54 protein-coding genes (2 of these 54 only partly in view) are annotated in these 57,085 nt (G+C 68.8%); 21 read left to right on the forward strand and 33 right to left on the reverse strand.

Annotation, left to right across the window (positions count from 1 at the left end; genetic code table 11):
* The 3 genes from DI276_RS34920 to ccrA all read right to left on the reverse strand — a co-directional run.
* Positions 1-6,137, reverse strand: the 5' portion of a protein-coding gene (locus DI276_RS34920; protein ID WP_112271552.1) for a type I polyketide synthase. Its footprint begins 20,581 nt before the window's first position; 6,137 of the gene's 26,718 nt are visible here — the first part of the coding sequence; it begins with the start codon at positions 6,135-6,137; its stop codon lies off the left edge, out of view.
* A gap of 117 nt (positions 6,138-6,254) precedes the next feature.
* Positions 6,255-7,469: a cytochrome P450 gene (locus tag DI276_RS34925; protein WP_112271554.1), complete on the reverse strand. Its 1,215-nt coding sequence runs from the start codon at positions 7,467-7,469 to the stop codon at positions 6,255-6,257.
* Positions 7,470-7,481: 12 nt separating this feature from the next.
* Entirely contained in the window at positions 7,482-8,804 is a 1,323-nt protein-coding gene (gene ccrA / locus DI276_RS34930; protein WP_112271556.1) for a crotonyl-CoA carboxylase/reductase, read from the reverse strand.
* 65 nt (positions 8,805-8,869) lie between these two features.
* Between ccrA and DI276_RS34935 the strand changes: the two genes are divergently transcribed.
* From DI276_RS34935 to DI276_RS50365, 3 genes are all read left to right on the forward strand, one after another.
* On the forward strand, positions 8,870-10,597 hold the full coding sequence (locus DI276_RS34935; RefSeq protein WP_112272364.1) for an ABC transporter ATP-binding protein: 1,728 nt from the start codon (positions 8,870-8,872) through the stop codon (positions 10,595-10,597).
* The gene (locus tag DI276_RS34940; protein ID WP_112271558.1) at positions 10,594-12,480 is read left to right on the forward strand and encodes an ABC transporter ATP-binding protein; all 1,887 of its coding nucleotides are present in this window, start codon (positions 10,594-10,596) and stop codon (positions 12,478-12,480) included. The genes DI276_RS34935 and DI276_RS34940 overlap by 4 nt, the downstream gene beginning before the upstream one ends.
* 76 nt (positions 12,481-12,556) lie before the next feature.
* On the forward strand, positions 12,557-12,694 hold the full coding sequence (locus tag DI276_RS50365) for a hypothetical protein (protein ID WP_157985114.1): 138 nt from the start codon (positions 12,557-12,559) through the stop codon (positions 12,692-12,694).
* Here the strand turns inward: DI276_RS50365 and DI276_RS34945 are convergent.
* The 3 genes from DI276_RS34945 to DI276_RS34955 form a co-directional block, all read right to left on the reverse strand.
* The gene (locus DI276_RS34945; RefSeq protein WP_112271560.1) at positions 12,691-13,332 is read right to left on the reverse strand and encodes a maleylpyruvate isomerase N-terminal domain-containing protein; all 642 of its coding nucleotides are present in this window, start codon (positions 13,330-13,332) and stop codon (positions 12,691-12,693) included. The two genes, DI276_RS50365 and DI276_RS34945, sit on opposite strands and share 4 nt — an antisense overlap.
* A gap of 43 nt (positions 13,333-13,375) precedes the next feature.
* A complete protein-coding gene (locus DI276_RS34950; protein ID WP_112271562.1) occupies positions 13,376-14,413 on the reverse strand; it encodes a GDP-mannose 4,6-dehydratase in 1,038 nt (345 codons plus the stop codon).
* Positions 14,414-14,480: 67 nt separating this feature from the next.
* Positions 14,481-15,197, reverse strand: coding sequence for a thioesterase II family protein (locus DI276_RS34955; RefSeq protein WP_332874728.1), 717 nt, complete (start codon positions 15,195-15,197; stop codon positions 14,481-14,483).
* Positions 15,198-15,258: 61 nt separating this feature from the next.
* Between DI276_RS34955 and ligD the strand changes: the two genes are divergently transcribed.
* Together ligD and DI276_RS34965 are read left to right on the forward strand one after the other, a co-directional pair.
* Positions 15,259-16,200, forward strand: coding sequence for a non-homologous end-joining DNA ligase (gene ligD, locus DI276_RS34960; protein ID WP_112271566.1), 942 nt, complete (start codon positions 15,259-15,261; stop codon positions 16,198-16,200).
* Complete coding sequence (locus tag DI276_RS34965; RefSeq protein WP_112271568.1) at positions 16,193-17,119, forward strand: DNA polymerase domain-containing protein; 927 nt, start codon at positions 16,193-16,195, stop codon at positions 17,117-17,119. The genes ligD and DI276_RS34965 overlap by 8 nt, the downstream gene beginning before the upstream one ends.
* Here DI276_RS34965 and DI276_RS34970 read toward each other — a convergent pair.
* The 7 genes from DI276_RS34970 to DI276_RS35000 all read right to left on the reverse strand — a co-directional run bounded on the left by DI276_RS34970 (position 17,098) and on the right by DI276_RS35000 (position 27,937).
* On the reverse strand, positions 17,098-19,548 hold the full coding sequence (locus DI276_RS34970; protein ID WP_112271580.1) for a caspase family protein: 2,451 nt from the start codon (positions 19,546-19,548) through the stop codon (positions 17,098-17,100). The genes DI276_RS34965 and DI276_RS34970 overlap by 22 nt on opposite strands.
* 44 nt (positions 19,549-19,592) lie before the next feature.
* Positions 19,593-20,528 carry a DUF3592 domain-containing protein gene (locus DI276_RS34975; RefSeq protein WP_157985115.1) on the reverse strand — a complete coding sequence of 312 codons (936 nt, stop codon included), beginning with the start codon at positions 20,526-20,528 and terminating at the stop codon, positions 19,593-19,595.
* Positions 20,529-20,541: 13 nt separating this feature from the next.
* Positions 20,542-22,230, reverse strand: a complete 1,689-nt coding sequence (locus DI276_RS34980) for an ABC transporter family substrate-binding protein (RefSeq protein WP_232837132.1) — start codon at positions 22,228-22,230, stop codon at positions 20,542-20,544.
* 86 nt (positions 22,231-22,316) lie between these two features.
* Entirely contained in the window at positions 22,317-24,446 is a 2,130-nt protein-coding gene (locus DI276_RS34985) for an ABC transporter ATP-binding protein (RefSeq protein WP_112271587.1), read from the reverse strand.
* A complete protein-coding gene (locus DI276_RS34990) occupies positions 24,446-25,423 on the reverse strand; it encodes an ABC transporter permease (protein WP_232837133.1) in 978 nt (325 codons plus the stop codon). The genes DI276_RS34985 and DI276_RS34990 overlap by 1 nt, the downstream gene beginning before the upstream one ends.
* A gap of 13 nt (positions 25,424-25,436) precedes the next feature.
* Entirely contained in the window at positions 25,437-26,414 is a 978-nt protein-coding gene (locus DI276_RS34995; RefSeq protein ID WP_112271589.1) for an ABC transporter permease, read from the reverse strand.
* A gap of 401 nt (positions 26,415-26,815) precedes the next feature.
* The gene (locus tag DI276_RS35000; RefSeq protein ID WP_112271591.1) at positions 26,816-27,937 is read right to left on the reverse strand and encodes a cytochrome P450; all 1,122 of its coding nucleotides are present in this window, start codon (positions 27,935-27,937) and stop codon (positions 26,816-26,818) included.
* Positions 27,938-27,995: 58 nt separating this feature from the next.
* On the opposite strand from DI276_RS35000, the gene DI276_RS35005 reads away from it, so the two are divergent.
* Complete coding sequence (locus tag DI276_RS35005) at positions 27,996-28,445, forward strand: MarR family winged helix-turn-helix transcriptional regulator (RefSeq protein ID WP_112271593.1); 450 nt, start codon at positions 27,996-27,998, stop codon at positions 28,443-28,445.
* Here the strand turns inward: DI276_RS35005 and DI276_RS35010 are convergent.
* Positions 28,438-29,454 carry a hypothetical protein gene (locus tag DI276_RS35010; protein WP_112271595.1) on the reverse strand — a complete coding sequence of 339 codons (1,017 nt, stop codon included), beginning with the start codon at positions 29,452-29,454 and terminating at the stop codon, positions 28,438-28,440. The two genes, DI276_RS35005 and DI276_RS35010, sit on opposite strands and share 8 nt — an antisense overlap.
* 19 nt (positions 29,455-29,473) lie before the next feature.
* On the opposite strand from DI276_RS35010, the gene DI276_RS35015 reads away from it, so the two are divergent.
* Genes DI276_RS35015 through DI276_RS35025 form a run of 3 tightly spaced genes read left to right on the forward strand, consistent with a single transcriptional unit; the run spans position 29,474 to position 31,959 of the window.
* Positions 29,474-30,025, forward strand: a complete 552-nt coding sequence (locus DI276_RS35015; protein WP_112272369.1) for a DUF6886 family protein — start codon at positions 29,474-29,476, stop codon at positions 30,023-30,025.
* 9 nt (positions 30,026-30,034) lie between these two features.
* Positions 30,035-30,694, forward strand: coding sequence for a response regulator transcription factor (locus DI276_RS35020; RefSeq protein WP_112271597.1), 660 nt, complete (start codon positions 30,035-30,037; stop codon positions 30,692-30,694).
* Positions 30,691-31,959, forward strand: a complete 1,269-nt coding sequence (locus tag DI276_RS35025) for a sensor histidine kinase (protein WP_112271599.1) — start codon at positions 30,691-30,693, stop codon at positions 31,957-31,959. Before DI276_RS35020 ends, DI276_RS35025 begins: the two co-directional genes overlap by 4 nt.
* Here the strand turns inward: DI276_RS35025 and DI276_RS35030 are convergent.
* Entirely contained in the window at positions 31,916-32,431 is a 516-nt protein-coding gene (locus DI276_RS35030) for an SgcJ/EcaC family oxidoreductase (protein ID WP_112272371.1), read from the reverse strand. The two genes, DI276_RS35025 and DI276_RS35030, sit on opposite strands and share 44 nt — an antisense overlap.
* Before the next feature lie 116 nt (positions 32,432-32,547).
* On the opposite strand from DI276_RS35030, the gene DI276_RS35035 reads away from it, so the two are divergent.
* On the forward strand, positions 32,548-32,925 hold the full coding sequence (locus tag DI276_RS35035) for a PH domain-containing protein (protein ID WP_112271601.1): 378 nt from the start codon (positions 32,548-32,550) through the stop codon (positions 32,923-32,925).
* Between the two features lie 326 nt (positions 32,926-33,251).
* Here the strand turns inward: DI276_RS35035 and DI276_RS35040 are convergent, their stop codons facing one another.
* Positions 33,252-33,689 carry a DoxX family membrane protein gene (locus tag DI276_RS35040; protein WP_112272373.1) on the reverse strand — a complete coding sequence of 146 codons (438 nt, stop codon included), beginning with the start codon at positions 33,687-33,689 and terminating at the stop codon, positions 33,252-33,254.
* A gap of 210 nt (positions 33,690-33,899) precedes the next feature.
* Between DI276_RS35040 and DI276_RS35045 the strand changes: the two genes are divergently transcribed.
* Complete coding sequence (locus DI276_RS35045) at positions 33,900-34,799, forward strand: hypothetical protein (protein WP_112271604.1); 900 nt, start codon at positions 33,900-33,902, stop codon at positions 34,797-34,799.
* Here DI276_RS35045 and DI276_RS35050 read toward each other — a convergent pair.
* Positions 34,780-35,454 (reverse strand): winged helix-turn-helix transcriptional regulator, encoded by a 675-nt coding sequence (locus DI276_RS35050; protein ID WP_198681089.1) that lies wholly within the window; start codon positions 35,452-35,454, stop codon positions 34,780-34,782. The two genes, DI276_RS35045 and DI276_RS35050, sit on opposite strands and share 20 nt — an antisense overlap.
* 94 nt (positions 35,455-35,548) lie before the next feature.
* Here DI276_RS35050 and DI276_RS35055 point away from each other — a divergent pair, with 94 nt between their 5' ends.
* The 3 genes from DI276_RS35055 to DI276_RS35065 all read left to right on the forward strand — a co-directional run bounded on the left by DI276_RS35055 (position 35,549) and on the right by DI276_RS35065 (position 37,627).
* Complete coding sequence (locus DI276_RS35055) at positions 35,549-36,694, forward strand: acyl-CoA dehydrogenase family protein (protein WP_198681090.1); 1,146 nt, start codon at positions 35,549-35,551, stop codon at positions 36,692-36,694.
* An 83-nt stretch (positions 36,695-36,777) separates the two neighbouring features.
* A complete protein-coding gene (locus DI276_RS35060; RefSeq protein ID WP_112271610.1) occupies positions 36,778-37,185 on the forward strand; it encodes a VOC family protein in 408 nt (135 codons plus the stop codon).
* A 61-nt stretch (positions 37,186-37,246) separates the two neighbouring features.
* A complete protein-coding gene (locus DI276_RS35065) occupies positions 37,247-37,627 on the forward strand; it encodes a class I SAM-dependent methyltransferase (RefSeq protein WP_157985116.1) in 381 nt (126 codons plus the stop codon).
* Here DI276_RS35065 and DI276_RS35070 read toward each other — a convergent pair.
* The 7 genes from DI276_RS35070 to DI276_RS35100 form a co-directional block, all read right to left on the reverse strand.
* Positions 37,624-39,342 (reverse strand): DUF2264 domain-containing protein, encoded by a 1,719-nt coding sequence (locus DI276_RS35070; protein ID WP_112271614.1) that lies wholly within the window; start codon positions 39,340-39,342, stop codon positions 37,624-37,626. The two genes, DI276_RS35065 and DI276_RS35070, sit on opposite strands and share 4 nt — an antisense overlap.
* A 49-nt stretch (positions 39,343-39,391) precedes the next feature.
* Positions 39,392-40,342 (reverse strand): hydroxyacid dehydrogenase, encoded by a 951-nt coding sequence (locus DI276_RS35075; protein WP_232837134.1) that lies wholly within the window; start codon positions 40,340-40,342, stop codon positions 39,392-39,394.
* Entirely contained in the window at positions 40,339-41,172 is an 834-nt protein-coding gene (locus tag DI276_RS35080; RefSeq protein WP_112271618.1) for a carbohydrate ABC transporter permease, read from the reverse strand. Before DI276_RS35080 ends, DI276_RS35075 begins: the two co-directional genes overlap by 4 nt.
* Positions 41,172-42,047 (reverse strand): carbohydrate ABC transporter permease, encoded by an 876-nt coding sequence (locus tag DI276_RS35085; RefSeq protein ID WP_232837135.1) that lies wholly within the window; start codon positions 42,045-42,047, stop codon positions 41,172-41,174. Before DI276_RS35085 ends, DI276_RS35080 begins: the two co-directional genes overlap by 1 nt.
* The gene (locus tag DI276_RS35090; RefSeq protein ID WP_112271620.1) at positions 42,044-43,342 is read right to left on the reverse strand and encodes an ABC transporter substrate-binding protein; all 1,299 of its coding nucleotides are present in this window, start codon (positions 43,340-43,342) and stop codon (positions 42,044-42,046) included. The genes DI276_RS35085 and DI276_RS35090 overlap by 4 nt, the downstream gene beginning before the upstream one ends.
* Positions 43,343-43,375: 33 nt before the next feature.
* Positions 43,376-44,404, reverse strand: coding sequence for a substrate-binding domain-containing protein (locus DI276_RS35095; RefSeq protein ID WP_112271622.1), 1,029 nt, complete (start codon positions 44,402-44,404; stop codon positions 43,376-43,378).
* A gap of 62 nt (positions 44,405-44,466) precedes the next feature.
* On the reverse strand, positions 44,467-45,345 hold the full coding sequence (locus tag DI276_RS35100; protein WP_112271624.1) for a hypothetical protein: 879 nt from the start codon (positions 45,343-45,345) through the stop codon (positions 44,467-44,469).
* Between the two features lie 160 nt (positions 45,346-45,505).
* Between DI276_RS35100 and DI276_RS35105 the strand changes: the two genes are divergently transcribed.
* From DI276_RS35105 to DI276_RS35120, 4 genes are read left to right on the forward strand one after another with little or no spacing between them, the layout of a single operon-like run.
* On the forward strand, positions 45,506-46,426 hold the full coding sequence (locus DI276_RS35105; RefSeq protein WP_112271626.1) for a TIGR01777 family oxidoreductase: 921 nt from the start codon (positions 45,506-45,508) through the stop codon (positions 46,424-46,426).
* A gap of 1 nt (position 46,427) precedes the next feature.
* Positions 46,428-46,679: an SH3-like domain-containing protein gene (locus DI276_RS53315; RefSeq protein ID WP_112271628.1), complete on the forward strand. Its 252-nt coding sequence runs from the start codon at positions 46,428-46,430 to the stop codon at positions 46,677-46,679.
* Entirely contained in the window at positions 46,672-46,938 is a 267-nt protein-coding gene (locus DI276_RS53320; RefSeq protein WP_112271631.1) for an SH3-like domain-containing protein, read from the forward strand. The genes DI276_RS53315 and DI276_RS53320 overlap by 8 nt, the downstream gene beginning before the upstream one ends.
* Positions 46,931-47,521, forward strand: a complete 591-nt coding sequence (locus tag DI276_RS35120; RefSeq protein ID WP_112271633.1) for a nitrile hydratase subunit alpha — start codon at positions 46,931-46,933, stop codon at positions 47,519-47,521. The genes DI276_RS53320 and DI276_RS35120 overlap by 8 nt, the downstream gene beginning before the upstream one ends.
* A 22-nt stretch (positions 47,522-47,543) precedes the next feature.
* On the opposite strand, the gene DI276_RS35125 is transcribed toward DI276_RS35120, so the two are convergent.
* The 5 genes from DI276_RS35125 to DI276_RS35145 are packed head-to-tail and all read right to left on the reverse strand — an operon-like array spanning position 47,544 to position 52,999.
* Entirely contained in the window at positions 47,544-48,947 is a 1,404-nt protein-coding gene (locus tag DI276_RS35125; protein WP_112271635.1) for a serine hydrolase, read from the reverse strand.
* 42 nt (positions 48,948-48,989) lie between these two features.
* Positions 48,990-49,496: a hypothetical protein gene (locus tag DI276_RS50370; protein ID WP_157985117.1), complete on the reverse strand. Its 507-nt coding sequence runs from the start codon at positions 49,494-49,496 to the stop codon at positions 48,990-48,992.
* 9 nt (positions 49,497-49,505) lie between these two features.
* Entirely contained in the window at positions 49,506-50,735 is a 1,230-nt protein-coding gene (locus DI276_RS35135; RefSeq protein WP_112271639.1) for an MFS transporter, read from the reverse strand.
* 58 nt (positions 50,736-50,793) lie between these two features.
* Positions 50,794-51,255, reverse strand: a complete 462-nt coding sequence (locus tag DI276_RS35140; protein ID WP_157985118.1) for a DoxX family protein — start codon at positions 51,253-51,255, stop codon at positions 50,794-50,796.
* A gap of 58 nt (positions 51,256-51,313) precedes the next feature.
* Complete coding sequence (locus tag DI276_RS35145; RefSeq protein WP_112271653.1) at positions 51,314-52,999, reverse strand: peroxidase family protein; 1,686 nt, start codon at positions 52,997-52,999, stop codon at positions 51,314-51,316.
* A gap of 325 nt (positions 53,000-53,324) precedes the next feature.
* On the opposite strand from DI276_RS35145, the gene DI276_RS35150 reads away from it, so the two are divergent.
* Positions 53,325-53,651 carry an STAS domain-containing protein gene (locus DI276_RS35150; protein WP_112272378.1) on the forward strand — a complete coding sequence of 109 codons (327 nt, stop codon included), beginning with the start codon at positions 53,325-53,327 and terminating at the stop codon, positions 53,649-53,651.
* On the opposite strand, the gene DI276_RS35155 is transcribed toward DI276_RS35150, so the two are convergent.
* On the reverse strand, positions 53,641-54,597 hold the full coding sequence (locus tag DI276_RS35155) for an NADP-dependent oxidoreductase (RefSeq protein ID WP_112271655.1): 957 nt from the start codon (positions 54,595-54,597) through the stop codon (positions 53,641-53,643). The genes DI276_RS35150 and DI276_RS35155 overlap by 11 nt on opposite strands.
* Positions 54,598-54,664: 67 nt before the next feature.
* On the opposite strand from DI276_RS35155, the gene DI276_RS35160 reads away from it, so the two are divergent.
* Positions 54,665-55,231 carry a TetR/AcrR family transcriptional regulator gene (locus tag DI276_RS35160; RefSeq protein WP_112271657.1) on the forward strand — a complete coding sequence of 189 codons (567 nt, stop codon included), beginning with the start codon at positions 54,665-54,667 and terminating at the stop codon, positions 55,229-55,231.
* Between the two features lie 4 nt (positions 55,232-55,235).
* Here the strand turns inward: DI276_RS35160 and DI276_RS35165 are convergent, their stop codons facing one another.
* A complete protein-coding gene (locus DI276_RS35165; RefSeq protein ID WP_232837136.1) occupies positions 55,236-55,775 on the reverse strand; it encodes a chorismate mutase in 540 nt (179 codons plus the stop codon).
* 28 nt (positions 55,776-55,803) lie between these two features.
* Between DI276_RS35165 and DI276_RS35170 the strand changes: the two genes are divergently transcribed.
* Positions 55,804-56,160 carry an RNA-binding S4 domain-containing protein gene (locus tag DI276_RS35170; RefSeq protein ID WP_112271671.1) on the forward strand — a complete coding sequence of 119 codons (357 nt, stop codon included), beginning with the start codon at positions 55,804-55,806 and terminating at the stop codon, positions 56,158-56,160.
* On the opposite strand, the gene DI276_RS35175 is transcribed toward DI276_RS35170, so the two are convergent.
* Positions 56,157-57,026 (reverse strand): NAD-dependent protein deacetylase, encoded by an 870-nt coding sequence (locus DI276_RS35175; protein WP_112271673.1) that lies wholly within the window; start codon positions 57,024-57,026, stop codon positions 56,157-56,159. The two genes, DI276_RS35170 and DI276_RS35175, sit on opposite strands and share 4 nt — an antisense overlap.
* Before the next feature lie 27 nt (positions 57,027-57,053).
* A protein-coding gene (locus tag DI276_RS35180) for a cellulase family glycosylhydrolase (RefSeq protein WP_112272380.1) crosses the window boundary here: on the reverse strand, positions 57,054-57,085 show its 3' portion. The gene runs 1,666 nt beyond the window's last position; the window shows 32 of its 1,698 coding nt (coding positions 1,667-1,698); its start codon lies off the right edge, out of view; the stop codon is at positions 57,054-57,056.

Genomic DNA, 57,085 nt, shown 5'->3' on the forward strand with positions numbered 1-57,085 from the left:
TTGATCACACCGGCCACACCTGCGGCGGCCTGCGTGTGGCCCATGTTCGACTTCACCGAACCGAGCAGCAGAGGCTCCGACCGGTTCTGGCCGTAGGTGGCCAGGAGGGCTTGCGCCTCGATCGGGTCGCCCAGCGTCGTGCCGGTGCCGTGCGCCTCGACCGCGTCCACATCGGACGAGCTCAGTCCGGCGTTGGCCAGCGCGGCACGGATCACGCGCTGCTGAGCCGGTCCGTTCGGTGCCATCAGGCCGTTCGAGGCGCCGTCCTGGTTCACCGCGGAACCGCGAATCACCGCCAGCACGGGGTGTCCGTTGCGCCGAGCGTCGGACAGGCGCTCCAGCACGACCACACCGGCGCCCTCGGACCAGCCCACGCCGTCGGCCGAGTCGGAGAACGCCTTGCAGCGGCCGTCCGGCGACAGGCCGCGCTGCCGGGAGAACTCGATCAACGCGGTCGGCGTCGACATGACCGTCACACCACCGGCCAGCGCCAGCGAGCACTCCCCCGCCCGCAACGCCTGCATCGCCCAGTGCATCGCGACCAACGAAGAAGAGCAGGCGGTGTCGACCGTGACCGCCGGGCCTTCGAGGCCGAGCGTGTAGGAGACTCGTCCGGACACAATGGACGGTGAGGTGCCGGAGCCCTGGAAGCCCTCGAAGTCGCCGCCGCCCAGACGCGCGCCGTAGTCGTTGTACATGACGCCCGCGAAGACACCGGTCTGCGTGCCGCGCAACGACACCGGGTCGATGCCGGCGTGCTCGATCGCCTCCCACACGACCTCCAGCAGGATGCGCTGCTGCGAGTCGGTGCCGAGCGCTTCACGCGGTGACATGCCGAAGAACCCGGCGTCGAACTCGCCCGCGTCGTGCAGGAAGCCACCGGAGCGCGAGTAGGTCGTGCCGGGGTGGTCGGGGTCGGGGTGGTAGAGGTTCTCGAGGTCCCAGCCGCGGTTCGACGGCAGACCGGAGACCGCGTCGCCGCCTTCGGACACCAGGCGCCACAGGTCGTCCGCCGAGCCGATGCCGTCCGGGTAGCGGCAGCCCATGCCGACGATCACGATCGGGTCGTCTGCAGCGGCGGCCTGCACCTGAGACGGCACAACGACGTCAGTGGCACCGTTGAACAGCTCGTCCAGCAGGTGCGCGGCCAGCGCGACCGGTGTCGGGTAGTCGAACACCATCGTCGCGGGCAGGCGCAGTCCGGTCACCGCGGTCAGCTGGTTGCGCAGCTCGACGGCGGTCAGCGAGTCGAAGCCCAGGTCCTGGAACTGGCGCGTGGGCTCGATCTCGTCGCCGGACGCGTGCCCGAGCACCGCGGCGACCTGGCCGCGGACCAGCTCCAGCACCGCGTCGGACCGTTCTTCCGCACCCAGGCCGGAAAGCCTGCGGATCAACGTGTCGGCGGTCTCCGAACCCGAAGCGGCGCGGCGGGTGCGGACCCGGATCAGGCCGCGCAGCAACGGCGGCACCTCGCCGCGCTGCCGCAACGTGCCCAGGTCGAGGCGCGCCGGAACCAGTGCGGCGCTGGAGGAGTTCACCGCGCGGTCGAACAGCGCGAGGCCCTGCTCGACGGTCAGCGGCGGCATGCCGGTCCGGGCCATGCGCTCGGCGTCGGCCTCGGTGAGCATGCCTTCGCCCGCCCACGCGCCCCACGCCAGCGACACGGTGTTCGGGCGGTGTTCGGCCAGCGCGTCCAGGAAGTGGTTGCCTGCTGCGTAGTTCGCCTGGCCTGCCGTGCCCCACGTGCCGGCGAGCGACGAGAACAGCACGAGCGGAACGGACGGCAGCGCCTGGGCGAGGTTCCAGGCCGCATCGACCTTAGGGCGCAACACCGGGTGCAGGCGCTCTGGCGTCAGCGAGGAGATCACGCCGTCGTCCAACACACCGGCGCTGTGCACGACGGCGGTGATGTCGTGCGCGGAGACCAGTGCGGTCACGGCGGACGCGTCGGTGACGTCGCATGCCAGCACAGAGACGTTGGCGCCCAACGCTTCCAGTTCCGACACGTCGCCCGTGCCGCGGCGGCTGACGAGCACCAGGTTCCGCACGCCGTGCTCGGTGATCAGGTGCTTGGCGACGATCTTGCCGAGGCCGCCGGTACCGCCGGTGATCAGGACCTTCGTACCCCACTCGATCGGGGCTTCCTCGATGTCGGCGCGGGCGAGGCGGGGTGCGTAGATCTCGCCGTTCCTGAGCGCGAGCTGCGGCTCGTCGGAACCGACAGCGGCAGCAAGAGCGGCATCGGAGGCGTCTGTGCCGTCGAGTTCGATCAGCGAGAAGCGGCCCGGTGACTCGGACTGCGCCGAACGCACCATGCCCCACACAGCGGCGGAGGCGAGGTCGGTGCTGCTCGTGACGAAGACGACGCGCTCGTCGCGTTCTTCCTGCAGATGTCCGAGAACTCGCTCCGTCAGTTCGTGCACGGAGGCGACGACGTCTTCGCTGCCCTGCAACGGGATGACCAGGACGTCGTCCGTGCTGTCGACTGCGGGAACCGTCACCGGCACCCAGTCGACCTGGAACAGCGAGTCACGGTCCACAGAGGACTCAGCCGCGACCGCGCGCACCACCAGCGAGTCGACCGACGCGACCGGCGCACCGGCACTATCGACCGCGGCGATGGCGTAGGCGTTGTCACCGGAACGGGTCAGGCGGACTCGCAGCAAAGAGGCGCCGGTCGCGTGCAGCGACACGCCTTCCCACGAGAACGGCAGTCCGGCCTCGCCCTCGCCGGACACGATCGCGGCGTGCAGGGCGGCGTCCAGGAGTGCCGGGTGCAGGCCGAATCCGGCCGGGTCGACGCCTTCGGGGAGCTCGACCTCGGCGTAGGTGACGCCGTCGTCGCCGCGCCAGGCTTTGCGCAGTCCCTGGAAGACGGGCCCGTATTCGAAGCCCATCGCGGCGAAGTTGTCGTAGTCGATGTCCAGGGCGGTGGCGCCGGCGGGCGGCCAGACCGTGGTGTCGAAGGCGACCTCACGGGCGGGCGCGCCCAGCACGCCGATCGCGTGCTGGGTCCACGGTTCGTCGTCGGAGCCCTCGGCGCGCGAGTAGATCTTGACGGTGCGGCGGCCGTTCGCGTCGGCGTTGCCGATCCACAGCTGCACCTGGACGCCGCCGCGTTCCGGCACGATCAGTGGTGCCGTCAGCGTCAGTTCCTCGACGCGGTCGCAGCCGACCTCGTCGCCGGCGCGGATCGCGAGCTCCAGGTAGGCGGTGCCGGGCAGCAGGACCGTGCCGCGCACGGCGTGGTCGACCAGCCACGGGTGGGTCTGGCGGGTGAGGCGGCCGGTGAGCAGCGCGCCGTCCTGGTCGGCGAACGAGACGGTCGCTGTCAGCAGCGGGTGGTGTGCCGCGCCGAGGCCGGCGGCGCGCGGGTCCTGGAAACCGCCGCCGCCCTTGGGCCAGTAGCGCTTGGTCTGGAACGCGTACGTCGGCAGGTCGACGCGCTTTGCGTTGGTGTGCGCGAAGTAGGCGTTCCAGTCGAGCTTCGCGCCGCGGACGTGCAGCTCGGCGAGCGCTTTGCTGATCGACTCTTGTTCGTCGCGGTCCTTGCGCAGCAACGGGATCGTGGTGATGTCGTCGGCGGATTCCTGCGCCATCGCGGACAGGATGCCGTCGGGGCCGATCTCGACGAACTGCGTGACGCCGTGGTTCGTCAGCCACTTGATGCCGTCGGCGAACCTGACTGACTCGCGGACGTGACTGACCCAGTAGTCCGGTGACGTGATCTGCTCGATCCGGGCCTGCTCACCGGTGACGTTCGAGACGAGCGGGATGATCGGTGCGTCGAAGGTGATCTGCTCGATCGCTGCGCGGAACTCGTCGAGCATCGGCTCCATCAGCGGCGAGTGGAACGCGTGGCTGACGGCGAGCTGGCGGGTCTTGCGATCGTTGAACTGTTCAACGATCCTTCGTGCCTCTTGTTCAACGCCTGCGATCACGACGCTGGTGGGACCGTTGATGGCGGCGATGGACACGCCATCGGTGAGATGCGGGGTGACCTCGTCCTCGGTGGCCTGGATGGCGATCATCACGCCGCCGGCCGGGAGGTCCTGCATGAGGTTCGCACGGGCGGTGATCAGCTTGGCGGCGTCTTCGAGGCTGAAGACGCCGGCGATGTGCGCGGCGGCGATCTCGCCGATGGAGTGGCCGGCGACGAAGTCCGGCTTCAGGCCCCACGACTCGGCGAGGTGGTAGAGGGCGACCTCGACGGCGAACAGCGCTGGCTGGGTGTGGCGGGTCTGGTCGAGGGCTTCCTGGCGGTCGCCCCAGATGACGTCCTTGAGCTTCGGGTCGAGGTGTTGCAGGACGGCGTCGAAGGCTTCGGCGAAGACCGGGAAGCGGGTGTGCAGGGTCTTGCCCATGCCGATGCGTTGGGCGCCTTGGCCGGTGAAGAGGAACGCCTGCTTGGCGCGGGCCGCCGTGCCCTGGATGAGGCCGGGAGTGGTGGTGCCGTTCGCGAGGGCTTCGAGGCCGGTGCGGAGGTCGCCGGCGATCGCCGCGCGGTGGTCGAACGACGCGCGGGTGGTGGCGAGCGAGTAGGCGAGGTCGAGGGGTTCGGCGTCGACGTCGAGGAGTCGCTCGGCCTGGGCGCGCAACGCCTCCCGCGACCGGCCCGACACCAGGAACGGCACCGCGCCCGACTGAATCGATCCCGCCTGGCCCCCCTGGGGGGAGAACGAGGTCCCCACTCCAAGCGTCCCACGAGGGGCCGACGATTCCTGGGGTTGAAGATCGGCAGTGGCGGAGTTGTCCACAGGGGCCGAGCTGTCCACAGGTTCGGGGTCTGGGGCTTGCTCGATGATGGTGTGTGCGTTAGTGCCGGAGAGGCCGAAGGAGGAGACGGCGGCTCGGCGGGGTTGGCCGGTTGAGGGCCACGGGGTGTTGGAGGTGGCCAGCTGGATGGCGCCGGCGTCCCAGTCGACGTGGCTTGACGGGGTGTCCACGCCGAGGGTCTGGGGGACGACGCCCGCGCGGATGGCCATGATCATCTTGATCACGCCGGCCACGCCCGCGGCGGCCTGGGTGTGGCTGATGTTGGACTTGATCGAGCCGAGCAACAGCGGCTGGTCAGCAGGACGGCTGCGGCCGTAGGTGGCCAGGAGGGCCTGGGCCTCTACCGGGTCGCCCAGGACCGTGCCGGTGCCGTGGGCCTCCACTACGTCGATCTGGTCGCTGGTCAGGCGGGCGTTCAGCAGGGCGGACTTGATCACGCGTTGCTGGGAGGGGCCGTTCGGGGCCGTCAAGCCGTTCGAGGCGCCGTCCTGGTTGACGGCGGAACCGCGCAGGACGGCCAGAACCTCGTGGCCGTTGCGACGAGCGTCGGAGAGGCGCTCGAGTACGAGCATGCCCACGCCCTCGGACCAGCCCGTGCCGTCGGCCGAGTCGGCGAACGAGCGGCAGCGGCCGTCGGAGGACAGGCCGCCCTGACGGGAGAACTCCACGAAGGTCGCGGGGTTCGCCATGACGGTGACACCGCCGGCCAGGGCCAGGGAGGATTCACCGGCGCGCAGTGACTGCATCGCCAGGTGCATTGCCACCAAAGAAGAAGAGCAGGCGGTGTCGAGGGTGACGGACGGACCGACGAAGCCGAGGGTGTAGGAGATGCGGCCCGAGATCACCGAGTTCGACGATCCCAGCAGGACCATGCCCTCGCCGCCCTCACCGGGGCCGAGCTGGTAGTCCTGGTTCATCGCGCCCGCGAAGACGGCGGTGGCGGAACCCTTCAGCTGCTGCGGGTCGATGCCCGCTCGCTCCAGGGCTTCCCAGGTGACCTCGAGCAGCACGCGCTGCTGCGGGTTCATGCCCAGGGCCTCGCGCGGGGAGATGCCGAAGAAGTCCGCGTCGAACTCGCCGGCGCCCTCCAGGAAGCCGCCCTGGTCGCTCGACGACAGGGCGAGCATCTCCGGGTCCCAGCCGCGATCCGTTGGGAAGGCGCGGATGCCGTGCTCGCCGTTCACGACCATCTGCCACAGATCTTCGGGACTGCGCACCCCGCCGGGGAAACGGCAGCCGATGCCGACGACGGCGATCGGTTCCGACGCGGCCGCTTCGAGGTCCTGCAGGCGCCGCTTGGTGCGCTGAAGGTCCGTACTGGCCCGGCGGAGGTAGTCCCGGAGCTTCTGTTCGTTGTCCATCCCTCAACCCATCTCGAGACGCGACCTGTCAGGAATCCTCGCGTCGGAGCGCCTGGCATACCCCTAGAAACGAACAGGGGCGCCTCTACAGGAGAGGCGCCCCACCAACAGAAAACGTCACCAGGTAACGGGAAGCTCCCGCAGCGAGTAGACGATCGCGCCGTCGCGGAAACGCAGTTCGTCGGCCGGTTTCGCCAACGCCAGCGTCGGAATGCGGGTGATCAGCGTCAGCAGAGCCACCTGAAGTTCCACGCGCGACAGGAACTTCGCGATGCAGCTGTGGATGCCGTGCCCGAACGCCAGCGGTGTCGAGTCCTTCCGCGTGATGTCCAGGGCGTCGGCGTCGGCGTAAACCGACTCGTCGCGGTCGGCGGACGACAGCAGGGCGATGATCCCCTCCCCCGCCTTGATCGGCTGGCCCGCGATCTCCAGGTCCACTTTGGCCACTCGCCCGACACCGCACTGCATCACGTTCTGGTGCCGCAACAACTCTTCGACGGCGCCGACGATCAGGTCCGGGTTCTCGCGCAGCTTCACGAGCTGCTCCGGGTGTTCCAGCAACGTCAGGATGCTCAACGCGATTGACGACGCCGTGGTGTCGTAGCCGGCCGACAGGAGCATCATGCCGATGACAACCGCTTCCTCGCGTTTCAGCTCGCCGGCCGCCATCTGGTTCGACACGAGCCGGCCGAGCACGTCGTCGGTGGGCTCCTTCTCCTTCTGCGCCACCAGCTTCGTCAGATAACCGAAGAGCGCTCCCGCCGCGGCGTTGCGGTGGGCCTGCGACGAGGTCGTCTCCACCAGGGTGTTGATCCAGCGGCCGAACGCCATGCGGTCCTTGTAGGGGACGCCCAGCAGCTCGCACACGACGGTCAACGGGATCGGGCGCGCGAAGTGCGTGACCAGGTCGACCGGCTGCGGCAGCTTCAGGATCGCGTCGATCCGCTCGTCCACCAGCTTCTGCGCCGACGGACGGATGTCCTCGGCCCTCTTCTTGGTGAACATCGACATGATCATGCGCCGGTAGCGGGTGTGGTCCGGCGGGTCGACTGTCACGAACGCGCCCGGCTGCGGGTCCACCGGGAACAGGTACCGCGGGTAGCCGGGGTTCATCACCTCGGCGGAGAACCGTTCCGTGTCAGCGAGAAGAGCACGCACGTCGTGATACCTGGCCACCAGCCACGCCGTGTCGCCCGCCGGTGTGATCACCTTCTGGACCGGGCGGTCGGCGCGCAGCCGGGCGTACTCCGGCGGCAGGTCCAGCGGCCGGTGCGGGTCGCGGGCGAACGGGAACGGGCACGCCGAGGCCGGCGCGATTACTTCTTCCGTCATCGCGGGAAACCTTCAGTCGGAGGTGCGGAATCGGTTGATCGCGTCGATGTTCCTGTCGCGCAGCTCGTGGTCCAGCACGCCCAGGCCCTCCGCCGGTGCCAGGCACAGCACGCCGACCTTGCCCTGGTGCGCGTTGCGGTGCACGTCGTGAGCGGCCTGGCCGGTGTCTTCGAGCGAGTACACCTTGGACAGTGTCGGGTGGATTTTGCCCTTGGCCACCAACCGGTTCGCCTCCCAGGCCTCGCGGTAGTTGGCGAAGTGGGACGAGATGATGTGCTTGAGGTTCATCCACAGGTAGCGGTTGTCGTATTGGTGCAGGTAACCGGACGTCGACGCGCAGGTGACGATCTTGCCGCCCTTGCGCGCGACGAAGACGCTGGCACCGAACGTCTCGCGGCCCGGATGTTCGAAGACGATGTCCGGGTCCTCGCCGCCGGTCAGCTCACGGATGCGCGCGCCGAACCGCTTCCACTCGCGCGGATCCTGCGTGTGCTCGTCCTTCCAGAACCGGTAGCCCTCGGCGGAGCGGTCGATGATCAACGAGGCGCCCATCGCGCGGCAGATCTCCGCCTTGTCCGGCGATGACACGACACAGACAGGGGTTGCGCCGCCGTTCAAAGCGAACTGCGTGGCGTAGGAACCAAGTCCGCCGGACGCGCCCCAGATCAGCACGGTGTCGCCCTGCTTCATGTTGCCGCCGTTCACAGACACCAGCTGCCGGTACGCGGTGGAGTTGACCAGACCGGGCGAGGCGGCCTCTTCCCAGGTCAGGTGCTCGGGCTTCGGCATCAGCTGGTTCGCCTTGACCAGCGCCAGGTCGGCCAGGCCGCCGAAGTTCGTCTCGAAGCCCCAGATCCGCTGCTGCGGGTCGAGCATCGTGTCGTTGTGGCCGTCCGGGTGCTCCAACGGCACGTCCAGGCAGTGCGCGACCACGCGATCGCCCGGCTGCCACACCGTCACGCCAGGCCCGACGCGCAGCACGACGCCGGCGAGGTCGGACCCCACCACGTGGTACGGCAGATCGTGCCGGCCGCCCAGCCGGCGCAGGAACCCGAACGTCGACAGCGGCTCGAAGATCGAGGTCCACACGGTGTTGTAGTTGATCGCGGACGCCATCACGGCGATCAACGCCTCACCCGGCGCGAGCTCCGGCGTCGCCACCTCCCGAACTCGAAGCGACTGCCGCGGGTCCTTGTCGCGAGTCTCAAGCCCCGCGAACATCTCCGTGTCGCTCTCCTGCACGACGACGGCGCGGTAGCTCTCCGGCACCGGAAGCGCCTCGAAGTCCCGCGCCACCGCGTCGTCCGATTCGATAGCGCTGAGGATCTCGCTCATGCCCTAGACGGTAGGAGAGCGAACGCTAGGGAATGCCCGCGAGAAACTGCGGTGTGCTGGACCGCGTGCTCGTCAGATTCCTGAACACCCACCTCCGGCCGTACCGGGGAACACTCGTGCTCCTGGTGGTGCTCCAGCTGGTCCAGACGGCCGCGACCCTGCTGCTGCCCACGCTCAACGCGCAGATCATCGACAACGGGGTGCTCCGCGGCGACGCCGGCTACATCTGGGGTACCGGCCTCACCATGCTCGGGGTGGCCGCGGTGCAGATCCTCACCGCGAGCGGCGCGATGCTGCTCAGCTCCCGCATGTCCGCCGGCCTCGGCAGGGACCTGCGGCACAAGGTGTTCCGCAAGGTCATGAACCTGTCGGCACGCGAAGTCGACCAGATCGGCGCGCCGTCGCTGATCACCAGGACCGTCAACGACGTCCAGCAGGTCCAGAGCATCGTCCTGACCACCGCCGACGTCGCCGTGTCGGCGATCATCATGTGCGTCGGCGGTGTCGCGCTGGCGCTGGTGCAGGACGTGCCGGTGTCGACGATCCTGATCGCACTGGTGGCGATCGTGATCATCGGTCTGGTCCTGATGCTGCGCAGGCTCTCGCCGTTCTACGAGGCGATGCAGACCTTCCTGGACCGCATCAACCACCTGCTGCGCGAGCAGATCACCGGAGTGCGGGTGATCCGGGCGTTCGTCCGCGACCAGCACGAACGCGGCCGCTTCGACGCCACCAACCGCGACCTCTACGGCACGACGCTGCGGGTCGGCCGGATCATGGCGGCACTGCCGGTGATGGTCATGACCGTGATGAACGTGCTGACCGTCGCGATCATCTGGTTCTCCGGCCACCGCATCGACAACGGCACCATGCAGCTCGGCGCACTGCTCGCGCTGCTGTCCTACGTCACGCTGATCATCGTCGCGATCATCATGGCGATGCTGGTCTTCACCGAAGCCCCGCGCGCGGCGGTGTCCGCCGGCCGCGTGAACGAGGTGCTGCGGGCTCAGTCCAGCATCAAGCCGCCCGAAAAGCCCGTCAAAACGATGAAAGCCCAGGGCCACCTGGAGCTCCGCGCTGCCACGTTCGGCTATCCAGGCGCGGAAAAACCGGTGCTGCGCGACGTCGACCTCGTCGCCAGACCGGGCGAGACGATCGCGATCCTCGGCAGCACGGGAAGCGGCAAGTCGACGCTCCTGTCGCTCGCGTTGCGGCTGTACGACGTCACGGGCGGCGAGGTGCGGATCAACGGCGTGGACATCCGCGACCTGGATCCGTTGGCACTGCACGAGGTCGTCGGGTACGTGCCGCAGAAGGCGCACCTGTTCAGCGGCACGATCGCGTCGAACCTCCGGTACGGCAAGGAAGACGCTTCGGACGACGAGCTGTGGCACGCGCTGGAGATCGCGCAGGCCGCCGAGTTCGTCCGGCCGCTCGGCCTGGACGCGCCGATCAGCCAGGGCGGCTCGAACGTCTCAGGTGGACAGCGGCAACGACTCGCGATCGCCCGAACACTGGTGCGAAAACCCGAGATCTACCTGCTCGACGACTGCTTCTCCGCGCTCGACCTCGGCACCGAGGCCCGGTTGCGCAACGCCCTGGCACAAGAACTCGGCACCGCCACGATCCTGCTGGTGACGCAACGGATCAGCACCGTCGAGGCGGCGTCGCGGGTCATCGTGCTGGAGGACGGCCAGGTCGTCGGCTCCGGCACGCACGCGGAGCTGATCGGCACCAACCAGACCTACCGGGAGATCGCCCTCTCCCAGCCTGTTGGAGGGGCCGTCGGATGACACTGCTCGCAGATCCCGAAGTGCCCGTCGAGGCCGAGGAACGACGCAAACCCAGCACCAGCAAGAGGTTGTTCGGGTTGCTGCTGCCGTACCGGGGCAAGCTGGTCGTGATCGGGTTGCTCGCGGTCGTGTCGATCGGGCTCAACCTGCTCGGCCCGATCCTGCTCGGCCGCGCCACCGACCTCATCTTCACCGGCCTGGTCGGCCGCACGCTGCCCGCCGGCGCCACCGAGGAGCAGATCCTCGCCCAGCTGCGGGACCAGGGCAAGGACACGCTCGCCAACGTCATCAGCACCGTCGACGTCGTACCCGGCCAGGGCGTCGACTTCGGCGCGCTCGGCCAGCTGCTGCTCGTGATCATGGGCCTGTACGTGGTCGGGTCGCTGAGCATGCTGGTGCAGGGCCGGGTCGTCACGAACATCGTCCAGCACGCGGTCTACCAGCTGCGCGAGGAGATCGACGCGAAGCTCACCCGGCTGCCGTTGTCCTACTTCGACCGCAACCCGCGCGGCGAGGTGCTCTCCCGCGTCTCCAACGACGTCGACAACCTGCAGCGGACCGTGCAGCTGTCGATCGGCCAGATGCTCACGTCCGTCATCAGCGTCTTCGGCGTGCTGGCGATCATGCTGGTGATCTCCGTCGAACTGGCCGTGCTGGTGCTGGTCTGCGTGCCGATCGCGCTGGTGCTGGCCGCGTGGATCTCCAAGCGCGCCATGCCGAAGTTCGCCGAGCAGTGGCAGTCGACGGGTGTGTTGAACGCGCACGTCGAGGAGATGTACAGCGGGCACGCGCTGATCACCGCGTTCGGGCGTCAGGAGCAGGCCGCGCGGGAGTTCGCCGAGCGCAACGAGACCATGTACCGGTCGTCGTTCAGCGCGCAGGCGATCTCCGGCCTGATCGGGCCCGCGACCCGGTTCATCACCGATCTCAACTACGTGCTGGTGGCCGTCGTCGGCGCGTTGCGGGTGGCCGGCGGGAGTGTGTCGATCGGTGACGTGCAGGCGTTCATCCAGTACTCCGGCATGTTCTCCCGGCCGATCATCGACGTCGCGAACTTCTCCGGCCAGCTGCAGTCCGGGATCGCGTCGGCGCAGCGGGTGTTCGAGCTGCTGGACGAGCCGGAGCAGTCCGCTGCACCTGCCAAGCCCGCTGTCGTCTCCCCCGTCTGCGGCCACGTCGAGTTCTCGCGCGTCTCGTTCCGGTACACCCCGGAGAAGCCGCTGATCGACGACCTGTCGCTCACGGCGGCACCTGGCCAGCTCGTCGCGATCGTCGGGCCGACGGGTGCCGGCAAGACGACGCTGGGCAACCTGTTGCTGCGGTTCTACGACCTTCAGAGCGGCCGGATCCTGTTGGACGGCACGGACATCACGGCGATGACCCGGGATGATCTGCGGTCGGCGATCGGGCTGGTCTCGCAGGACACGTGGCTGTTCGAGGGCACGATCGCCGAGAACATCGCCTACGGACGACCTGGGGCGACTCGGGAAGAGGTGGTCGAGGCCGCGAAAGCCATGTGCGTCGACCGGTTCGTGCGGTCGCTGCCCGACGGCTACGACACGGTGCTCGACGAGGAGCACGGCGGGCTGTCCGCGGGTGAACGACAGCTGATCACGCTCGCCCGCGCGTTCCTCGCCCAGCCGGCGATCCTGCTGCTGGACGAGGCCACGTCGTCGATCGACACCCGCACCGAGGTGCTGATCCAGCAGGCGATGACGTCGCTGCGGGCCGGGCGGACCAGCTTCGTGATCGCGCATCGGCTGTCCACGATCCGCAACGCCGACCTCATCGTCGTGATGGACCAGGGTGCGGTGGTGGAACGGGGCACGCACGAGGAGCTCATCGCTGCCAACGGCTACTACGCCCGGCTGCACACCGCCTGAACGTGGAGGGCACGGCACGTCTGACGGCAGGCCCGACGACCACCGGCCGCGTGAGGAGTCGGGTGTCGAGAGAAGCGTGGAGTACGCGGACGACCGCACGATCACCTGGCGTGCGCCGGCAGCGCGAAAGCTGACCATCGCGGTGGCGTGGAGCGAGCCGACGGACGACCCGGCGACGTGGTTCGCCGTCGACCTGCCGTTCCAGCGGCACTAACCCAGGACGAACGGGATCGCGAGGTCCCCCAGCTCGGCGCGCTCCGCCTCGGTCGGGGCGCGCCGTCCCGTTCCCACCAGCAGCACATCGGTGGACGACCAGTGCGCGGGGAACGCGCCGGCGATCTGCTCCAGCATCTCGCGGCACCTGGCCAGCGACGACGCCGACGGGCCGGCCAGGTGCGGCAGGTGGGCGACCAGGTCGAGGTGGTGCAGCGTCCACTCCCAGACGTAAGCGCCCAGGTAGCCGGCCGTGCACAGCACCATGTCCTGGGTGCTGACCTTCAACGTCGGATCGGCCAGCTGCGCCGCCCGCAGCGCCGCCTGGCCCACGTCGTCGACGTGGTGTTTCAGCATCCACGGTTCGTCGTAGGCCGCGGCGAGCCGGACCGTCAACGCCGCGAGCGGGTCGTCAGCGGGTGCGTGCGAGACCTTCCAGTAGGTCACGGAGTCGTGCGTGACGAGGTCTGCGGTGGGTGTCACCAGCGTGATCAGCACGTCCTGCGCGTCGATCACCAGATGGCACACCAGGTCCCGCACCAGCCAGCCCGCGCACCCGGACGGCTGGGCGAAGTCGGAGTCGGTGAGCTCGCCGACCGCTTCGAGAAGCGCCCCCAGGGCAAGCGAAAAAGAGTCCACAGCCGCAAAACTACAGCGGCTGCGGACTCCCGGCAGAGGATCTCTACCAGCTGGCGGCGGCCAGCAGGTCGCCGTACTCGTGCTCGGTGGCGACGTGCTTGAGGTCGGCCTCCACCATCATCTTCATCAGCGCCGAGAAGTCGACCTCGGGCTTCCAGCCGAGCTCACCGGTCACCCGGCTGGTGTCGGCGCAGAGGATCTCGACCTCGGCCGGGCGGACCAGCACCGGGTCGATGTACACGTGGTCCTCCCAGTTGAGGCCGACGTGCTCGAACGCCAGGCGCACGGCGTCGCGCACCGAGTGCATCTGACCGGTGCCGACGACGTAGTCCTCCGGCTCTTCCTGCTGCAGCATCATGTGCATCGCGCGCACGTAGTCGCCGGCGAAACCCCAGTCGCGCAACGCGTCCAGGTTGCCCAACGCCAGCTTGTCCTGCAGGCCCAGCTTGATCTTCGCGACACCGAGGGAGATCTTGCGGGTCACGAACTCCGCACCGCGGCGTGGCGACTCGTGGTTGAACAGGATGCCTCCCACCGCGTACATGCCGAACGACTCGCGGTAGTTGCGGGTGATGAAGTGCCCGTAGGCCTTCGCCACGCCGTACGGGCTGCGCGGGTGGAAGATCGTGGTCTCGCGCTGGGGCGTCTCGGCGGCCTTGCCGAACATCTCCGACGACGACGCCTGGTAGAAGCGGATCTGCTTGGCGGAGGCGCCGTTGTGGCGGCTGCTGGACAGGCCCGACACGATGCGGATCGCCTCGAGCACGCGCAGCACGCCCATGGCGTTGACCTCGGTCACGAGCTCCGCCTGCTGCCACGACATCGGCACGAACGAGATGGCGCCGAGGTTGTAGACCTCGTCGGGCTGCACCAGGTCCACAGCGGACACCAGCGACGCCTGGTCCATCAGGTCACCGTCCACGAAGGACAGTTCCGACATGAGCCGGGAGACCCGCATCTTGCGCGGGTTCGCCTGGCCCCTCATGAGTCCCCACACCTGGTAGCCCTGTTTGAGCAGGTGCTCGGCGAGATAGGACCCGTCCTGCCCGGTGATCCCGGTGATCAGTGCCCGCTTGGTCATCCCGTTTTCCTCTCATCAACCAAGGTCCGCAACGGGACGGACCTGAATCCCCTGCAAAACTAGAGGTTCAGGCACTAGGGGAATCGCCGGAAACCACTGCGGCGACAGCACTTCTGTTGTCCGAAAGAAAGAAATGGCCACCGGCGAACACCTTCAGGGCGAAAGCGCCGGTCGTGCGTTCACGCCACTGCCCCACCTCGTCCACCGAGGCCTTCGGGTCGGCGTCACCGGTCAGCGCGGTCACCGGGCACGCCAGCGCGGGTCCCGGCCTATAGCGATAGGTCTCCGCGGCCCGGTAATCGGCGCGGATCGCCGGAAGCACCATTCGCACCAGCTCCTCGTCGTCGAACACCCGCGCGTTCGTGCCCGCGAGCTTTCGCACCTCCGCGATGAGGCCCTCGTCGGGCAACTGGTGCACGCGGTCGTCCCGCACGATCTGCGGCGCGCGTCGTCCGGACACGAACAGCTGGTCCGGTTCGACGCGCAACGCCACCTCGAACGCGATCATCGCGCCCATGCTGTGCCCGAACAGGTGCAGCGGACGGTCGCGGGTCAGCAGCGGGGCGATCTGGTCGGCCACCGCGCGGATGTCCGCTACCAGCGGCTCTGACCTGCGGTCTTGCCTGCCTGGGTACTGGACGGCGACCAGCTCGGCGCGGCCCGCGACGTGCCGGCCGAACGGCTGGAACCAGCTCGCCGCGCCGCCCGCGTGCGGGAAGCACACCAGCCGAGGCGCGCCGTCCGGGGCCTCGGAAAACCGCCGAAACCAGAGACCGGTGTCCACGCCGTCGATGCAAACACCGTTCGGGCTGAGGAAACACCTGGAAACGGTTAGGTTGGACGGCATGGGCAAGTCCCCGGCTGTGGAGCTCGAGGTGGAGGACCGCGTCGTGCGGATCTCCAACCCCGACCGCGTCTACTTTCCCGCGCGCGGCGAGACGAAACTGGATCTCGCGAACTACTACCTGTCCGTCGGTGACGGAATCGTCCGGGCGTTGCGGGAACGGCCGTGCATGCTGCACCGCTTCCCCGAGGGCGTGAGCGGCGAGAAAGTGCACCAGAAAAGGCTTCCGCACGGCGCGCCGCCGTGGGTGCGGACCGTGCGGGTGCATTTTCCGCGCTACAACCGCCATGCGGACGAACTCTGCGTCACGCACGTCGCCGACGTGATCTGGGCCGTGCAGATGTCCACTGTGGAGTTCCACCCGTGGAACTCGCGGGCGGCCGACACGGAGAAGCCGGACGAGTGGCGCATCGACCTCGACCCCGGCCCCACGTGCTCGTTCGACCGGGTGCGGCGGGTGGCTCAGGTGGTCGAAGAGGTGCTGGCGGAGCTGGGTGCGGTGGGGTTCCCGAAGACGTCCGGGTCGAAGGGCCTGCACATCTACGTGCGGATCAAGCCCGACTACGGCTTCCAGGACGTGCGCAAGGCGGCGCTGGCGTTCGCGCACGAGGTCGAGCGACGGGCACCGGACGACGTGGAGACCACGTGGTGGCGCAAGGACCGCGACCCGTCCCTGGTGTTCGTGGACTACAACCAGAACACCCGCGACCGGACGATCGCGTCGGCGTACTCCGTGCGCGGCTTCCCCGAGGCCACCGTGTCGACGCCGATCCGCTGGGACGAGATCCCGGACGTCGACCCGCGCGAGTTCACCATCGCCACCGTGCCGAAGCGCTACGCCGAGCTGGGTGACCTGCACGCCGGCATCGACGACGCGGTGTGGTCGATCGAGCCGCTGCTGGAGTGGGCCGCCCGAGACGAACTCGAGGTTCCGGATGAATGACCAGGTCAAGTTCTCCTCGCTCGACCAGCCGCTCTTCGGTGGCACGGTCAAAGGCGACCTGGTGGAGTACCTGGACTTCGTCGCCGACCGGTTCGTGCCGGTGCTCCGCGGCCGGCCGTTGTCGGTGTGGCGGATCCTGCGTGGGCAGGACCCGTTCATGCAGAAGAACGTCCCCAAGTACACGCCGTCGTTCGTGAAGACCGTCGAGGTGTGGGCGGAGGCGTCGCACCGGCAGATCAAGTACGCGTTGTGCGACGACAAGCAGACGCTGATGTGGTTCGCGAACCAGCGCGCGGTCGAGTACCACGTGCCGCTGTTCGTCGGCGGCATGTCCGAGGACGGGCACCAGACGCACATGGTGCTCGACATCGACCCGCCGGAGGGTTCCGGGTTCGACGTCGTGGTGCACTCGGCGTTCCTGATCCGCGAGGCGCTGGGGGACGCGGGCCTGGCGGGCTTGGTCAAGACCAGCGGGGCCAAGGGCGTGCACATCTTCGTGCCGCTGGAGAAGCACGATCCGGATGACGTGGCTGCCGCGACTCGGGCGGTCGCGGCGCGGGCCGAGAAGCTGGGGCCGGAGATCGCCACCACTGCCTACATCCGGGCTGAGCGGGGCGGGAAGGTGTTCCTCGACTCGACGCGTGCCTGGGGTGCCACGGTGGTCGCCGCCTACAGTCCGCGGCTGCGGGAAGGGCTGCCGATCTCGTTCCCGGTGCCGTGGGAGTCGCTGGCCGACGTTTCGCCTGCCGACTTCACCGTGCGGACGCGGTTCGACGGCGACCCGTGGACGTCGTTGATGCCCGCGCCGCAGCAGTTGCCCTCCGACTTGATCGCGGAGGGGCACACCATCCCCGTCGCCCGCGTCGTTGCGATGCACGAGGGCAAGCGGCGCAAGGCTCAGCGCGAGCGGGAGAAGTAGGCGACGACCGCTGCCACTATGGGCAGAGTCACGTGGGCGACGGTGGTGAACGTGGGTTCGTTGGCGGACACGTACTCGTTGGCTCGCACCAGCAGTCCGGCTGCGACGGCCGTGTAGCCGGCGAACCTGGCTGTGCCGCTGGTCAGGGTGGCGATCAGCGGGACGACGATCAGGCCGGCGAGGCCGGCGTGCACGACGAACAGCGGGGCGTTGGTGAGGTGCAGGGCCGCGTCGAGGATCAGCAGAGCCGGGGCGATGGCGCTGAGCCAAGTTTGTTCTCGCCAGATGCGGTAGCCCGCCAGGCCGACGAGTCCTGCCGCGAGGACGATGAACGTGATGTCCTCGGCGTCGCCGTTGATCGACTCCAGGGCGTCGGCCGAGTCGGCTACCAGGAGGAGGCCTGCCGCGCCGAGCACGGTCGCTGCGGCTGCCAGCCACACCGGGGTCGTCTGGGTCGCTACGGCTATGACGACCGCGGCCATGCCCAACAGGAACCACGGGTAGTTGCCGCCGCTGCCGCCCAGGAGACCGGTCGTGCCTGCGAGCAGGCCCAGGGCGGCGCCGGGTAGCCAGGGGTGGTCGCGGCAGGTCAGGGTGAACATCGCGGCTACCAGCGCCCACGGCCAGATGGTGCCGAACAGGGCTGTGTTGGGGGTGGTGTCGCCCAGGTGGCCGAGGAGGCCGCCGGAGACCGACATCAGACCGACCACGAGGAGCACCAGGGCAAGGCCGGCGAGCAGGCGGGGCGCCGCCGTCCTGAGGTTCGCGGACGTGACCGCCGGCCTGATCGCGGACTCGGCGTCCGGTACCGGTGCGGCTACCGGTCTCGCCACGGCCGAGCCGGCACCGGACGCCGTGAGCCGAGTCCGCCTCGGTCCGGTGTCCCGTTCGGATCGACCCGCCGGACCACCGCCGGTGTCGCGTCCGGATCGACCCGCCGAATCGCCAGCGGTGTCGCGTCCGGATCGGCCCGCCGGATCACCGCCGGCCTCCCTCGCGTCCGGATTCGCCGAAGTGTCAGACCCGCTGAGTACCGTGGAACGCGGGGGTTCCCGATCCAGGGGGACGCCTGCGTGAGCGTGACCGGCAGCGGAACCCGAGGTGGGCGCGGTGGCCGGCTCCTCCCCCAGCGCTTTGCGCGCCGCAGCCGCCACCATGCGGCTGTCGTCGTCCGCCAGCCGCCGCAACGCGAGCCGCGCCGCCAGCACGCGCCCCTCGTGCGCCACCGACAGCATCCGGACCAGCGAGGGGATCGCGCCGGCACGCACGCCCGGCAGCGAGTGGTCGATGGCCTCCTGCAGGTCGGACGGCAACGAGGCGGGCACCGACACCGGGCGGGCGCGGCGGGCGATGTGGAGGTCGCCGCGCACGTCGAGCATCCACTTGCCGGGGGTTTGGTGCGGCGTCACGCGGCGGACTCGGTCGTAGACGTAGTCGTAGAGCTCGTCCAGGCCCACGTGGCCGTCCTGGTCGCGGTCGGCGTCGCCGGATTCCAGGCCCTCGACCAGGGCCGAGGTGAAGACCGACGGCTCGCCCTCCGAGGTGTCGGCCACGGACGCGCCTTCGAAGGCGTACTCCAGGGCCGAGGAGGCGGTGATCACGGCACGGCCGCTGCCGCCGAACTGTTCTTCCAGGCCCACGGACCCGCCGGCGCGGGCGACCATGCCGCGGCCGAACGCGCCCGAGTAGCAGCAGTCGAGGAGCAGCACGATGCGGCGGGAGCGGGAGCGGTTCATGCGGCGGGCCACGAAGTCCGCCGAGACCGCGGTGCCCGCCAGGCGGTTGAGCCTGGTGCCGGAGGTGGCGAAGTGGAGCTCGCCCGCCTCGTCCTTCACGCCGTGGCCGGAGAAGTGCAGCACCAGCAGGTCGTCGGGCGCGCGGTCGGCGAAGAAGTCCTCGACGGCCTCGTTCACCTCGGCGGCGGAAGTGTTGATCAGGGTGCGGACGTCGAAGCCGCCGATCCGCGGGTCGGCCAGGACCTCGCCCAGGCGGGCGGCATCGTGGGCGGGGGCGCGCAGGGCGGACAAGCCTGGGTCGGTGAAGTCGTAGCTGGCGATGATCAACGCGTACCGCTTCGGGCGACGTCGCTCCAGCCACTCCGCGGCGCGCGCCCGTTCGGCTTCCGAGGGAGCACCCGTCAACTCCAGCTCGTCGCCGTCGGCCGACACGGTCACGGAACGTTCGCGGCGCTGGCCGAGCCACGAGGACACGGCGTTGATCAGCGCGGCCAGGACCGTGGACTGCGAGATCGTGGTCAGCAACGTGCCCAGCTCGGCGACATCGATGGCCTTGGCGCCTTCCACAGCCCGACCGGGAACACCGGAGACAGGGGTCAGTTCCTGCAGCTCAGCCCGCAAGAACGTGGTGAGCTGCTCGATGCGCTCGTCGTCGGCCCCGTCCTCGTGGACGCGCAGTGTCACGTCGGTCATAGCGGCCTCCTACGCCAAGGAGGTCGTTCGACAACCGAAAAGCATTACGACGGGTCGGAACCCCGGAACGCGCCCCACCACAGGCCCAGCGCGGCGGCGATCACCGTCGCGGTGATCCAGCCGGTGAAGCCGCTGCCGTCGACGTAAGCCCAGAACAGGCCCACGATCGGCGCGGGCACCACGAACACGGCGTCGACCCGCAGCTGAGCGAGCAGACCGCGCGGCGCCCGCGTCTCCGGGTCGGGCTGCGCCGGGTTGTCGACGCGCCTGCCCCGCGGGTGCTTCACGACCGGCCGGCCCGACGGGTAGATGGTCACGCCGTCGACCACCGCGACCCGGCCGCCCCGCAGCTCGACGTCGACCGGAGACGGCAGCGTCACCAGCACCGGGTCGTAGTAGACGGGCAGCCACCGCTCGACCGGGCCGTCGATCTCCAGCCACGACCGCACCATCAGCCCGGACTGCAACCGGATCCGCCGCACCGACACGGTGACCGGCGAGGACCGCACACATCGAACGGCCAGCAGGACCCGCACCAGGCCAACGGCGAAAACCAGCATCGCCACGGCGAGCGAGAACGTCACGCCGCCCAGCGCGCGGTCGGTCTGCAGCAACAGGTCCGCACCGGGAATCACGGCACGAGAAGGATCCGCGGGGTCGAACGCCACCTGCGACTGCTTCCCCACGATCCGGTCGCCGTTCTCGTACGGGATGCGCGCCGACCCGGACGGCCATCGCACCTCGACCGCGCCGTCCGAATAGGACACAACACTGCCGAGCTCGCGGGACGTCATGGCAGCCAACCGGTCGTGGTCGTCCGAATAGGACAGCCACGACAGCAGGGCGACCACCGCGCAGACGAAGAACACGATCGCCGTGGCGAGAACACCATGACGCAGCGCACGAACCCGGGAACGCAACACGAGCAGCTCCAAAGAAGAAAACGAACGGCCCGGCAGGAGACCCGCCGGGCCGTTCAAGAACCTGACTACATCAGGAGGTGAAGCCCATGGTGATGTAGTCGTACGGGCGGTTCGCGTACGCGACGGCACCGAAGTTCGCCACGTTGCTCTTCACCGCGACCGCGCCGGGCAGCTGGTAGAGCGGCATCTGGTGGCCCAGCTCCCAGATCTTCTTGTCGGCCTCGTTGGTGATCTCGGCGCGCTTGGCGTCGTCGAGCTCGGCGTTGGCCTGGTCGAGCAGCTTGTTGACCTCTTCGGAGCCGATGCGACCGTAGTTCTGGTTGGTGCTGGCCGGGTCGAGGTAGTAGATGCCCTTGCCGTCCGAGAGCGGCGTGGCCGAGGCCAGCCAGCGGAAGCCGGTCATGTCGAAGTTGCCGACGTTCACGAACTGCTTGAAGAAGTCGGTCGACGGCACGGCCTGGATGTCGACCTTGGCGCCGAGCTCCTTCAGCTGCGACTGCACGAGCTTCGCGATCTGGTCGGAGACGGGGTTCGGCGACGGGATGACGTAGCGGATGACAAGTTCCTTGCCGTCCTTCTTGCGCGTCTCACCCTCGAGCTTCCAGCCCAGCTCGTCGAGCTGCTTCTTCGCGGCTTCCTTGTCGAACGACGCGACGGACGAGTTGTCCTTGTACTCCTTCGTACCGAGCAGGTAGAAGTGGTTACCGGTGATCTGCGCGTCGCCCTTGAGCATCTGGCCGAGCAGCGCCCGCGTGATGACCTTGGCGTCGATGCCGCGCATCAGCGCGACGCGGAGCTTCGGGTCCTTGAGGATCGAGGAGTCCGCACCGTTGAACGTGAGGTGCGAGTAGTCCGGCGTGATCGCCTGGCGGATGGTGACACCCTGCATCGACTTCGCCCGCGTGAAGTTGTCGATGCTGGAGCCGATCTCGAAGTAGTCGATCTGGCCGTTGGCGAGCGCGTCCGCGACGGCGGGACGGTCGACCTGACGGAAGGTGATCTTGTCCAGCTTCGGCTTCTGGCCCCACCACGCGTCGTCGCGGACGACGGTGACGAGCTTGCCGGTGCGGTCGATCGTGCCGATCTTGAACGGACCGGAGGTCACCTTCGGCGCGTCGGCCCAGCCCTTGTTGAACTCCTCGGGCGTGGCGTACGCCGACTTCGGGTAGAGCGGCGAGAAGACGCCCTTCCACTCGGCGAACTTCTTCTTGAACGTCACCTTGACGTCCTGGTCGGTCGCGCCCTTCTCGACCTTCTCGATGTCCTCGTAACCGGTCGTGGTGGCAACCTCGAAGGCCTTGTTGGTGCCGTTGAGGGCCTTCCACATGGCCTCGAAGTCCTGCCACGACAGCGCCGTGCCGTCAGACCACTTCGCCTTCGAGTTGATCTTGAACTCGAGGACCTGCGGGTCGGTGGAGGCGAGCTTCGCGTCGTCGAGGTAGTCCTTGTTGACCTCGATCGTCGAGTCGGCCTTCTGCTTGTACAGGTTCGGCAGCACGGCGTCGATCATCTTGCGGCCGTCGGCGTTGGTGCCGTCGAGCTGGTAGTAGTTCCAGTTGTCCGGCAGCTGGTCGACCGGCCAGCGGAACTCGCCGCCGTCCTTGACCTTGGACAGTTCCTGCGGGTTGATGTCCGCCTGGCCGACCGTGCCTTCCGAGCCCTTGAGCCCGGAGTCGGTCTTGCTGGGCCCCCCACACGCGGTAAGCGTGAGGGCGACCGCGACCAGCGCGGTCACTCCCACCTTGGTACGTCGACTCACTGTCGTGAACCTCCCTCGTGCCCGGACACCAGTTGCCGGGGACACTGTTCCTTCGTGCTCGCAGGTCGTCTGAGGCGACGGATGCATCAGAGGACCTGACGGATCTGGGCGAAGTGGCAGGCGGCCTCGTGGTCGGGGGCCTGCACCTCGCGCGGCGGCTCGAGCTCGATGCACGTGCGCTGCTGCTCGGGCGGCAGCGACGCGTGCAGGAAGCACCGGGTGCGGAACCGGCAGCCGGACGGCGGGTTCGCCGGGCTCGGCAGGTCGCCGGTGAGGATGATCCGCTCCCGCTGGCGTTCCTTGACCGGGTCGGGAATCGGGATCGCCGACAGCAGCGCCTGCGTGTACGGGTGGCGCGGCGCGTCGAACACCGAGTCCACCTCGCCGATCTCGATGATCTTCCCGAGGTACATCACGGCCACCCGGTCGGCGATGTGCCGCACGACGGACAGGTCGTGGGCCACGAACAGGTAGGCCAGTCCGAGCTTGGACTTGAGCTCCTCCAGCAGGTTGATGACACCTGCCTGGATGGAGACGTCCAACGCGGACACCGGCTCGTCGAGCACGACGAGCTTCGGTTCCAGCGCGAGCGCGCGTGCGATGCCGATGCGCTGCCGCTGACCGCCGGAGAACTCGCCGGGATAGCGCGACAGCTGCTCGGGACGCAGGCCGACGAGCCGCATCAGCTCCGGCACGCGCCGGTTGATCTCGTCCTTGCCGTAGCCGTGCACCTGCATCGGCTCGGCGATCACGTCGTGGATCGTCAGGCGCGGGTCGAGCGACGCCATCGGGTCCTGGAACACCACGGACATGTCCCGGCGGATCTCGAAGCGGCGCTTCGAGTCCAAAGAGGACACGTTGGTGCCGAGCACGGAGATCTCGCCGCCCATCGGCTTCTCCAGGCCGAGGATCTCCATCAGGGTCGTGGTCTTGCCGCAGCCCGACTCGCCGACCAGGCCGAGGGTCTCGCCCTCGCGGATGTCGAACGAGATGCCGGCCACGGCGTGCACGGTGCCGACGCGGCGCTTGAACACCACGCCCTTGTTGACCGGGTACTCCTTGACGACGTGGTCGAGCTCCAGCACGATGTCGCGCTGCTCGCGCGGCACCTTGGCGATCTCGGGCTCCTCGACGACCTCGGCACCGAAGATCTCGGCGGCCGCCTCGGCGCCCTCGGTGTCGGTCGCGGCGATCTCACCGGTCCTGATGCACGCGGCACGGTGCTCCGGCGAGCCGTCGACGTCGATCAGCGGTGGCTCGGCGGTGTGGCAGGCGTCGACGACCATCGGGCAGCGCGGCGCGAACGGACAACCCGGGGGAAGGTCCGTGAGCGACGGCGGCTGGCCGGTGATCGGGACGAGCGCCTGCTTCTCGCCGACGTCCAGGCGCGGGATCGAGCCGAGCAGACCGAGCGTGTACGGCATGCGCGGCTGCTGGTAGATCTCGTCGACCTTGCCGGTCTCGACGGCACGGCCCGCGTACATGACCATCAGCCGGTCCGCGAACCCGGCGACGACGCCGAGGTCGTGGGTGATGATCACGATGCCCGCGCCGGTGACCTCCTGCGCGGTCTCGAGCAGCTGCAGCACCTGGGCCTGCACCGTGACGTCGAGCGCGGTGGTCGGCTCGTCGGCGATGATCAGGTCCGGGTCGTTGGCGATCGCCATCGCGATCACCGCGCGCTGCCGCATGCCGCCGGAGAACTCGTGCGGGAACGCCTTGGCGCGTTCGGCGGCGTTCGGGATGCCGACGAGGTCGAGCAGTTCGACCGCGCGCTTGTTCGCCGCCTGCTTGGACACCGCGCCACCGCGGTGCACCAGGATCGCCTCGGCGATCTGGTCGCCGACGGTGTAGACGGGCGTCAGCGCGGACAGCGGGTCCTGGAACACCATCGCGATGCGCCGGCCGCGGATCTTGGACAGCTCCGCGTCGGTGCGGCCGATGAGCTCACGGCCCTGGAACTTGATGGAACCGCTGATGCGCGCGGACTCGGGCAGCAGACCCATGACCGCGAGCGACGACACGGACTTGCCAGAGCCGGACTCGCCGACGATGCCGAGGACCTCACCCGGTGAGACCTGGTAGCTCAGGCCGCGCACGGCCCGCACGCGGCCCGCCTCGCTGGGGAACGACACGTGGAGGTCTTCGACCTGCAGCACCGGTCCTTCGACGACCGGGTCCGCCGGTGAGTCGAACAGGATCTCCGAACTGGTCATCAGGCGGCCTTCTCCTCAGTGTCCTTCTTCTCCTTGCGGCGCACGCGCGTGGAGGTCGGGTCGAGCGCGTCACGCAGACCGTCGCCGACCCAGTTCACCGCCAGCACGAACACGACGAGGAAGCCCGCCGGGAACAGGAACAGCCACGGGAAGGTCGTTGCGGACTGGGCGTAGTTGCCGATCAGGGTGCCTAGCGAGACGTCGGGCGACTGGACGCCGAACCCGAAGTAGCTCAACCCCGTCTCGGCGAGCACCGCCGCGGCGACGTTGATGGTGGCGTCGATGATCAGCAGCGACGCCATGTTCGGCACGATGTGCTTGGCGATGATCGTCCGCGCCGGCTGGCCCATGAACCGGGCCGCCTTCACGAACTCGCGTTCCTTGAGCGTCAGCGTCATGCCGCGGACGATGCGCGCGGTGATCATCCACTGGAACGCCGCCAGCATCAGCACCAGCAGCCACCACGACTTGCCCCGGAACCACGGGCTGAGGATGGCGATGATCAGGAACGACGGCAACACCAGCAGCAGGTCGACCACCCACATGAGCGCCTTGTCGGCGACACCGAGGAAGTAGCCGGCCGTCGCCCCGACGATCGCGGCCACCGTGGTCGAGATCAGCGCCACCAGCAGACCGATGATCAGCGACTTCTGCAGTCCGCGCATGACCTGCGCGAACATGTCGGTGCCGATGTTGTCGGTGCCGAAGATGTGGTCGGCGTAGGGCGGCTGCAGGAACGCGGCGTAGTCGCGGTCTTCGTACGACCACTGGGAAAGCAACGGGCCGAGGAACGCCAGCAGGTACATCGCCACGATGATGACCAAGCCGACCAGCGCGAGCTTGTTGCGCAGGAAGCGGATGAACACCAGCCGGCCGCGCGTCATCGCCTTGCCCGGTTCGGGCGCGGCGTCGACAGGGCCGCCAGGGGCGGCGCCGGCGGTTCCCGCGGAGTCGCCCTCGTTGAGGATCACGGTCACGTCGTCACCTTGCCTAGTTCACGCGGATTCGGGGGTCGAGCGCGGCGTACAGCACGTCGGCGAGCCAGCCGGACAACAGCACGCACACCGCGACGAACAGCGTCACCGTGGCCGTGATGTTCGTGTCCTGCGCCGAGATGCCGGTGACCAGCCAGTCCCCCATGCCGTACCAGGTGAAGATCCGCTCGGTGAACGTACCGCCGACCACCAGCAGGCCGAAGCCGAACGCGAACAGGGTCGCCATCGGGATCAGCGCGGTCCGCAGGCCGTGCTTCATCAGTGCCCTGCGCCGGGTCAGGCCCTTGGCCTGCGCCGTGCGCAGGAAGTCGCTGCCCAGCACGTCGAGCATCGACGAGCGCTGGTAGCGGCTGTAGTAGGCGATCTGGCCGAGCGCGATCGCGAGCGTCGGCAGGATCAGGTGCTGGAGCCGGTCGCCGAGATGTTCGAACCAGTTGCCCTGGAAACCGGGCGTCGTCTCGCCGACGAAGATCAGCACGTTGCTGCCGATCGAGTCGTTGATGCTCTGCGCGCCGATCTTGAGCAGGTTGCCGAGCACGAGGACCGGCGTCGACAGCAATATGAAGGAGAACAGGGTCGCGAAGTAGTCGCTGAACTTGTACTGCCTGATCGCGCTCACCACGCCGATCAGCACGCCGAACAGGATGCCGAGCGTGATGCCGAGCAGGAACAGCCGCAGGCTCACGCCGATGCGCCGGCCGAGCTCGTCGGTGATCGGGCGGTCGGTGATGGTTCGGCCGAAGTCGCCCTGCACCACCCCGCCCATCCAGGTCACGAACCGCTGCGGGATCGGCTGGTCGAGGTGCAGGTCTCGTTTCTTCGCCTCGATCGACGCCGCCGGTGGCGGTGGGTTGCGTTGTTGCAACACCCCGATCGGGTCAAAGGTGGCGGAGGCCAACGTGAACGCCAGGAACGTCGCCACGAGGGCGAGCACCACGTAGTTGACCAACCGCCGCAACAGAAATCCGGCCACCCGTGTTCAGTCCTCTCCCCGGTGGTTGCGACGTCGGCACACTGGATTGCAGTGGACGAGTTGCAAGAGATTAACCGCCGATCTGGCGGACCGCCGCCCACCCCCACCATTCGCGGGGGGCCCACTGACCGGGCCATAGTCACCCATGCGTGGCGGAATGAGCGGACGAACAGCCACATCAACAGTTGACGCTCGGCAATTGTGTGTCCAAGCGTGACCATTGTGCGTCCGGATCGCTGTATTCACCGTGAAGTTCTGTCGCGGCACGGATGGAGATGACGCATCCGGGTGAATGCAATGACCGGAAGATGTGGGACAAGCAGCGCAATGTGATCAAAAACCGGGCATCACGCTGCGGAACAAGGCGGACGTGCACGGTTACTGCATCGATGCGGACCAGGTCAGGCGGCCGTCCAGCGCACCGGCAGCTCGGCCACTCCGCCCACGAGCAGCTCCGCCCTCAGGGTGAGCTGTGCCACGTCGACCGCTAGGCCGAACGTCGCAAACCGCTCGGTCAGTGCGGTGAAGATCTCGGTCAGCTCGACCCTCGCGAGGGGCGCGCCGACGCAGAACCTGGGGCCGTGGCCGAAGGTGAGGTGCGGGTTGGACTCGCGGGGCGTGAAGGCCGCGGGGTCGGGGAAGCGGGTCTCGTCGCGGTTGGCCTGGTCGATGCCGAGCAGCACCAGGTCGCCGGACGGGATGCGGACGCCGTCGATCTCGATGTCGGCCATCGCGTACCGGGGCATGCCGGAGTCTTCTCGCGGCTGTTGTGCCGGTGAGCGGTGCCGGAGGATCTCTTCGACGGCGTTCGGGATGTGGTTGGGGTTTTTGCTGAGTGCGTCCCATTGGTCGGGGTTGAGACTGAGCAGCATGACGCCGCGGTCGATCACGGCAACGGTCGTTTCATGGCCTGCGAACAGCAAACCTGCGCTGAGCTGTGCGATCAGTTCCTCTTGTCCCGGTGGGGTGCCATCGATCAGACGGGTGATGACGTCGTCGCCCGGTTCCTTCTTCTTCCGTTCGACGAGTTCACCCATGTAGGTCCACAGGTTCGTGAAGCCGTCTTCTGACTTCTGCGGGTCGTTCAGCGTGCTCATTGCCTCTGACCAGCGGCGGAACGTTTCGCGGTCGCCATATGGGACGCCGAGCAGTTCGCAGATCACCAGTACGGGCAGCGGGAACGACACGGATTCGTGGAAGTCGGCCGGTTGCGGCTGTTTCGTCAGGTCGTCGAGCAGGCCGTCGACGAGGTGCCGCACGCGTGGCCGCAGCTGCTCCATGTGCCTGGCGGAGAACGACGGGGCGAGCATCCTGCGCATCCAGGTGTGGCGCTCGTTCTCCTCCTGTTCGGTGCCCTGGGCCGGCTTGCCCAGCAGTACCGAGTCGGTGAACCTCGGCGCGTTGTCCGGATCCACGTGGCTGCGGCCCAGCCTGCGGTCCGCCAGCAACGTTTTGACCTGGTCGTAGTCCGTCACCAGCCAGGCTTCGTCACCAGCGGGCGTGGGTACGCGTTTGATCGTCATCTCTGGACTCCCCTAATCCGTCGCATACGACGCGTCGTGTCCAACGTACACTCCGGCCATGGTCGAGGACACCTCGTTTCAGGACGCCGAGGCCGTGATGGCGCATCTGCGGGCGTTGCGGCAGGAGCTGCTGACGACGTCGGTCGAGCCGGCCGGGGACACCGCTCGGAGTGGGTTGACCGCCCCTCAGGTCAGCCTGATCCGGTCGTTGGTGAACGAGGGATCGGCGACCGTGACGGAGCTGGCGCGGCGGTTGAGCCTGTCGCACTCCACGACTTCGGGGATCGTGGATCGGCTGCAGGCTCGCGGGTTGGTGACGCGGGAGGTCGATCCGGCTGACCGGCGGTTCACGCGGGTGCAGGTGACCGCGCCGGTGCAGGGTTACACGCGGGAGATCTCGGAAGGTCCGTACGGGCGGCTGACGCGCGCGCTCGACGCGGCTTCGGCTGCAGAGCGGAAGGCCGTGCTGGGCGGGCTGGAGACGTTGCGGGCGCTGCTGGCTAGGTGAGGCGCCAGAGCCGGTCCCCCGCGATCACGAACACCTGACCGCCCGCGACTTCCGCTGCTTTGACGTCACCGGTGGGCCCGTCGGCGGGGCGGGAGTCCTTTTCGGACACGAGCTGCACGCCGTTGTGGTTGACGAACAACGTCGGCGTGCCGTTGATCGGGACGGGTGCGGCGAGGTCCTGGTCGTCACCGACCGGGATGTCCGGCGTGGTCAGCTTCTTCCAGTCCGGGCCGGACCACCAGGCGAGCTTGCCCTTGCTGCGGCCGACCACGTGACACGCGCCGTCCCAGCAGCGGGCGGCCAGCGCGGCGTCGCCGTCCGGGAGGGTCGCGGTGGTCCACGTCCTGCCGTCGTACTGCCAGACCGCGGCGCTGACCACGCCCTTGGCGATCTGCCAGCCGACGACGAGGACACCGTCGCCGTGCTGCGCCACGGCCATCGGAAAGCGGAGGAGCTCCTGCGAGCTCTCCAGGACGGTGCCGGCTGAGGGCTGGCGGCTCCACGTGTCCGCGGCGTACGTCCACATCGCGATGTCGAGGCCTGCCTTGGCGCTCTGCCAGGTGCCGATGATGAGCGGGCCCTGCGGCGTGCGGGCCACGCCGAGGAGTTCGCCGGCGCCGTAGCCGCCGAACGTGCTGAACCCCTGCGGTTTCTCGACGATCTGACTGGTGTCGCCGGTCCAGGCGCTCCACCGGACGTTGCCGTGCGCGCCGCCGCGTTCGCCGCCCACGCCGGTGATGGTGGTGCCGTCGGAGGTGATCCCGTACCAGTGCGCTTCCTTGCCGTACGGGGTGGCCGGGGTGAGGCGGACGTTGCTCAGGGCGCCGTCCTTGCCGCGGGTGGCGAGTTCCGGGTGGTCGGACGGGCGGGTGCCGATGACGAGCAGGTCGCCGTGCGTCGCCAGGGCTTCCGGCGCGGCGAGGTCGACGGCGGTGAAGCCGGCCCCGCTCGTGGTCGACGACGAACAACCGGTGAGGACGAGCAAAACCGCCAGCGTCAGCCTCCGCATGCGGGCCAGTATCGACCACATGCGCCCCGAACCCGGTCAAGTTCTGCACTTCTCCGAGGATCCGTCGATCATGCGGTTCGTGCCGCACCTCGCGGCCACCGCGCAGCAGCCCGGTGAGTACGTGTGGGCGGTGGACTGGGGCCGCTCGCCCGACTACTGGTTCCCCCGGCAGTGCCCGAGGGCGATGGCGTGGACGACACCCGCCAGCACGGCCGGAGACCGCGACCTGATCATCGGGCCCGGCTGCGGTGACCGGGTGCACGCGGTGGAGTACGGGTGGCTGGAGCGGATGCGGACCGTCGAGCTCTACGCGTACCGGTTGCCCGCCGGCGTGTTCCGGCCGTTCGGCGAGGAGGGCGACGGCCGCGGGCACGCCGTGGTGGCCACCGAGCCGGTGGTGCCGCTCGGGCCGGCCGAACGCGTCGGCGATTTGTTCGAGTTGCACGAAGAGGCCGGAATCGCGCTGCGGGTGCTGCCGAACCTGTGGCCGTTCTGGGACGCGGTGACCGTGAGCTCACTCGGGTGGAGTGGCATCAGGCTGAGGAATGCTCGCAGGCGTTCAGTGGAATGATCTGCGCCCATGCGGGTGCTGCTGGTGGAGGACGACGAGCCGATCGCGGAATCGCTCACACGCGGGCTGTCCCGCTACGGGTTCGAGGTGCGGTGGGTGCTCACCGGAGCGGACGCACTGGCCACGGCCGAGGACTTCGCGCTGGTGCTGGTCGACCTCGGGCTGCCCGACATGGACGGCCTGGACGTGTGCCGGGAGCTGCGGGCGCGCGGTGACGTGCCGATCATCGTGATCAGCGCGCGGTCCGACGAGGTCGACCGGGTGGTCGGGCTGGAGATCGGCGCCGACGACTACGTGACCAAACCGTTCGGCGTGCGGGAGGTCGTGGCTCGCATGCGGGCCGTGCTGCGGCGGGTGCAGCCGAAGACGGAGACCGAACCGGCGCAGGAGCACGGGCGGCTGCGGATAGACCGGCGCGGGCGCAGGGTGCACCTCGACGGCGCGGAGGTCGACCTCACGCCCAAGGAGTTCGACCTGCTGGCGTTCCTCGCCGAGGAGCCGGGCGCGGTGTTCACCCGCGAGCAGATCATGGAGGCGGTGTGGGACGAGAACTGGTTCGGGCCCACCAAGACGCTGGACGTGCACGTGGGGGTGCTGCGGCGCAAGCTCGGTGACGCGGCGGCGCTGGAGACCGTGCGGGGCGTCGGATTCCGGTTGGTGCTCACGTGATCCGCCAACTCGTCTGGAGCTACGTGCTGCTGGTCGCGGTGGCGATCGCGGCGTTCACGGTGCCGGTGGCGTTCACGTTGAACCAGCAGCTCTACGGCGACGCGGAGAACACGGCGCGGCGTGAGGCCGACACGGCGGCTTTGCTGCTCGCATCCGGTGACACGCGGTCGCTGAGTGCTCTGGCCGACGCCTACGAACGGCAGACGCTCGGCAAGATCGACGTCCTCGGGCCCGAGCCGGCCAACAAGGTCTGGGACTCCGAGGGTCTCAAGCTCACCGTGCAGGCGAAGAAACCGGACGGCACCGTCGTCGGCGCGATCCGGCTGTCCTATCCGGACGATCCGATCGTGCAGAGGCTCTGGCAGATCTGGGGGTTCCGCGCGGCACTGGCGGTCGGCGTGCTGATCGTGGCGGCGTTCCTCGGGGTGTGGCTGGCGAGGCGGGTCACGCGGCCGCTCAGGGAGCTGAACGCGATGGCCGCGCGGTTGCGAGACGGCGACCTGACCGCGCGGGCCGAGGAGACCGGGCCGCCCGAGACCCGCACGCTGGCGCGGACGTTGAACACCGCGACCGAGACGATCGACACGCTGGTCGGCTCGCAGCGGGCGTTCATCGGCGACGCCTCGCACCAGTTGCGCACGCCGCTGACCGCTCTGCGGCTGTCGTTGGACAACGTGGCGGACGGCGTCGACGACCCGCACGTCCGCGAGGACGTCGAGATGGCGACCGCCGAGGTCGTGCGGATGTCCCGGCTGGTCAACGGGTTGCTGGCACTGGCACGGGCAGAGGCCGACGTCGCGCACCCAGAACCCGTGCAGGTGCTGGACGTCGTCGCGGAACGGTTCACCGCGTGGCGCGCGGCGGCCGACGAGCGGTCGATCTCCCTCGTCAGCGAGGGCTTCGACATCCGGGTCCTCGCCACTCCGGGGCACCTCGAGCAAGTGCTGGACAACGTGCTGTCCAACGCGCTCGAGGTGTCCCCGGACGGCGGCAGGATCCTCGTCCGCACCACCCGGCCGGGGCTGCTGGAGGTCATCGACTCCGGGCCGGGGCTGGGTGACGCGGACCGAGCGCGGGCGTTCGACCGGTTCTGGCGCGGTCAGGGACTGACCGGCAAGGGCGGGTCCGGTCTCGGCCTCGCGATCGTGAAGCAGCTCGTCACCGACGACGGCGGCACCGTCAGCCTGGCCGCTGCTCCCGGCGGCGGGCTGTGCGTGCGGATCAGACTTTCTCCGGCATCGCCGACGAGTGGTGGTTCACGATGAGCCACTTGCCGTCGACCTTCTCGTAGACGAACGTGTAGCGGGCGTCCACAGTGGTCGGCTTGCCGTCCTGGGTGAGCGCGAACCGGTAGGTGCCCGCGTCGATCGCGTCCTCGGCGTTGAGCACCGCGACGTGCGAGTCGAGGATGGTGCCGCTCGGCTTGCTCTTCAGGAACTTCACGAAGTAGTCGACGATCTCGGCGCGGGTGGACCGCACCTGGTTCGACACCGTGGGCAGCAGGACCGCATTCGGAGCGTAACGGTCGGCCACCTTCTCGGGGTCACCCGTCGCGAGGGCTGCGTTCCAGTCGGCGAACAACGCCTTGATCTCGGTGTCGGTCGGCTGCGTCGCCGCGTTGGTGCCCGTCTGCGTGTTGGCGACGGCCGTCTGCGCTGGCGCACTGGAGCAACCGACGACGAGAGCGGCAACGCCGGCCAGTCCGGCGGCTCCCAGGATGCTCTTACGCAATGTCATCACCCATCCGATCGTGTGGCTGTTGACATCCACTTTCGGGTGAGACGGGGAAGCGTTCGGACAGCCGATCTCCAGCGTTCGGACAAGCTTTCGGAAAGCCTGGTAAATCTGGACGTATGGGACTTCTCAGCGGAATGATGGGGAACGCGTCGAAGCTCGACCCGAGGGCGGCCGCGAGTGAGTTCGGACGGCTGCTGGCACAGGGGGAACAGGTCCACGCGGCCTACCAGCTGGTGCGCGACTCGTTCCTGTTCACCGACCGGCGGCTCATCCTGGTCGACAAGCAGGGCATGACGGGCAAGAAGGTCGAGTACCACTCGGTGCCGTACAAGGCGATCACGCAGTTCTCGGTCGAGACCGCCGGTCACTTCGACCTGGACGCGGAGCTCAAGATCTGGGTCTCGTCGAGCGACGTGCCGATCTCCAAGCAGTTCGGCAAGGGCGTCGACGTGTACGAGGTGCAGGCGCTGCTGGCGGCCTTCGTGGCGCGGTAGCCGGGACCGTCTGGCCGGGACTGCGAGCCGAGTGCGACGGCGATCTCGGCCAGCGCCACGAGCAGCGCGATGACGACGTGGCTGGTGTCCAGCAGGACGTTCAGCAGGGTCAGGACGGTGGGCGCGAACCTGCTGCGGACCAGCACTCGCGTGATGACGGTGGCGCAGCGGGTGGTGGACATTTCCGTTCCCTTCCAAGGATTTCTGCCTGCACAGATACGTCGAACCAGACCGTCGCGTTTCGACATCACGAGCAGAAGAACTTGGCTGCACAACGAAAAATCCCCCGCAGGCACGTGGCCGGCGGGGGATTTCGCTTGGGGGGCTTAGCGGTACTGCAGCATCGAGCGGAACCGGTCGCGGTACGCCCACGCCAGACCGAGCTCGGCGGCGACCACGAAGACCGCCATGCCCATGCCGGACGGCTCCAGGAAGACGTGGTACAGGAAGATGTTCACGACCATCGGGGCCAGCATCGCGAGCGCCAGCGGCACGAACCGGCCGGCCAGCAACAGCAGACCGGAGACCAGCTGCACGACAGCCACCAGGTAGCCCATGTAGCCGGTGGCGAAGAGCGCGGCGGTGAACGCGACGCCTTCCGGCGCCATCGTGCTGGGATCCGGAGTGGGCATGAAGTTCAGGAACCCGTTCAGGCCCGTCGTGGCGAACAGCAGACCGGTCAGCACGCGGGTGACGATCGTGGCGTACCGGCCGACGGCGAACTTGCGGGTGGCGGGGGCGGCGGTGACGGTCGTGGCGCTCATGTCGGGTTCCTCCTGGGCTGTGGTGTCCTTCCACTGATGCGTCGAACGAGCGGCAGGCCGGATCGACATCGAGCCGGAAAAATCTTCAAAAAGTTTGTTTTCGCTGGTCAGCACGCCGCGTCACCGGATTGGCCGCTCTCGTGCGTCACCCGGATCGCGTATATCCGCCGCCGTGCCGCCCGCTCTGAAGCAGATGTGAGGTTGACGGTGGTGGCAGCAGCGCCCGGCTACGGCAAGACGGAGATGGTCAGGCGCAGATCGCGGCAAGCGCGATGGTGTGCGGGCGAGGCGGCGGCGGACTTCATCCGTACGCGCAGGTGGGCGCCGCAGGTCGTGCTGGACGAACCGGCCGTAGGCGAGGACGAGCTGCGCGACTGGCTCAGGCGCACCCCGTGCGACCAGGTCACGTTGATCACGCGCAGGCCGTTCGAGTGGGAGCACGCCGAACAGATCGGGCCGGCCGAGCTGGCCCTGCCCGAGGCCGCGGTCGTGCCCGAGGTCTACCGCGAGACGCGCGGCTGGCCCGCACTGGCGCAGCGGTGGCCGGACCACGAGACCTATGTGCTCGCCACCGTGCTGCCAACGTTGTCAGCGAAAGCGCGGCACCTGGTCACCACGTTCGCCCGCCTCGGACCGGTCCGGCGCGCGTTGTGCGTCGAGCTGGGCGTCGACCCGGCGGCGATCGTGGAGCTGGCCAGGCTCGGTGTCCTGGTCGACGGCCGGCTCGTACCGGCCGTCGCGGAGGCCGTGCAGCCGGCCGGCGTCAACTACCAGGCGGCCGCGCACTGGTACGCGCACAACGGTCACCCTGCGGCGGCCGCGCGGCTGCACGACCGGCTCGGGCAACACCGGTCGCTCGCCGTCCTGCTCCAGGAACGCGGTGGCGAGATCCTGCGCGCGGAGCCCAGGATCTTCAGCAAGCACCCGCTGTTGAAGGAGCGGGCGAGGGCGCTGGCGGCCGAGCACGTCGAACGGGCGAACGAGCTGTTCACCCGAGCTCGCTACCAGGAGGCCCTGAAGCACGCCGACCTGGCCGTGCAGCTGTCCGCGGACCGCGAGGCCCGGGAGCTCCGCGGCAAGCTCGACGAGTTCATCTGGCCTGAGCGCTGACCTTGGCCGCGCGCACGTGCTCGGCGACGGGGCTGAGCTTCAGCCAGGCCGGCAGGCCGCGCACCACCCAGCGCGGGCCGGTCAGCTCGATCGTGCCCGCGCGCACGGCGTCGAGCAGCTCCAGCTCGCCCTCCCACATCCGGTAGAGGGTGGCGATGTCGGACGCCAGGACCGCGTCCACCTCCAGGCCGGGGTCGGTGTAGCAGACCGAGGCGTCGCCGGGTTCGATCACGAGCCAGAACGTGCGGCGCCGGTCGTTGATGCGGATCTCGATGTTGGCGCGGCGGCTCAACGTGCCGGTGTCGATGCGGCCGTGCATCCACCACATCAGCACCTCGGGGTCGAGCTCGTCGGCGCGCGGGTCGCCGAACGCGTACCGCGCGCCCCAGTCGGCGAGGCCGAACACCAAGGGGCGCAACGCCTCCCCTGCCGACGTCAGCGTGTAGCCGTCACCGGTCCGTTGCACCAGCCCGGCGTTCGCGAGCTGCCGGAGCCGCCGGGACAGCAGAGCGCGCGAGAGTCCGGGCAGACCACGGGAAAGCTCGTTGAAGCGCGAGGCACCGACGAGCATGTCCCGCACGATCAGCAACGTCCACCGGTCGCCCAGCACCTCCACGGCGCGGACGATCGGGCAGTACTGCGCATACGTCCTCACAGGGGAAGTCTCCGCTCCGGCGGGTGTTTCGTTACCGCCGCCCGGTTCACTTTCAGAACTACCTGCGGGGCTTGCGCGTTCTTACGTTCGTCGCATGACAACACTTGAGACACCGCGGGTGACCGGTACGTTCCCGACCGTCACCAGAGACGACGACGCCAAGTTCGTGGATCTGGCCGCGCGCATCGGCGCGATCGCGGCAGCCCATGCGGCCGAACACGATCGTGAGGCGACGTTCGTGACCGAGGCGTACGAGGCGATGCGCGAGGAGGGCTACCTGGCGTTGGCCGTACCCGAGGAACTGGGCGGTCTCGGCGCCACGATGCGCCAGGTCTGCTACGCGCAGGCCGAACTCGCGCGGCACGACGGGGCGACCGCGCTGGCCGTCACCATGCACCTGTATCTGACGCTGATGCAGGGATATCGCAGACGCAAGGGCGCACCGGACGCGGAAGGCGTGCTGCGGCGCGTGGCCGCGGAGGGCCTGGTCATCGCGACCAGCGGCGGCTCGGACTGGCTGTGGCCGACGACCACGGCGACGCAGGTCGACGGCGGGTTCCTCGTCAACGGGCGAAAGACGTTCTGCAGCCAGTCGCCCCGCGCGAACGTCGTGGCCACGTCCGCGGTCCTGGGCGAGGAGGTCCTGCACTTCAGCGCGCCGTTGAACGCCGAGGGCGTGCGCATCGAGGAAACGTGGGACACGCTCGGCATGCGCGGTACGGCCAGCCACGACGTGGTGCTGGAGGACGTCTTCATCCCCGCCGAGAAGATCGCGGCGCGCCGGCCGTACGGGGAGTTCGGCGCGCCGCTGTTCGCCGCGGTCGTCCACTTCGCGCCGGTGTGCGGGGCGACGTACTACGGCATCGCGGCCGGCGCGCGGGACGTGGCCGTGAAGTCGACGTCGAAGAACGCCGTGCGGCAGATCGGGTTGATGGACTACAAGCTGCGCACCGCGTGGTGGTCGCTGATGGGCTCGATCGAGGAACTGGGCGACGACTACACCGCGGGGGCCGAGTCGGTCACCACGGTGATGCTGGCCAAGCGGCAGGCCGTGGTCGAGGCCGTCGAGGTCGTGAACATCGCGATGGAGGTCCTGGGTGGACGGTCGTTCTTCAAGCGTTCACCTCTCGAACGCGCCTACCGCGACGTGCGCGCTGGAACGTTCCACCCGCTCACGCCCGAAGCCACACTCATGTACGCGGGCAAGGTCGCTCAGGGTGATCCGGGAGTAACGGAGTAGAACTCTTCTTGGGCAAGTTCAAGTTGTAGGCGTGCCAAGGGTTTGCAAGGATTCGGGTCCGTCTCTTCTAAGGAGCGATTCCGGTGGCAACTCGCCTCAACCCGTACCTGCGCTTCGACGGTTCCGCGCGTCAGGCGATGGAGTTCTACCACTCGATCTTCGGCGGCGAGCTGAAGATGAACACCTTCGGTGAGTTCGGCATGCAGGACTCGCCGCAGGCCGACCAGATCATGCACGCCCAACTGGAGACCGACGCCGGCTACACGATCATGGCCTCCGACACGCCGCCCGGCATGCCCTACAACCCGGGCGACACCATCACCGTCTCCCTGTCGGGCGACGAGGAGGTGCTGAAGGAGTACTTCAGCAAGCTCGCGGAGGGCGGCAAGATCGGTACGCCGCTCGAGAAGCAGATGTGGGGCGACGAGTACGGCGACCTCGTCGACAAGTTCGGCATCAGCTGGATGGTCAACCTGGGCGGACTGGGCTGATCGCGCTCGGCGGGGCCGCCAGTGGTGGCCCCGCACGCCGCGCTGACGCATCATGTCGACCATGAGCGAGCGTCTGCGCGGTGTGGTCGACCAACTCGCGATCCGGCCCGGCGACCGGGTGCTGGAGATCGGCTGCGGCCAGGGCGTGGCCGCCACCATGGTGTGCCAGCTGCTGTCCACGGGCACGCTCACCGCGATCGACCGCTCCACGAAGATGGTCGAGGCCGCGACCCGGCGCAACGCCGGCTACGTCGCGTCGGGCAAGGCCGAGTTCCTCATCGCGTCGCTGGAGGACATGAACCTCGGCGACCGCCGGTTCGACCTGGTCTTCGCCGTGCGGGTCGGGCTGTTCCACCGCGACCCGGAGCGCGCGCACTCGTTGCTGCAGCCGTGGCTGGCGCCGGGTGCTCGCGTGTGCGCCTTCTACGACGTGCCCGTTTAACCTGGCGCGTCCAGGGTCAGGCGGAGGATCTGCTCCACGCGGGCGTCCCAGTCCGCTTCTGTGATGGTGCCGTCGAGCACGGCCACGGCCGCCAGCGTCACCGTGCCTTCGACGTCCGCCGTCAGCGTCGGCACGCTGACCGAGCCGGTGAACGCCGTGCCCTGCGGCGCGGTCTGCCACCCGACACCGGTCCACCCTCGAACCGCCAGGAGTGGCGACGGCACGTCGGTCGCCCACCCCGTCAGCTCCGCCCTGGTGCCGGGCGGCGCGCCGATCACCCGGTGGATCCGCAGCTCCTGGTCGTCCCACACGGCCGTGACGCTCTCGATTTTGAGGCCGGGCACCATCGGCTGGTGCGTGTCGAACACCGGGCGGTGCCACGACGCGGCCCAGTTGTCCCGCGCTCCCAGCGGATGGATGCGCCTGCGGACGCTGCGACTGTTTCCGATCACCAGGCTGATGTGGTTGTCGGCGGGGTTCTGCGCGGACGTCGGGCCGGTGGCCGTCGAGTAGGCGAAGCGGCTGTAGAGCGGGTCGTCGTCAGTCGCGTACTCGCCCTCGAACGGCCGGACGTGGTCGCTGCCGTGGTTGTGCAGCCTGGTCACGCCGTTGTGCCGCTGGATCAGGAAGCCCGGTCCTGGCAGCGCAAGCGTGTGGTTCTGCTCGTGGCGCTCTTCCGGTTCGGTCCACAGTGGATGATCCGGTCCGGCGAGCAGGCAGACGAACGCCTTCGACGCCCAGTACGGCGACGCCGGTCCGGAGTAGGGCTGCAGCGTGGCCTCGTGCGGGCCGTGCCAGCCGAGGCTGAGCAGGCCGTTTTCGAGGGCGTCGCGATCCAGGAAGTACTTGAGGTTGTTGCTGATGAGGAACCGGGAGTGGCCCGGGGTGAGCGGGGTCTCGCCGGTGACCGCGCCGAGTGCGATGGCTGCTGAGGCAGCGAACCGGTAGGTCAGCGACCGTCCGAAGTAGATCGATGCGCCGTCCGCGCCGAAGAGCAGGTGGAAGCTTTCCAGGTGCTCTTCGAGGTGGGTGGTGATCGGCTGGTTGTTCAGGTGGGCGTCCAGCGCCGGGTACAGGTGCAGGGCCCAGCCGTTGTAGTGGTCGAACGCACGGCCGTCGCCGTCGGAGTACCAGCCGTCGCCCCGGTACCAGCCGTGGAGCAGGTCGATGGCGCGTTGTTCGGCCTGGCGGGTCTCGTGGTCGCCGCGGCCTGCCGACTCCAGGAACGCGGCCACGGTGTACGGGAAGAAGTACCAGTTGTTGGCCGCTGGGACGTGCCGGAGCGCTTCGCGCAGCCAGGCTTCGGCGCGGTCCTGCTGGGGTTCGGAGAGCTTGTCCCACAGCCACGGCTTGGTCAGGCGCAGGCCCAGTGCGACGGATGCGGACTCGACCATCGGCTGGCTCACGTCGGTGATCGCGGGCCACTCCCCCGCGGTGCCGGCGACGAGGCCGGTGGCGTAGCGCTCCAGCCAGTTGTGCGGGTCGTCGCCGTGCGCGGTGCGGAAGGCGGCGGCCAGGAAGGTGCGCGCGTAGCCTTCGAGGCCGTCGCTGCGGACGCCGCTGCGGGACGGGCGGCCGGGAAGGTCGAGGAAGGCCTGGTCGGGGGACGCGTGGCGCCAGGCTGAGTCGAGCAGGGCGTCGGCGATGGCTACCCAGTGGTCGCGGGTGAAGCCGGTGTGGGGGCTGAGGTCCCGGTCGTGGTCGGGCAACTTCACGCGATGCGTTCCTTTCGTTCCGCTGGCACTGGGTTCCTGGTCGGCGGCTTCACGCGATCCGTTCCCTGCGCCCAGCGGGCACGGGGGTGGCGAACTGCTCACCGTTGACCCACCTGCGCACTTCAGCCACGGCGTGATTGGCCAGCCGGCCCCACTCGTTGCCCTGCGAACCGGCCAGATGAGGCGTGATCAGCACGTTCTCGCTGCGCCACAACGGGTGGTCCGCAGGCAGCACCTCGGGGTCGGTCACGTCGAGCACCGCGCGGATCCGGCCCGCCTCGGCGACCAGCGCGTCCTGGTCGAGCACCGCGCCGCGGGCGGTGTTGATCAGCACCGCGTCGTCCCTCAGCAGGCCGAGCAGCTCGCCGCTCACCAGGCCTCGAGTTTCCGGCAGCAACGGTGTGTGCACGCTGACCACATCGCTGCGGCGGAACAGCTCGGTGAGGCCCACTGACTCGGCACCGTCCACTTCGGTCACGAACGGGTCGTGCATCAGCACGTGGAAGTCGTAGGGCCTCAGCAGCTCGATCACGCGGCGGCCGATCGTCGACGCGGACAGGATGCCGATCGTGGCACCGTAGTTGCCGACGGTCGGTGGAATGGCGTAGTGGTCGACCTGCTTGACAGACCGGTAGGAACGAGCTCGTTCGAGCACGCGTTTGCCGGTCAGGAGGATCATCGCGACGGTGTACTCGGCGACCGGCAGCGCGTTGGCCGAGGCGGCGGACGAGACCGCGATGCCGCGGTCCCAGCAGGCGTCGGTGACGAAGCCCCGCACGGAACCGGCGGTGTGCACGATCGCCCGCAGGCTGGGCAAGCGTGCCAACGCGTCCTGAGTGATCGGCGGGCAACCCCAGCCGGTGACGAGCAGGTCGACGTCCGGGAGCTCGGCGAGCTCCCCGGTGATCGGGCCGAAGTCGCAAAGAGCCCTGAGGTCGTCGAGCACGGGTGCGAGGACGGTGGCGGCGGCGTCCGCCGACATCGCACCCGCGGCCCTCACTTGACGGCTCCCGCGGTCAGGCCGGCGCGCCAGAAGCGTTGCAGCAGCAGGAACGCGAGGATCAGCGGCAGCACGGCGAACAGCGAGCCCATGATCACCACCGGGTAGTACTCGGGGCTCACCGTGGCGGAGCTGTTCCACTGGTACAGGCCGAGGCTCACCGGGTAGAGCTTCTGGTCGGACAGCATGACCATGGGCAGGAAGAAGTTGTTCCAGATCGCGGTGAGCTGGAACAGGAACAGCGTGACCAGGCCGGGGCCGAGCATGCGCAGCGCGACCCTGAAGTACGTGGCGAGGTCGCCGGCGCCGTCGATGCGCGCGGCTTCCAGCACCTCGTCCGGGACGTAGCCCTGGCTGAAGACGCGGCCGAGGTAGACGCCGAACGGGTTGAACAGCACCGGGATGAACACCGCCCAGAACGTGTTGACCAGGCCGGTTCCGGACGCCATGAGGTACAGCGGCAGCGCGAGCACGGTCTGCGGCACCATCACGGCAGCGAGGACCAGACCGAAGAGCTTTTCCTTGTGCCGGAAGGCGTACTTGTCGAACGCGTAACCCGCGGCCATCGAGATGAACGCGCTCGCCGCGGCGCCGACGACCGCGTACAGGACGCTGTTCAGGTACCAGCGGCTGTAGAGGCCCTTGTCCATCGCGAAGAGCTCTTCGACGTTGTCCACGAACGAGAAGTTGCTGAGGGACAACAGGTCGCTCTGGAACAGGGCGTCGACGTTCTTGGTGGACGCGAGGAGCAGCCACAGCACCGGCAGCAGCGTGTAGAGCACCGCGACGCCGACGACGAAGTTGACCGTGGTGCGGCCGAGGAGGGTCATCAGGCGGCCTTCCTGTTCGTCCAGCGCGTGACGCCGTAGGAGAGCGCGATCGTGAAGGCCAGCAGGATCACGGACGCGGCGGCGGCGAGGCCGTAGTTGTTGCGGGTGAAGGCGGCGTCGTAGATGTACATGCTCGGCGAGAACCTGGCGCTGATCATCGGGGTGGACTGGCTGAGCAGCACGGGTTCGGTGAACAGCTGCAACGCCCAGATGAGCGTGAAGATGCCGACTGTGACGATCGCGCCGCGCACCAGCGGTGTCTTGATCCGGACGGCCTGCTTGACCGGACCCGCACCGTCCACAACGGACGCTTCGAGCACCTCCCGCGGCACGGCCTGGAGAGCGGCGTAGAAGATCACCATGTTGTAGCCGAGGTTGCTCCACAGCGCGATGTTCACGATCGACGGAAGCACGGTGTTGATGCCGAGGAAGTTGAGGTGGATGTCGCCACGAGCGAACAGGTCGATGATCGGGCTCAGCCCGGGCGTGTAGAGGTAGAGCCAGATCAGGGCCGCGATGATGCCGGGCACCGCGTGCGGCAGGTACAGCCCCATCTGGGCCCAGCCGCGCAGCTTCGCGACGCCGGAGTCCAGCAGCAGCGCGAGGGCCAGCGCGCCGATGACCATGATCGGGATGTAGATCAGGCAGTACAGCACGACGGTGAGCAGGCCGCCCCGGAACGTCGGATCGCTCAGCACCGCCACGTAGCTGCGGACGCCGACGAAGACCGTGCTCTCCGGACCGAACCCGAGGCCGGGCTGGTCCTGGGCGAAGAAGCTCAGCCAGATCGCGGTCCCCGTCGGGATCAGGAACACCGTGACCAGCAACAGCAGGAACGGCGCCATCAGCACGGCACAGGCGAGTTTGCCCTTCACCGCTCGACCTCCTCTGTGGACAGTCCGAGCGCTTTGAGGTCGGGCATGGTGCCGCTCTGGGCTGCTCGCACGGCGTCGATCAGGGTGCCTTCACCCGCACCGGCTTTCGCGAAGCCGTCCTGCATGACCCGTTGGGTGGCCGTCATCCGCGGCCCCCACACCCAGCCGTCCCGGATCTTGTCGGCCTCCTGTTTGAAGAGCCCGTAGACGTCCTGGCCGCCGTAGTACTCGCCGGGGAACGCCTTGGCGCCCGTGTCGACCAGGCCGGGAGCGACCGGGTACTGGCTGCTGGTGCCGCTCTTGAGGCGTGCGGTGAGCGCGGCGGGGTGGGTGGTCTGCCACTCGATGAACTCCATGGCTGCCTCGGGTTGCGCGGAGTCCTTGGTGACCGCGAACGTCGAACCGCCGTGCGTGCCGACCACCGGCTCGTCCCAGACCGGCATGGGGGCGATGCGCCACTTGCCCTTCTGGCCCGGCCGCGCCCGCATCTGCGCGCCCGCGTCCCACGCGCCGCTCAGCCTGGTCAGGATCAGGTCCTGGCCGAGCTGGGCGTCGTGCTGCTTGCTGTCGCTCGCGTTGCGGTACACCAGATCCTCGTCGATCAGGCCCTGCCAGTAGGCGGCGACCTTCTTCGTCGGGGTGTCCGCGAGCGAGACCTGCCACTTGCCGTTGCTCGTGTCGAACCACCTCGCGCCGGCCTGCCAGGCGAAGCAGGCGAACTGCATGGCGCCGTCGGTCGGGAACAGCACGAGCTTCTTGGTGGGGGACTTGGCTTTGACGGCTCTGGCGAGTTCGGTGAACTCGTCCCACGTCGCGGGGATCCGGAAACCGTTGGCCTCGAACAGGTCCGCGCGGTAGTGCAACACCATCGGCTCGATGTCGAGGGGGACGCTGAACACGCGGTTGTCGAACGTCGTGAGCTTGAGCGCCTGGGGCAGCAGCTTCTGCTTGAGGCGGTCGGTGACGAGGTCGGTGATGTCGCGGGCCACACCGTCGATGGCGTAGCCGGGCACCTGCGGGTACTCGATGGTGGCGACGTCGGGTGCGTTGCCGGCACGAGCGGCGTTGCTGAGCTTCGCGTAGCCGCCCTGACCGCCGGAGGGGATCTGCTGGAAGATCACCTTGATGCGGTTCTGCGAGGAGTTGAACGCGTCGACGACCTGCTGGCTACCGCGCAGTGCCGACCAGAACGTGATCTCGACCGGGCCCCCGGTACCGCGGCGTTGCGGAGTGGAACAGGCCGCCAGCGGTGCCGTGAGACCTGCCGCGAGGAGGGTGCGACGACTCAGGCGCATGGATCGCATCCTGATCGCCTGATCGGTTTTGCGTCAAGAAACGGTCAAACGCTCAGTCGATGACCGGATCTTCAACTCGGGCAGCAACTCGATGCGTTCCGCCGTCTGGGCCGGGCTGCTCAGCTGCTGCAGCAACAACTGCGCGGCCACCCTGCCGACCTCGGTCTTGGGCGGTGCGACGGCCGTCAGCGGGATGCTGCCCAACGCCGCCACGACGTCGTCGTACGCCACGACCGAGCACCGCTCCGGCACCTTGATCCCGGCCTCCGCGAGCTGCTGGACCAGCATCAACGCGTCCACGTCGCCGTGTAGGATCGTCGCGGTCGCCCGGTGCGCCCGCAGGATGCCGACCAGCCCGGTGTCGGGCGAACTGCCGACGGTGATCGCGTCTTCGAGGTCCTTCGAGATCTCCCGGAAAGCCGCCCTGAGTGCCCGAGCCGTCGGGCTGTCGTCGCGCGCCGCCAGCACGATCCGCCGGTGACCGAGATCCGTCAGGTGCTGCACGGCCAGGTGCATGCCGTACCAGTGGTCCGAGCACACCGAGTTCATCGCGCGGAGCCGCCCGCTCGGCCGGCGTTCCATCAGGACCGTCGGCACACCGGTCTCGGCGAGCCAGCCGTCCGCTCGTTCTTCCTCGTGCGTGCGCCATCGCGGTGCGATCAGCAGCCCTTGCACCGGCTCCTGCAGCGCGCGCTCGACGATCGGCTGCTCGGCGCCCTTGACCTGCGGCGCGATGTGCAGCACCACCCGCACGCCCGCTTCTTCGAGCACCTTGCGGGCGCCGTTCATCGTCTCGTACAGGTACGTGTGCCGTTCCGGCACGACCAACGCCACCGCGCCGTTCGCCGCCTTGGCGGGCACCGGCTGTTCGACGGGGGTGAGCGAACGAGCGACTCCGTGCCCCCTGCGCAGCCGGCCGAGCCTGGCCAGCTCCTCGACGTCGCGCCGGATCGTGACGATCGAAACGTCCAGCTCGCTCGCCAGATCGCTCACCTTGACGGTGCCCCGCGACGCGACGACGGCCAGGATTCGCTGCCGCCTCGTGTCGCTGGGTTCGCGCATGGGTGCCCGCCCTGTTCGTTTGAGCGTTTTGTCGCGAGCATAACCCGGCGAACGTCAGATCATCATTTCTGCGGGATGTCGGTGACGAGCCACCGGCCGTTCAGGTACCTGAGCCGGAACTCCTCTCCGACGACCGGGACTTCGCCGGCGAGAGTCACCCTGGCCGATTTCTCGTTCGACATCTTGACGGACGCGATCTCGATGTTCCTGAGCTGGTCGCGCTTCTCGGGTGACATGCGCTCGTGGTACTGCCGCACGCCTTCGGTGCAGCCGCCGACGCGGAAACCGAAGTTCGTCGCGTCACCGGTCTCGAGCAGCTTGCACGCGAGGTCCGCGTTCCCGACGCTCCAGGCGTCCAGGTAGGCGCGGGCCGACTCGCGAGCACCCTCCTCGCCCGCCTTGACGCCGATCTCCTCGATCTGGGCGTCCGGGTCGAGGGCGGGACGGTCGGGCTTGGTGCTCCGCACCAGGAAGACGATGGCCAGGACCAGCACGACGACCAGTACGACGCCGCCGAAGGCGAACTTCATGGTGCGCGACTGGTTCACCGCACCGCCGGCGATGACCGACCGCGTCATGGTGACGGCACCGGCCGCGTGAACGTTGGCCTGGTTCTGCACCATCGACTGGTCCGCGGTGCTCTGGGACACCACGACCGTGTTGACCGCCGCGGCCAGCTGTTCGGCGAACGCCGTGTCGGCGTTGGCCGCCTCGGTCAGCGCGTTGGCCGCCATGGCCTGGCGTTCCGGCGCCGACGGTTCCTCCTCCAGGCCGTCGAGCACGGCCTCGCCCAGCTTGGTCTGGCGGAGCTTGCCGGTCACGAGCCGGTGCAACCCGCCCGTGGCGCTGTCCTTGAGTTGATCGGCGGCGCCGGACGCGACCCCCACCAGGTAGGTGCTGATCAAGCCGATCGCTTGCGCTGCCAGTGCCGCGATGTCCACGTTCGTTCTCCCCACAGCGGACGGACCAGCGACGAAGGTAGCCAACCCTGGTCGTTCGCGTGACGGGTTCGGAGACGAACGACGCGAAAGTTGGCAGGCGCACCACCCACAGCGATTTCTCAGCAAGGCGGGGCTAGCTTCGGCGTCCGAGGGGGCAGACATGAAGATCGTGATTCCAGGCGGCACCGGGCAGATCGGTGGCGTGCTGCGCCGGGCGTTGACCAAGGCCGGGCACGAGGTGGTGATCGTCAGCCGCAGCAGTGGCGTGCGGTGGGACGGCCGGACGCTGGGCGCGTGGGCCCGCGAGGTCGACGGCGCGGACGTGGTGGTCAACCTGGCCGGACGGAGCGTGAGCTGCCGGTACACCAAGGAGAACCTCGCCGAGATGATGCGCTCGCGGGTCGAGTCGGCGCGGGTCGTGGGCGAGGCCATCGCGAAGGCGGACAACCCGCCGAAGGTGTGGCTGCAGATGAGCACCGCGACGATTTACGCGCACCGGTTCGACGCGCCGAACGACGAGGTGAGCGGGATCATCGGCGGGCACGAGCCGGGTGCGCCGGGCTACTGGGCGTTCAGCATCGACATCGCGAAGAACTGGGAGGCCGAGCTCGACAACGCGGACACCCCGCACACGCGCAAGGTCGCGCTGCGAGCGGCGATGGTGATGAGCCCGGACCGCGGTGGCGCGTTCGACCACCTGTCGTGGATCGCGCGACTCGGGCTCGGCGGCGCGGTCGGGGGTGGGCGGCAGTACATGTCGTGGATCCACGACGAGGACTTCGTGCGCGCGATCGCGCTGCTGATCAGGGAGCCGATCGCGGGACCGGTGAACCTCGCCGCGCCCAACCCGTTGTCGCAGCAGGACTTCATGCGCGACCTGCGCAAGGCCTGGCGGGTGCCGGTGGGACTGCCCGCCACGAGGTGGATGGCGGAGATCGGGGCGGCCGTGATCGGGACCGACACCGAGCTGCTGCTGAAGAGCCGCCGGGTCGTGCCGACGCGGTTGCGGGAAGCCGGGTTCGAGTTCCACTTCCCGAACTGGGCGGAGGCGGCGCAGAATCTGGTGGAGCGCAGGAGGTGAGATGCCGAGGATCAACGACGTCGGCGGGCAGGACGGCTTCGGGCCGGTCGTGGAGGAACTGGACGAGCCCACCTTCCACGCGGACTGGGAAGCGCACGTCTTCGCCATGAACCGAGCCCTGATCGGGCGTGGCCTCTACAACCTGGACGAGTTCCGGGACGCCGTCGAGCGCACGATGTCGCACGAGTCGTCCTACTACGAGAACTGGTTCCGGGCGATCCAGACCCTGCTCGAGGAGAAAGGCCATGTCTGAGCGGTACCGGATCGGCGACCGGGTGCGGACGTCCGATGTGGACCCCGACCACCACACGCGCCTGCCGCACTACGCACGCGGGAAGCGCGGCACGGTGCTCGACCGCGACGGCGTGCACCCGCTGGCGGACCTGCGCGCGCAAGGGATCGTTCAGGAGCAAGAGGTCTACCTGGTGAGGTTCACCGCGCAGGAACTGTTCGGGCAGGGTGACCACAGCGTCACGCTGTCCCTCTGGGAGGACTACCTCAGCGATGAGTGACGACCACGACGACTCCCCCATCGCCGCACGGGTGCGGGAGCTGGAAGCGATCCTGGAGGAGAAGGGGTTGCTGGACGCCCAGGAGCTCGATCGGGCGCTGGAGGCGTGGACGCACCGAGCCTCGCCCGCCAACGGGTTCCGGGTCGTGGCACGGGCGTGGGTGGACGACGGGTTCCGGGCCAGGCTGCTTCAGGACGCCAACGCGGCGTTGCCGGAGATCGGGTTGTCCATGGGCGGCGGGCTGCAGCCGCAACAGCTGCACGTCGTCGAGAACACCGAGCGCGTCCACAACGTGATCGTGTGCACGCTGTGCAGCTGCTACCCGATCGCACTGCTCGGGCCGTCGCCGACCTGGTACAAGAGCCCGGCCTACCGGTCCAAAGTGGTCAGTCACCCGCGCGAGGTGCTGGCGCAGTTCGGGCTGACCTTGCCGGAGACCACCGAAATCCAGGTGTGGGACGCGAACGCGGAGTCGCGGTACCTGGTGCTGCCGCGCCGGCCGGAGAACACCGAGCACCTGACCGAGGACGAACTGACCAAGATGGTCACGCGCAACGGACTGATCGGCACCGCGGCGGTCTGACCCGCCGCGGTGCCGGTCGCTACTAGATGTTCTTCATGATGTTGTCGATCGCCTTGCCGAGCTGCGCGTACTTCTGGGTGTACAGCACCGGGAACACGCCGGGCGGGTCGGCCGGGCGGTCGGCGTCCACGTAGTCGGTGCCCAGGTTGCAGAACACGACCACGACGTAGTTGCGCTTGTCCTTGCCGCGGAACGACTTCACGATGCCCGCGTCGGAACCGGTGGTGTCGACCCAGCCGGTCTTGTGCGCGAACGTCACCTCGGCCGCCTCGTTGCACGGGCGGACGTCGCGGTCGTACACCGCGTCGCCGACGGTCACGGTGCCGTCCGGCTTGATCCAGCGCGCCGGCACCTGCTGCGGGATGCCCTGCACCGGGTAGTCGCGGCCGCACCAGTTCGGCGTGGACAGCATCTCGTTGTGGCCCTGGCCCGCCAGCGTCTCCTGGAAGAACTTCCGCGACGAGTAGGACAGCTCGTTCTTCGTGACCTGCTTGCCCTTGTCGGTCGTCCAGAGCGTGCCGGCGCCGCCGTTGACCAGCAGCAGGAGCTTCGCGGTGTCGAGGCCGCTCATGTTCGAGCCGATCCAGCGCCCGCCGTTGCCGGGAATGGTGCCGGTGATCGTCAGCGTCTCCATGCCGAGGTCGACGAACGTCTTGTTGACGGCGTCCCACGCGTTGAGGTCGTGGATCATCTTGATCAGCGCGCAGGTCGACTCGTTCTGCGACTTGGTGATCATCTCGTCGAAGTGCTGCCGGATCTTCTTCACCGACGGCCCGCCGCACGCCGGGCGCACCGGGTTCGGGTCGTAGACGTAGTCGGCGTCCAGGTCGACGCGGCCCTCGTCGGCCAGGCGCAGCACGCCGAAGCCCACCATCAGCTTGAGCACCGACGCCGGGTACGGCGAGGAGAAGTCGATCGGCGCGTTCTCGCGGCCGGCCAGCACGTCACGGGTGCCCTTGCCGCCGTTGACGTCCCACTCGGTGTCGTCCCACCAGCGGTAGCGCACCTGGTCGGTCGACAGGCCCTTGCGCTTGACCGGCACCACGACGCCGTTCGGGTACTGCGGGCTGAGCAGCACGTTCGCCACCGAAGCCGGCCGGCCGAACGCGTCGAGCTCGATGATCGCCGCGTCCATGTTCGGCGTCTGGTGCAACGGCTTGCCCGCCGCGGCGGCCATCCGCGCCTGCGCCCGGTTCATCAGCTCGGCCGGCGAGGCGTCGTACTTCTCCCGCGGACCCGCCGCCGACCGGGCCCCCGGCTCCGGTGGTGTCAGGTCGATGACGTCCTTGAAGTTCTGCGCGACGATCGCCGCACGCAGCTGCTCAGCCAATTTGTGGCTGTTCTCGGCCGCGGCGGCCACCGGCGCCAGTGCGGCACCCGTCAGCGTCAGCGCGGTGCACAGCACAGTGACGTGCTTGAGGTTCATGCACACTTCCCCAGTTCGAAGTGGATCTCAGACGAGCGTACTTCATCCTTCGCAAAGGCCGCTCTTCGTCGTCCCCTCCACGGAGATCCGCACGTGGCCCGGTCGCAGTTCGCCGAGCACACAGGCCTGCGGGACGGTGATCACGAACGCCACGCCGGTGATCGACTCGTCGACGCGGAACACCCTGGCGTTGTGACGTGCAAGCGCTTTCCGCGTGGTGTCCACGGAGAAGTCGCCGGACGCACACACCCGCTCCAGCTCGGGCCGGACCTCGGCGGCGACCCCTGCTCCGGCGAGGTTTCCCTCTGGCGACAACGGTTCACGCGCCACCCGTGGGATCATCGGAGCAGGTATCGCCTGCACGGTCGCGGGGTTCGGTGTGCAGGACTTCGGCGCCAGGCTCGTCCGCGCCGGCGGCCTTACGACCTCCGCGGCGTGCAGCGACATGGTCACTGGCGGTGTCACCAACGGCGGCTGAGGCGCCACCTCGGTCCCACCACACCCCGCACAGAACAGCACACCGGCCAGCACACCCAGTTTTCGCGCCATGGAAGCAACCTAGTGAACCGGCTGCGCCGACGGCGTGTTCTCCACCGATCGCACCGACCGCGAAGCCACCATGAACAGCGCCGCGGCCACGGGAACCACCGCGCAGCCGAGCAGAGTCGCGGTGATCCCCGCAGCGTTCGACACCGGCCCGACGACGAGCTGGGCCAGCGGAATCGCCGCGATCGAGCCGAGCATGTCGTAGGAGTAGACCCGCGCGAGCCGGTCCGCCGGCACGTGGTGCTGCAGCGAGGTCTCCCAGGCCACGCCGAACTGGTCCATGCACACCCCGCAGACGAACGCGGCGACCATCAGCAACCAGGGCGACGGGTGCAGCGCGAGCGCCAGCGGCAGCCCCGCGAACCCCGCCGTGCACACGACGCCGAACAACAGCAGGCGCCGCACGCGGATCCGCATCGCGATGAACGCGCCGGCGACCATGCCCGCGGTCTGCGCGGCCAGCACGAGTCCCCACGTCTCGCGCCCGATGACGGTGTCCGCGATGACCGGGCCGAGGACCATCGTGCCGCCCGCGTAGGCGGCGTTGACGAAGAAGAAGGCCACGACCACGACCCAGATCCAGGTCCGCGAGGCGAACTCCGTCCAGCCGATCCGCAGCTCGGACCACAGGCCCGGCTTGTGCTCGGCGGCGACCTTGGAGGCCGGTACGCGCACGAACGAGAAGGCCAGACCGGCCAGGCCGAACGACAGCGCGTCCACCGCGAGTCCCCAGCCCGGTCCGGTGAACGCGATCAGCAGGCCGCCCAGCGACGAGCCCGCGATCATCGAGGAGTTCAACGCGAGGCGCAGCAACGCGTTCGCCCGCTGCCGCAGCTCGGCGGGCACCGTCTGCGGCACCAGCGCGGCCGAGGCGGGGAACGAGAAGGCGCTCGACATGCCGTTGACCGCCGCCAGCACCACGAACGCCGGGATGGACACCGAGCCGGTCAGCACCAGAACGGCCAGCAGCCCCTGGCTCGCGGCCGACACGGTGGACGATCCCACCAGCACGTACTGCCGGGGCAGACGGTCCGCGACGACGCCGCCCCACAGCAGGAACACCACGTTGGCGATCGAGCGCGACGCCACGACGACACCGAGGATGGTGACCGACGTCGTCACGTCCCGCACGGCGAACACGAGCGCGATCTGCGCCATCGCGCTGCCCGCCATGGTCGTGGCACGGGCTGTGAGCAGCCAACGAAAAGCAGGATGCGCCAATGGCGCGAACGTTCCCCCCATGAATCGCAACGTACCGCAACGGGAGCCGCCCGATCTGGGGGATCGAGCGGCTCCCGCGCTATCGCACCCTCGGGTGCGATGAGGCGATGACCACCGCGGCGGCGACGGTCACCAGGTTCTTCAGGATGTACTGCGCTTCGAAGGACGCCTGCAGCGGACCGGCCCACATCTCACCGGGGAACAACACCAGCGGTGTCGACACCAGCACGACGTGGCCGATCAGCAGGACCGCGCACAACCGCGGTGCGCGGAAGCTCAGCAGCACCAGTGCGATCCCGATTTCGGTGATCGCGGCACTCACTCTCGCCAAATCCCCGTGGATGATCCCGAACGTCAGCGCGGAAACCGTGCGGTCGACGAGATCCTGGGCAGGGCTGCCACCGGGAAAGAGCTTCAGCACGCCGAACCAGAGGTACACGACCCCCAGTCCGATGCGAAGCAGTGGAATTCCCGCGTCACTCGCGAACCGGGTGACCCGCTTCTCCATGCTTTCGCGGCGTGTGGTTTCTGGACGCAACATCGATCTCCCTCTCCTGTCTGGCTGCCACCACCCAGCCAGACAGGAGGGGCGAGAGAGATCAGTTGCCGGGCGCCGGTTGCGGGTCGCCGAGCGGGTTCAGCAGGTCGGCCTTGCCCTCGAAGGCGAACAGCAGCAGGTCGACCATGCGGAACGTGCTGGAATCCGGGCCGAGCGTCGGCCGCCAGTACGGCGAGCGCACGATCGAGATGCGGCTGCCCTCGATGGCCCGGTGGAACACCTCGGCGGTGAGCCGGCCGCCCACGGGACCCATCAGGCCGTTGTTGACCTCCGCCTCGCGCAGGACGTAGAACCACAACGGCGTCGCCTCGACCAGCTGCGCCTTCTGCTCCTCGGTCAGCGAGTCCAGGTTCGCGCCACCGTTGCCGACGAGGATCTGCTCGGCGGTGAGCGGCTCGACCCCGAACAGCTCCGCGATCTGCTGACCGGTGGCGAGCTCCATCATGTTCGCCCTGGTCAGGTTGCGGAACGCGAGGTTTCGCTGAATCTCCGGGAACTGCGTGCCGCGGCCGCCGAACGTGCCGGCCGGCAGCTGCCGCAACGGGTTCACCAGCAGCGAGTCGATCCGCTTGGTGACGTTGCCGCCGCCGAACTCCGCCGGGGGCACCAGGTCGTCCCGGTCCGCCTCGGTGAAGTCGAAGAGGCGGCGGAAGTCCGCGATCCAGTTGCTGGGCAACGTGAAGATGGTGCCCCTGTTCACGTCGTCCAGGTCCTCCGGCGCCTGCGAGCTCGGGTCGAAGTTGCCCGCGGTGCCGGTGAACACGAACAGCAGGAACAGCGTGCCGGGCACGAGCCCGATGCCGGGGACCGAGTTGAACACCCGGTTCCACTCGTACTGCTCGCGGATCATGCTGTGGCCGAGCCGGTAGGACGCGACCGAGAACTCGATCGGCATCGTCGGCGTGTTGTCGCGGCCGTAGTGCTTGCCGGGCACCTCGAAGAACTTGCGGCCGTTGGTGAAGACGTCGTCCACGATCGCCGGGTCGATGATCCGCGGCAGGAAGTCGGTCTTCAGCATCCACTGGTAGTGCCGCACCACGAGTTCCTTGGCGGCGCGGAACAGCCGGTCACCGGTGAGGCCGGTGAGCGCGAGCTCGTCGACCACCCGGTTGTGGAACCGGATGAACGCCAGGTGCGTCTGGGCGATCACCAGGTTCTCGTCGTTGCGCGCGTCCGGGATCAACGGCGCGCGCCGTTCCGCCGGTGTGCCCGTGGTCCCACCGCGGCGCGGCAGGTCGAACCCCTCGAACGGAGGGAAGCCCGGCCCCACGTCCGTCGTGACGCCCATCTTGAGCTTCACGCCGTCCTCGGCGTAGAAGGCCTGGTCGTCCTTGTCGCGCGGGCCGCGGCCGTAGACCGAGTCGAGGTCGAGCGCCGGCGAGCGCCCCTGCATCAGCTCGTCCACGTTGACGTCCTGGCCGAGCTGCGACTCGGTGCGGTCCATCGTCAGGTCGTGGTCGACGAACTGGCCTAGGTAGGTGAACCCCGCGGGGATCGCCGGGTTCTCCGAGTCGGGCTGCGCAACGGTCTCCGGCGTCATCGCCAGCGCAAGTGCTTCGCGCAACGCCTCGTCCGTCCGCGGGCCTTTCGGGCCGAGCCGGGAGAACCGGAACCTGCGCAACTCCTCCGCCGTGGAGGGCTGACGCGTGGTGGCCTCACCATTGTCGTCGAATTCCAGCACACCTTCGCCCACGACGAAGAAACTGTCACGCACGTGCCTCTTCATGTAATCCCCCTGTTTCCCCTCTTCCAGGCAACCTGTTCTCCCCAACAAGCACCTGCCCCACCGCCAAGTCTCCAGACGGTCGAAAAAGTCGTCGAAGCTTTTGGCCAGAACCAAAACGTGGTAACACAGCGGATACGAGGTCGTCAGGAATCATTCCGATGATCGGTGGTGGACGCGCACGCCAGCTTTTAGATCTTCGATTCTGGCGGCGCGGGGGTCCCCTTTCGCCGCGCTGCGAGAGAACGCCGGCTGTGGTTGACTCGACAACTTGAAACCCGGTCAGCGGACCGCGTTTCGATCCGTGCTGCGCGGGTACCACTGCGGGATGCTCGTTGTCACGGTCACCGAGTCGACGCCTGCCTCCACCACGCTCGTGGTCTCCGGCGAGCTCGACACCCCCGGCGCGGAACGACTGCTCGCCAGGCTCGACCGCCTCCTCGGCCAGGGCCACCGCTCCGTCGTCCTGGACCTGTCCGCCGTCACCTTCTGCGACTCCAGCGGGATCAGCGCTCTCGTGCGCGGACATGCCCGCGCTTCCGCGGCTGCGGGGCGGTTGCGGTTGTCGGCCGCGTCTCCCCAGGTGACTCGGGTGCTCGAAGTGTCCGGGCTGGCGCGCATGCTCGGCCTTCAGTCCACAGTGGTCACACCGTGACGACGAGCTTGCCGGTGGTGTGCTTGCGAACGAAGTCGGCACACGCCTGTGGGCCCTCGTCGAGGGAGTAGCGGCGGCTGATCGTCGCGGGCAGCGCACCGCTCGCGGCCGCTTCGGCGACTTCGCGCATGCCGCCCAGTGCGCCGTCGAGGTCCAGCACGAACTTCACGTCGATGTCGTGCCGGTTCTGCTGGGGCAGCGGGTAGGTGATGGTCAGGAGCTGACCGCCGGGACGGACGGCGGCCGCGATCGTGGCCAGCTGATCATCGGGCACCGCGAGGTTGAACGCCGCGTCCACGCCGTCCGGGTAGGTGTCGGTGTAACCGATGGTGTCCGCGGCACCGAGGTCGTGCAGCAGGCCGGCGTCCTCGGCGGTGGCCGTGGCGATGACGGTGACGCCCGCCGCGGCGAGCAACGGGACCAGCGCGGTGCCGACGCCTCCGGTCGCGCCGACGACCAGCGCCGTGCCGCCCGCTTTCGGTTGCGCGGTCAGGATCAGCGCTCGCGCGGTCAGACCCGTCGTCGCCAGCGCGGCCGCGTCCGCGACGCTCAGGTTCGGTGGGCGGTGCGCCAGCAACGGTGTGTCGGCCTCGAAAACCGCGTACTCGGCCAGCGATCCGGTGCTCAGCGACGGCCTCGTCGCGCCGGCCATCGCCCTGAGCACGCGCGGCACCGCCTGTCCGAAGATCTCGTCGCCTGCCCGGAACGCGGTGACGCCGGGGCCGGTTTCGACGACCGTGCCGGCGAAGTCGTTGCCGGGCACGTGCGGGAAGTCGAGTGGCGTGACGTCCCGGTACGCGCCACTGGGCAGGACCACGTCGGCCGGGTTGATCGAGGCCGCGGCGATGCGCACCAGGAGCTGACCCGGCCCCGGGCTGGGCACCGGCACGTTCCCGACCACGTAGTTCTCCGGCGGGCCGTAGTCGGTCGCGAGGACTGCCTTCATGCTTAAACGGACCATGTGGTCACTTTAGGAAAAGCGGACCACACGGTCAACTTGTTAACCTGGTGCCGTGTCTTTGCGCGCCGACGCGGTTCGGAACCGTTCACTGCTGCTCGCAGCCGCCGTCGAGGAGTTCGCGGAGAACGGGGTGGACGCGCCGGTCGCGGCGATCGCGCGCAGGGCAGGGCTGGGGAAGGGCACGGTGTTCCGCCACTTCCCCACCAAGGACGACCTGGTCGCGGCCATCGTGCTGGACCGCGTCACGCGGCTGACCGCGCTGGCCACCGAACTGTCCACCGCCGCCGACGCGGGCGCCGCGCTGCTGGAGTTCATGAGGTTCGCCGCCCGGCAACGGCAACAGCTCGACCTGTCGTTCCTGTCCGGCGACCTGGGCGCCGACGTGAGCTCGGCGCAGGAACAGATGACGCAGGCCATCACCGCACTGGTCGACCGGGCGCGCGTTGAGGGCGCGCTGCGGCCCGACGTCACCGGCACCGACGTGATGTTGCTGATGTGCGTGCCCAACGACGTGGTCAAGCACCTGCCGGACGCGCGGCCCGAGCTGTGGGAGCGCTACCTCGCGATCCTGTTCGACGGACTGCGCCCGGAAGGCGCCCACCCGCTGCCGCCGTTCTGAGCGTCTACTCCGAACACACCGTCCGCATCGCCTCGGCCAACGCGTTCTCGTGCAACCGGTCGAGGTGGTGCAGCACCACCGCGGACCGTTCCGCGATCGTCGCGTGGATCTCGCACTTGAGCGTGGGCTTGCGGAGCCGTTCGGTGTCCTTGAGTTCGGCGAGGATCTCGGTGGTGAGGCGGTCCAGGATCGGGCGGACCTCCGTGCCGAGATCAGGACGGCGCTGCGGAACTTCCTCCGGGTGCTCGGTCCAGCGCGCGTAAAGACCGCGCTGCACCAGCTTGTTCGCCTCGATCTGGGCGCGGAAGAACCGCGCCGCGTTCTCGGGGTTGAGGCCGAGCGCGGTGGCTTTGGTGCGCACCGTGTCCAGCACCTGCTGCTCGCGCGCGGGGTCGTCGATGGGCTGGGTCGTGCCGAACTTCGCCGCTGCCACCAGGTCCGCCACCTGCACGCGCTCGACGGCCAGGTCGGTGAGCTCACCGAGCGGGCCGACGGACGTGAGCGACGACGCGGCGAGGGTGAGGGCGACCGCCAGGATCTTCACGATCTGAAGAGGGTGCCATGATGGCGGGGTGGAGTCCACGCGCATCGACCGTTGGCTGTGGGCGGTCCGGCTGACCAAGACCCGCCCGGACGCCGCCCAGGCGTGCCGTGGCGGCCACGTGCGCATCAACGACAAGCCGGCGAAGCCCTCGACGACCGTCGTGCCCGGTGACCAGGTGCGGGCGCGGGTCGGCGACAAGACGCGGATCGTCGAGGTCGTCCGGGTGATCCAGAAGCGGGTGGGCGCAGCGGACGCGGCCACGTGCTTCATCGACCGCACTCCCCCGCCACCGCCGGACATTCCCATCGCGCGGCGGGACCGGGGTGCCGGGCGGCCGACCAAGCGGGAGCGGCGCGTGCTGGACCAGTTCCGGGCGCAGAACTAGCCGAGAACGACGTCCGCCAGCTCCGTGAGCGATTTCCCCAGCGGCAGGTCGACGCGCAACGAGGCGAACTGGTCACCACGCGTCTCACCGCGGTTGATGATCACGACCGGGATGCCCGCCGCTGCCGCGCGGCGCACGAACCGCAGGCCGGACATCACCGTCAGCGAGGAGCCGAGAACGAGCAACGAACGGGCGTTGTCCACGAGCGAGTAGCACTGCTCGACCCGCGGGCGCGGGACGTTCTCGCCGAAGAACACGACGTCGGGCTTGAGGACGCCGCCGCACTCCACGCAGCCGACGACCTCGAAGCCGCGCACGGCCTCCTCCGGCAGGAACACGTCGCCGTCCGGGTTGATCTCGTCGGTGGTGGCGGCGAACGTCGGGTTCGCCTCGCGCAGCCGGCGGTCCAGGTCGACGCGCGGCGACAGGAGCTTGCAGTCCAGGCAGATCACGCGGTCGAGGCCGCCGTGCAGCTCCACGACGTCCTGGCTGCCCGCGGCCTGGTGCAGGCCGTCGACGTTCTGCGTGATGACGCCGGACAGCTTCGGCGACAGCCTGGTCACCGCGTGGTGGCCGGCGTTCGGGTGCGCGCGGGCGATGGTGCGCCAGCCGACGTGGCTGCGGGCCCAGTACCGCCGGCGGCCCGCGGCGCTCGTCGCGAACTCCTCGTAGGTCATCGGGGTGTGCTTGCGCAGGGAGCCGCCCTCGCCGCGGTAGTCCGGGATGCCGGACTCCGTGGACAGGCCCGCGCCGCTGAGCACCAGCACGCCGCCTTCGTCGACGATCGGCACGACGTCGGTGAGGGTGGAGGTGCGCGGCAGCGACGGGCCCGAGGACGACCAGCTCAGAGTAGGCCTTGTTCGCACTTCACCAGCCTACGTACCAGCGGCAAGTCACCAGCTCTGGTACCACTGCCGCAGCTCGG

Origin of the sequence: Lentzea terrae, assembly GCF_003265345.1 — a bacterium.
GTDB classification, from domain to species: domain Bacteria; phylum Actinomycetota; class Actinomycetes; order Mycobacteriales; family Pseudonocardiaceae; genus Lentzea; species Lentzea terrae.

Excerpts from the sequence above, each read along its gene's own strand:
- DI276_RS35120 (WP_112271633.1), top strand. The coding sequence starts at position 46,931 with ATGAGTGACGACCACGACGACTCCCCCATCGCCGCACGGGTGCGGGAG.
- DI276_RS34950 (WP_112271562.1), bottom strand. The coding sequence starts at position 14,413 with ATGACCAAGCGGGCACTGATCACCGGGATCACCGGGCAGGACGGGTCC.
- DI276_RS35135 (WP_112271639.1), bottom strand. The coding sequence starts at position 50,735 with ATGGGGGGAACGTTCGCGCCATTGGCGCATCCTGCTTTTCGTTGGCTG.
- DI276_RS35020 (WP_112271597.1), top strand. The coding sequence starts at position 30,035 with ATGCGGGTGCTGCTGGTGGAGGACGACGAGCCGATCGCGGAATCGCTC.
- DI276_RS35145 (WP_112271653.1), bottom strand. The coding sequence starts at position 52,999 with ATGAAGAGGCACGTGCGTGACAGTTTCTTCGTCGTGGGCGAAGGTGTG.
- DI276_RS35090 (WP_112271620.1), bottom strand. The coding sequence starts at position 43,342 with ATGCGCCTGAGTCGTCGCACCCTCCTCGCGGCAGGTCTCACGGCACCG.
- DI276_RS35150 (WP_112272378.1), top strand. The coding sequence starts at position 53,325 with ATGCTCGTTGTCACGGTCACCGAGTCGACGCCTGCCTCCACCACGCTC.
- DI276_RS35140 (WP_157985118.1), bottom strand. The coding sequence starts at position 51,255 with ATGTTGCGTCCAGAAACCACACGCCGCGAAAGCATGGAGAAGCGGGTC.
- DI276_RS53320 (WP_112271631.1), top strand. The coding sequence starts at position 46,672 with ATGTCTGAGCGGTACCGGATCGGCGACCGGGTGCGGACGTCCGATGTG.
- DI276_RS35055 (WP_198681090.1), top strand. The coding sequence starts at position 35,549 with ATGACAACACTTGAGACACCGCGGGTGACCGGTACGTTCCCGACCGTC.
- DI276_RS34970 (WP_112271580.1), bottom strand. The coding sequence starts at position 19,548 with ATGACCGACGTGACACTGCGCGTCCACGAGGACGGGGCCGACGACGAG.
- DI276_RS34965 (WP_112271568.1), top strand. The coding sequence starts at position 16,193 with ATGAATGACCAGGTCAAGTTCTCCTCGCTCGACCAGCCGCTCTTCGGT.
- DI276_RS50370 (WP_157985117.1), bottom strand. The coding sequence starts at position 49,496 with ATGGCGCGAAAACTGGGTGTGCTGGCCGGTGTGCTGTTCTGTGCGGGG.
- DI276_RS35065 (WP_157985116.1), top strand. The coding sequence starts at position 37,247 with ATGAGCGAGCGTCTGCGCGGTGTGGTCGACCAACTCGCGATCCGGCCC.
- DI276_RS34925 (WP_112271554.1), bottom strand. The coding sequence starts at position 7,469 with ATGACGGAAGAAGTAATCGCGCCGGCCTCGGCGTGCCCGTTCCCGTTC.
- ligD (WP_112271566.1), top strand. The coding sequence starts at position 15,259 with ATGGGCAAGTCCCCGGCTGTGGAGCTCGAGGTGGAGGACCGCGTCGTG.
- DI276_RS34940 (WP_112271558.1), top strand. The coding sequence starts at position 10,594 with ATGACACTGCTCGCAGATCCCGAAGTGCCCGTCGAGGCCGAGGAACGA.
- DI276_RS35030 (WP_112272371.1), bottom strand. The coding sequence starts at position 32,431 with ATGACATTGCGTAAGAGCATCCTGGGAGCCGCCGGACTGGCCGGCGTT.
- DI276_RS35155 (WP_112271655.1), bottom strand. The coding sequence starts at position 54,597 with ATGAAGGCAGTCCTCGCGACCGACTACGGCCCGCCGGAGAACTACGTG.
- DI276_RS35035 (WP_112271601.1), top strand. The coding sequence starts at position 32,548 with ATGGGACTTCTCAGCGGAATGATGGGGAACGCGTCGAAGCTCGACCCG.
- DI276_RS35125 (WP_112271635.1), bottom strand. The coding sequence starts at position 48,947 with ATGAACCTCAAGCACGTCACTGTGCTGTGCACCGCGCTGACGCTGACG.
- DI276_RS35000 (WP_112271591.1), bottom strand. The coding sequence starts at position 27,937 with ATGACGATCAAACGCGTACCCACGCCCGCTGGTGACGAAGCCTGGCTG.
- ccrA (WP_112271556.1), bottom strand. The coding sequence starts at position 8,804 with ATGAGCGAGATCCTCAGCGCTATCGAATCGGACGACGCGGTGGCGCGG.
- DI276_RS35095 (WP_112271622.1), bottom strand. The coding sequence starts at position 44,404 with ATGCGCGAACCCAGCGACACGAGGCGGCAGCGAATCCTGGCCGTCGTC.
- DI276_RS53315 (WP_112271628.1), top strand. The coding sequence starts at position 46,428 with ATGCCGAGGATCAACGACGTCGGCGGGCAGGACGGCTTCGGGCCGGTC.
- DI276_RS35080 (WP_112271618.1), bottom strand. The coding sequence starts at position 41,172 with ATGACCCTCCTCGGCCGCACCACGGTCAACTTCGTCGTCGGCGTCGCG.
- DI276_RS35015 (WP_112272369.1), top strand. The coding sequence starts at position 29,474 with ATGCGCCCCGAACCCGGTCAAGTTCTGCACTTCTCCGAGGATCCGTCG.
- DI276_RS35105 (WP_112271626.1), top strand. The coding sequence starts at position 45,506 with ATGAAGATCGTGATTCCAGGCGGCACCGGGCAGATCGGTGGCGTGCTG.
- DI276_RS35040 (WP_112272373.1), bottom strand. The coding sequence starts at position 33,689 with ATGAGCGCCACGACCGTCACCGCCGCCCCCGCCACCCGCAAGTTCGCC.
- DI276_RS34985 (WP_112271587.1), bottom strand. The coding sequence starts at position 24,446 with ATGACCAGTTCGGAGATCCTGTTCGACTCACCGGCGGACCCGGTCGTC.
- DI276_RS35010 (WP_112271595.1), bottom strand. The coding sequence starts at position 29,454 with ATGCGGAGGCTGACGCTGGCGGTTTTGCTCGTCCTCACCGGTTGTTCG.
- DI276_RS35005 (WP_112271593.1), top strand. The coding sequence starts at position 27,996 with ATGGTCGAGGACACCTCGTTTCAGGACGCCGAGGCCGTGATGGCGCAT.